At 64.6% G+C, this 54,590-nt stretch carries 42 protein-coding genes and 1 pseudogene (1 of these 43 cut by a window edge); 36 read left to right on the top strand and 7 right to left on the bottom strand.

Annotated features, from left to right (window positions below):
- Positions 1-47 precede the first annotated feature (47 nt).
- Entirely contained in the window at positions 48-1,220 is a 1,173-nt protein-coding gene (locus QM588_RS17570; RefSeq protein WP_283315180.1) for an acyl-CoA dehydrogenase family protein, read from the bottom strand.
- 81 nt (positions 1,221-1,301) lie between these two features.
- On the opposite strand from QM588_RS17570, the gene QM588_RS17565 reads away from it, so the two are divergent.
- From QM588_RS17565 to QM588_RS17510, 12 genes are all read left to right on the top strand, one after another.
- A complete protein-coding gene (locus tag QM588_RS17565) occupies positions 1,302-2,474 on the top strand; it encodes a cystathionine gamma-synthase (RefSeq protein ID WP_222074839.1) in 1,173 nt (390 codons plus the stop codon).
- The gene (locus tag QM588_RS17560) at positions 2,471-3,241 is read left to right on the top strand and encodes a glutamate racemase (RefSeq protein ID WP_283315176.1); all 771 of its coding nucleotides are present in this window, start codon (positions 2,471-2,473) and stop codon (positions 3,239-3,241) included. The genes QM588_RS17565 and QM588_RS17560 overlap by 4 nt, the downstream gene beginning before the upstream one ends.
- Positions 3,242-3,325: 84 nt before the next feature.
- A complete protein-coding gene (locus QM588_RS17555) occupies positions 3,326-4,558 on the top strand; it encodes an MFS transporter (RefSeq protein WP_283315173.1) in 1,233 nt (410 codons plus the stop codon).
- 198 nt (positions 4,559-4,756) lie between these two features.
- Complete coding sequence (gene mdo, locus QM588_RS17550) at positions 4,757-6,028, top strand: NDMA-dependent methanol dehydrogenase (RefSeq protein ID WP_032376592.1); 1,272 nt, start codon at positions 4,757-4,759, stop codon at positions 6,026-6,028.
- 83 nt (positions 6,029-6,111) lie between these two features.
- Positions 6,112-7,149, top strand: coding sequence for a MadB family AAA-type ATPase (locus QM588_RS17545; RefSeq protein WP_283315171.1), 1,038 nt, complete (start codon positions 6,112-6,114; stop codon positions 7,147-7,149).
- Complete coding sequence (gene madC, locus QM588_RS17540) at positions 7,146-8,663, top strand: MadC family VWA domain-containing protein (RefSeq protein WP_283315170.1); 1,518 nt, start codon at positions 7,146-7,148, stop codon at positions 8,661-8,663. The genes QM588_RS17545 and madC overlap by 4 nt, the downstream gene beginning before the upstream one ends.
- Before the next feature lie 185 nt (positions 8,664-8,848).
- Positions 8,849-10,036, top strand: coding sequence for an iron-containing alcohol dehydrogenase (locus tag QM588_RS17535; protein WP_283315294.1), 1,188 nt, complete (start codon positions 8,849-8,851; stop codon positions 10,034-10,036).
- On the top strand, positions 10,033-11,388 hold the full coding sequence (locus QM588_RS17530; RefSeq protein ID WP_283315169.1) for a MadS family sensor histidine kinase: 1,356 nt from the start codon (positions 10,033-10,035) through the stop codon (positions 11,386-11,388). Before QM588_RS17535 ends, QM588_RS17530 begins: the two co-directional genes overlap by 4 nt.
- Entirely contained in the window at positions 11,385-12,065 is a 681-nt protein-coding gene (locus tag QM588_RS17525) for a MadR family response regulator transcription factor (protein WP_283315167.1), read from the top strand. Before QM588_RS17530 ends, QM588_RS17525 begins: the two co-directional genes overlap by 4 nt.
- A gap of 119 nt (positions 12,066-12,184) precedes the next feature.
- Positions 12,185-14,365, top strand: a complete 2,181-nt coding sequence (locus QM588_RS17520; protein WP_283315165.1) for a molybdopterin-containing oxidoreductase family protein — start codon at positions 12,185-12,187, stop codon at positions 14,363-14,365.
- A gap of 37 nt (positions 14,366-14,402) precedes the next feature.
- Positions 14,403-14,717, top strand: coding sequence for a ferredoxin (gene fdxA, locus QM588_RS17515; protein ID WP_027496268.1), 315 nt, complete (start codon positions 14,403-14,405; stop codon positions 14,715-14,717).
- Positions 14,714-15,703, top strand: coding sequence for an NAD(P)/FAD-dependent oxidoreductase (locus tag QM588_RS17510; protein WP_283315162.1), 990 nt, complete (start codon positions 14,714-14,716; stop codon positions 15,701-15,703). Before fdxA ends, QM588_RS17510 begins: the two co-directional genes overlap by 4 nt.
- 18 nt (positions 15,704-15,721) lie before the next feature.
- Here the strand turns inward: QM588_RS17510 and QM588_RS17505 are convergent, their stop codons facing one another.
- The gene (locus tag QM588_RS17505; RefSeq protein ID WP_283315160.1) at positions 15,722-16,780 is read right to left on the bottom strand and encodes a helix-turn-helix domain-containing protein; all 1,059 of its coding nucleotides are present in this window, start codon (positions 16,778-16,780) and stop codon (positions 15,722-15,724) included.
- 218 nt (positions 16,781-16,998) lie between these two features.
- Here QM588_RS17505 and moaA point away from each other — a divergent pair, with 218 nt between their 5' ends.
- The 3 genes from moaA to QM588_RS17490 all read left to right on the top strand — a co-directional run bounded on the left by moaA (position 16,999) and on the right by QM588_RS17490 (position 21,845).
- Positions 16,999-18,057 carry a GTP 3',8-cyclase MoaA gene (moaA, locus tag QM588_RS17500; RefSeq protein WP_283315159.1) on the top strand — a complete coding sequence of 353 codons (1,059 nt, stop codon included), beginning with the start codon at positions 16,999-17,001 and terminating at the stop codon, positions 18,055-18,057.
- Entirely contained in the window at positions 18,054-19,304 is a 1,251-nt protein-coding gene (locus tag QM588_RS17495) for a molybdopterin molybdotransferase MoeA (protein ID WP_283315158.1), read from the top strand. The genes moaA and QM588_RS17495 overlap by 4 nt, the downstream gene beginning before the upstream one ends.
- 288 nt (positions 19,305-19,592) lie before the next feature.
- A complete protein-coding gene (locus tag QM588_RS17490; RefSeq protein WP_283315157.1) occupies positions 19,593-21,845 on the top strand; it encodes an HNH endonuclease in 2,253 nt (750 codons plus the stop codon).
- Positions 21,846-21,883: 38 nt separating this feature from the next.
- Here QM588_RS17490 and mftM read toward each other — a convergent pair whose 3' ends face one another.
- A complete protein-coding gene (gene mftM / locus QM588_RS17485) occupies positions 21,884-22,711 on the bottom strand; it encodes a mycofactocin oligosaccharide methyltransferase MftM (protein ID WP_283315155.1) in 828 nt (275 codons plus the stop codon).
- Between the two features lie 277 nt (positions 22,712-22,988).
- Between mftM and mftA the strand changes: the two genes are divergently transcribed.
- The 5 genes from mftA to mftD (QM588_RS17460) are packed head-to-tail and all read left to right on the top strand — an operon-like array spanning position 22,989 to position 27,093.
- The gene (gene mftA, locus QM588_RS17480) at positions 22,989-23,102 is read left to right on the top strand and encodes a mycofactocin precursor MftA (protein WP_069973092.1); all 114 of its coding nucleotides are present in this window, start codon (positions 22,989-22,991) and stop codon (positions 23,100-23,102) included.
- A 2-nt stretch (positions 23,103-23,104) separates the two neighbouring features.
- Positions 23,105-23,389, top strand: a complete 285-nt coding sequence (mftB, locus tag QM588_RS17475; protein ID WP_032400159.1) for a mycofactocin biosynthesis chaperone MftB — start codon at positions 23,105-23,107, stop codon at positions 23,387-23,389.
- Between the two features lie 33 nt (positions 23,390-23,422).
- Positions 23,423-24,646, top strand: a complete 1,224-nt coding sequence (mftC, locus tag QM588_RS17470) for a mycofactocin radical SAM maturase (protein WP_283315149.1) — start codon at positions 23,423-23,425, stop codon at positions 24,644-24,646.
- A 12-nt stretch (positions 24,647-24,658) separates the two neighbouring features.
- Positions 24,659-25,837 (top strand): pre-mycofactocin synthase MftD, encoded by a 1,179-nt coding sequence (mftD, locus tag QM588_RS17465; protein ID WP_283315148.1) that lies wholly within the window; start codon positions 24,659-24,661, stop codon positions 25,835-25,837.
- Positions 25,834-27,093, top strand: a complete 1,260-nt coding sequence (gene mftD / locus QM588_RS17460) for a pre-mycofactocin synthase MftD (protein WP_283315146.1) — start codon at positions 25,834-25,836, stop codon at positions 27,091-27,093. The genes mftD (QM588_RS17465) and mftD (QM588_RS17460) overlap by 4 nt, the downstream gene beginning before the upstream one ends.
- Here mftD (QM588_RS17460) and QM588_RS17455 read toward each other — a convergent pair.
- The 3 genes from QM588_RS17455 to QM588_RS17445 all read right to left on the bottom strand — a co-directional run bounded on the left by QM588_RS17455 (position 27,080) and on the right by QM588_RS17445 (position 30,195).
- The gene (locus QM588_RS17455) at positions 27,080-27,811 is read right to left on the bottom strand and encodes an aspartate/glutamate racemase family protein (protein WP_283315145.1); all 732 of its coding nucleotides are present in this window, start codon (positions 27,809-27,811) and stop codon (positions 27,080-27,082) included. The two genes, mftD (QM588_RS17460) and QM588_RS17455, sit on opposite strands and share 14 nt — an antisense overlap.
- 10 nt (positions 27,812-27,821) lie before the next feature.
- Positions 27,822-29,375 (bottom strand): NCS1 family nucleobase:cation symporter-1, encoded by a 1,554-nt coding sequence (locus QM588_RS17450; RefSeq protein ID WP_283315144.1) that lies wholly within the window; start codon positions 29,373-29,375, stop codon positions 27,822-27,824.
- Between the two features lie 94 nt (positions 29,376-29,469).
- Complete coding sequence (locus tag QM588_RS17445; RefSeq protein ID WP_283315143.1) at positions 29,470-30,195, bottom strand: GntR family transcriptional regulator; 726 nt, start codon at positions 30,193-30,195, stop codon at positions 29,470-29,472.
- Between the two features lie 69 nt (positions 30,196-30,264).
- Here QM588_RS17445 and mftE point away from each other — a divergent pair, with 69 nt between their 5' ends.
- The 13 genes from mftE to QM588_RS17380 all read left to right on the top strand — a co-directional run bounded on the left by mftE (position 30,265) and on the right by QM588_RS17380 (position 46,334).
- Complete coding sequence (mftE, locus tag QM588_RS17440) at positions 30,265-30,951, top strand: mycofactocin biosynthesis peptidyl-dipeptidase MftE (RefSeq protein WP_283315142.1); 687 nt, start codon at positions 30,265-30,267, stop codon at positions 30,949-30,951.
- A gap of 126 nt (positions 30,952-31,077) precedes the next feature.
- A complete protein-coding gene (gene mftF / locus QM588_RS17435) occupies positions 31,078-32,475 on the top strand; it encodes a mycofactocin biosynthesis glycosyltransferase MftF (protein WP_283315141.1) in 1,398 nt (465 codons plus the stop codon).
- 9 nt (positions 32,476-32,484) lie between these two features.
- Positions 32,485-34,032 carry a mycofactocin dehydrogenase MftG gene (mftG, locus tag QM588_RS17430; RefSeq protein WP_283315292.1) on the top strand — a complete coding sequence of 516 codons (1,548 nt, stop codon included), beginning with the start codon at positions 32,485-32,487 and terminating at the stop codon, positions 34,030-34,032.
- A gap of 58 nt (positions 34,033-34,090) precedes the next feature.
- A complete protein-coding gene (locus tag QM588_RS17425) occupies positions 34,091-34,228 on the top strand; it encodes a hypothetical protein (protein WP_167326762.1) in 138 nt (45 codons plus the stop codon).
- A gap of 109 nt (positions 34,229-34,337) precedes the next feature.
- Positions 34,338-35,633 carry a transcriptional regulator gene (locus QM588_RS17420; RefSeq protein WP_283315140.1) on the top strand — a complete coding sequence of 432 codons (1,296 nt, stop codon included), beginning with the start codon at positions 34,338-34,340 and terminating at the stop codon, positions 35,631-35,633.
- Between the two features lie 121 nt (positions 35,634-35,754).
- On the top strand, positions 35,755-37,278 hold the full coding sequence (gene exaC, locus QM588_RS17415; protein ID WP_283315139.1) for an acetaldehyde dehydrogenase ExaC: 1,524 nt from the start codon (positions 35,755-35,757) through the stop codon (positions 37,276-37,278).
- Positions 37,278-37,817 (top strand): DUF779 domain-containing protein, encoded by a 540-nt coding sequence (locus QM588_RS17410; protein ID WP_283315138.1) that lies wholly within the window; start codon positions 37,278-37,280, stop codon positions 37,815-37,817. Before exaC ends, QM588_RS17410 begins: the two co-directional genes overlap by 1 nt.
- Before the next feature lie 80 nt (positions 37,818-37,897).
- A complete protein-coding gene (locus QM588_RS17405; protein WP_222090632.1) occupies positions 37,898-38,881 on the top strand; it encodes a cation diffusion facilitator family transporter in 984 nt (327 codons plus the stop codon).
- 121 nt (positions 38,882-39,002) lie between these two features.
- Complete coding sequence (gene eat / locus QM588_RS17400) at positions 39,003-40,457, top strand: ethanolamine permease (protein ID WP_283315137.1); 1,455 nt, start codon at positions 39,003-39,005, stop codon at positions 40,455-40,457.
- Complete coding sequence (locus tag QM588_RS17395) at positions 40,454-41,866, top strand: ethanolamine ammonia-lyase subunit EutB (protein ID WP_283315136.1); 1,413 nt, start codon at positions 40,454-40,456, stop codon at positions 41,864-41,866. Before eat ends, QM588_RS17395 begins: the two co-directional genes overlap by 4 nt.
- Positions 41,863-42,669, top strand: coding sequence for an ethanolamine ammonia-lyase subunit EutC (gene eutC / locus QM588_RS17390; protein ID WP_283315134.1), 807 nt, complete (start codon positions 41,863-41,865; stop codon positions 42,667-42,669). The genes QM588_RS17395 and eutC overlap by 4 nt, the downstream gene beginning before the upstream one ends.
- Before the next feature lie 52 nt (positions 42,670-42,721).
- A complete protein-coding gene (locus tag QM588_RS17385) occupies positions 42,722-44,338 on the top strand; it encodes an AMP-binding protein (protein ID WP_283315133.1) in 1,617 nt (538 codons plus the stop codon).
- A gap of 31 nt (positions 44,339-44,369) precedes the next feature.
- Positions 44,370-46,334 (top strand): acetoacetate--CoA ligase, encoded by a 1,965-nt coding sequence (locus tag QM588_RS17380; RefSeq protein WP_283315132.1) that lies wholly within the window; start codon positions 44,370-44,372, stop codon positions 46,332-46,334.
- Here QM588_RS17380 and QM588_RS17375 read toward each other — a convergent pair.
- The gene (locus tag QM588_RS17375) at positions 46,310-46,744 is read right to left on the bottom strand and encodes an acyl-CoA thioesterase (RefSeq protein ID WP_027496292.1); all 435 of its coding nucleotides are present in this window, start codon (positions 46,742-46,744) and stop codon (positions 46,310-46,312) included. The two genes, QM588_RS17380 and QM588_RS17375, sit on opposite strands and share 25 nt — an antisense overlap.
- Before the next feature lie 76 nt (positions 46,745-46,820).
- Between QM588_RS17375 and QM588_RS17370 the strand changes: the two genes are divergently transcribed.
- The 3 genes and pseudogenes from QM588_RS17370 to QM588_RS25830 form a co-directional block, all read left to right on the top strand.
- The gene (locus tag QM588_RS17370; RefSeq protein WP_283315130.1) at positions 46,821-48,278 is read left to right on the top strand and encodes an amidohydrolase; all 1,458 of its coding nucleotides are present in this window, start codon (positions 46,821-46,823) and stop codon (positions 48,276-48,278) included.
- 80 nt (positions 48,279-48,358) lie between these two features.
- On the top strand, positions 48,359-48,784 hold the full coding sequence (locus QM588_RS17365; RefSeq protein ID WP_283315128.1) for a PPOX class F420-dependent oxidoreductase: 426 nt from the start codon (positions 48,359-48,361) through the stop codon (positions 48,782-48,784).
- 296 nt (positions 48,785-49,080) lie between these two features.
- Positions 49,081-54,590, top strand: a pseudogene (locus QM588_RS25830) (amino acid adenylation domain-containing protein); its annotated part runs 4,039 nt beyond the window's last position; the annotation flags it as partial.

The following is a 54,590-nucleotide window of genomic DNA, read 5'->3' as shown; positions in this document are numbered from 1 at the left end:
CGTTTTGCGTACCCTGAGGGGCGCAAAACGCGCACGACGGTGTTGCTCTAGCGGAAAGCGCTGGAGCCCGTCAGCGCCTGCCCGATCACCAGCTGATGGACTTCGGATGTGCCCTCGTAGGTGAGCACGGATTCGAGGTTGTTGGCATGCCGAAGTACCGGGTATTCCAACGTGATTCCGTTGGCAGCCAGAATGGTTCGGCATTCGCGGGCAATTTTGATCGCCTCGCGCACGTTGTTGAGCTTGCCGAGAGAGACCCGCTCGCCCGGTAGCTCGCCCTTGTCTTTCAGTCGGCCCAGGTGCAGCGCGAGCAATTGACCTTTGCCGAGTTCGAGGGCCATGTTCGCGAGCTTGGCCTGGGTGAGCTGGTATCCGGCCAGCGGCTTGTCGAACACCGCGCGGGTCTTGGAGTATTCGATCGCCGATTCGATGCAGTCCCGAGCCGCCCCCATCGCGCCGAACACGATGCCGAACCGGGCCTCGTTGAGGCAACTCAACGGTCCGCTCAGGCCGCGGGCCTCGGGCAGCATCGCGTCGGCAGGGAGTCGGACGTCGTCGAAAACCAGCTCGCCGGTGATCGACGCGCGCAGAGACAGCTTCTTCTTCACCGTGTTGGCAGTGAATCCGGGGGTGTCCGTGGGGACGACGAAACCCCTGACCTTGTCGTCTGTCTGAGCCCACACGACGGCGACGTCGGCGACCGGACCGTTGGTGATCCACATCTTGCTGCCGTTGAGAATCCAGTCGTCACCGTCGCGCTTGGCGCGGGTGAGCATGCCGCCGGGGTTGGACCCGAAGTCGGCCTCGGTGAGGCCGAAGCAGCCGATGAGCGACCCCTCGGCCATCCCCGGCAACCACTGTTGCTTCTGTTCCTCGGACCCGTACTTCCAGATCGCGAACATCGCCAGCGAGCCCTGCACCGACACCAGCGAGCGGATGCCGGAGTCGATGGCTTCGAGTTCGAGGCAGGCCAGGCCGTATGCCGTCGCCGATGTTCCGGCGCAGCCGTAGCCCTCGAGGTGCATGCCGAGCAGGCCGAGCGAGCCCAGCTCCTTGGCAAGTTCACGCACGGGAACGGTGCCCTCGTCGAACCAGTCGGCGATGTGTGGTCGGATGCGTTCGTTGCCGAACTTGCGGACGGTGTCCCGGATCTGACGTTCTTCGTCGTCGAGGAGTGAATCGATCGCGAACAGTTCGTCGACGCTCTGGGAGTTGGCCACGGTGCCTCTTTCCGCTGGGGGTTGTCTTCGCAGGTTACCCACGCCCCTGCCGTGCGCCGCGGGCCGATTAGTGTGGAGGCCATGAGTGAGCAGCGCAGCAAGGCAGACAACACCTCCTGGCAGGGCTTTTCCACGAAGGCGGTGCACGCGGGTTACGAGCCCGATCCACTGACCGGCGCGGTGAACGTGCCGATCTACGCCAGCTCCACCTTCGCGCAAGACGGGGTCGGCGGAATGCGTAGCGGATTCGAGTACGCGCGCACCGGCAACCCGACGCGTCGGCCGCTCGAGGCCAACCTCGCAGCCATCGAGTCCGGCACCTACGGGCGAGCGTTCTCCTCGGGCATGGCCGCCACCGACTGCATGCTGCGTTCGGCGCTGCGTCCCGGTGACCACCTCGTCATTCCCAACGACGCCTACGGCGGCACGTACCGATTGATCGACAAGGTCTTCACCCAGTGGGGCATCGAGTACTCCGTGGCCGCGGTCTCGGATGTCGACGAGGTCCGCGCCGCGATGCGTCCGAACACCAAGTTGGTGTGGGTCGAGACGCCTACCAACCCGCTGCTCAACGTCGGTGACATCGAGGCTCTTGCGGGCGTCGCGCACGAGGGTGGGGCCAAGCTGGTCGTCGACAACACGTTCGCGTCTCCGTACCTGCAGCAGCCGTTGTCCCTCGGTGCCGACGTGGTGCTGCACTCGACGACCAAGTACATCGGTGGCCACTCCGACGTCGTCGGCGGCGCTTTGGTGACAGACAGTGAAGAGCTCGATACCGCATTCGCATTCCTGCAGAACGGTGCCGGCGGCGTTCCCGGACCGTTCGACGCGTTCCTGACGTTGCGTGGCATCAAGACCCTCGCGTTGCGGATGGAACGACACAGCGACAATGCGGAGAAGATCGTCGAATTCCTCGACGGGCATCCGGCCATCTCGCAGGTCATCTACCCCGGCCTCGAGTCCCACCCGTCTCACGCGGTGGCCGCGAAGCAGATGCGACGGTTCGGCGGCATGGTCTCCGTGCGGCTGGCCGGCGGCAGGCAGGCCGCGCTCGATTTCTGCGCGAAGACCGAAATCTTCACTCTCGCAGAGTCCTTGGGCGGCGTCGAGTCGCTCATCGAGCATCCCGGTGCGATGACGCACGCGTCGACGGCCGGTTCGTTGCTCGAGGTCCCGGACGACCTGGTGCGTCTGTCCGTCGGTATCGAGGACGGTGCCGATCTGGTGGGCGACGTCGAGCAAGCGCTGGCATGATCGTCGCACTGATCGACTCGGGGTTGGGAATGCTCCCGACGGCTGCTCGCCTGCGTGAGTCGCGTCCCGAGCTCGATCTGGTGCTGATGATGGATCCCGACAACGCTCCGTGGGGTCCGAAGCCGGATGCGTGGGTGATCGACCGGGTGGTCGGTACCGCTCGGCATGCCGTCGAACTCGGAGCCGAGGTCGTGGTGCTGCCGTGCAATACGGCCAGCGTGACGGCGTTGAGCCAGGTGCGGGCTGCGCTCGGTGATTCGATCCCCGTGGTGGGGACGGTCCCGGCAATCAAACCCGCAGCGGCTGTCAGTGATCGGATCGCGATCTGGGCAACGGCGGCAACGACTGCAAGTGCGTACCAGGCCCGGTTGATCGACGAATTCGCCTCTCATCGAACAGTGACCAGCGTGGCCTGCCACGGCTTGGCCGATTCGATCGATCGCGGAGACTCGCTGGGAATACGTGCGGCCATCGACGCTGCGGTGGCCGCCACACCCGGCGACGTCGAGTCCATCGTGTTGGGGTGCACCCACTACCCGCTGGTGCTGGACGAGATCGTCTCGTGCTTACCGGCCGGTGTGACAATGTTCGACAGCGCGGCGGCCGTGGCCAATCAGACGGTACGACGCGCGGACGAGGTCGGTTCGGCGCGGACCGGAACCGGACTTGTCTCGGTGTGGCTGAGTGGGATCGAAGGCGCGCTACCGGACAGTGCGCATCGTTACCGCGAGGCAGCGGTACTTCTCGATGGTGCGCGAGCCCGGTAGTTTCACGCCGCCGGGGAATGCCCGGTGCGTTCGTGCGTTGTCCTTCACTGAGGTAACGGTCGTTGCGGTGGAGGGAATGAGCACATGGTCGGTGTCGACACTCGGGACGTACAGGGCAGAGCAGGGGCGCGGATTTCGCATCGGTATGCCTTCTGGGTGGTCGGCGTCGCCTTCATCGTGCTCATGGCGTCCTCGGCTGCACCGTCGCCGCTGTATCCGGTGTACCAGCAGTCGTGGGGGTTCAGCGCGATCACCCTCACGGTCGTCTTCGCCGTCTATGCGCTCGCGCTGCTGCTGACTCTGCTCACGGTCGGAAGTCTGTCGGACCACATCGGACGCAAACCGATCCTGGTCGCGTCACTGCTGCTGTTGATCGTCAGTCTGGTGTTGTTCATCGTGGCCGACAGTGTTCCGGTACTGATTGCTGCTCGCGTCGTGCAGGGAATTGCTGCAGGCGCGGCGACGGGGGCCATGAGCGCGGCCATCATCGATCTGCAGCCCACCGTGTCGACCGGCCCGCTGCTCAACAGCGTCGCTCCCTCCTTCGGTCTGGCGTTCGGCGCGATCGGGGCCGGGTTGCTGGTGCAGTTGGCGCCGGCACCCGAAATTCTCGTGTTCGCCCTGTTGATCGCGGCCGCGGCAGTACTGGCTGTGGCCCTGCTGTTCGTGCCGGAGACGTCGGCGATGCGCGGCTTCGATTCCCGACGTCACCTGGCGTCGACCCTGCTGCCGCGAGCCTCGCTGCCGAAGTCGGTGCGGGCACCGTTCGTGGTCATTGCCCCTGCCCTGTTCGCGACCTGGTCGCTCGGCGGGTTCCACCTCTCGCTGGGCCCGTCGATCATCGGCACCGTCTTCGGTATCGACAACCACATCGTGGGCGGCCTGGAGATCTTCTCGCTGTTCGCCTCGGGCTCGGTAGCAGCTGTCGTCGTGCGCAACGGGCTTCCTCGCACGGTGATGATGATCGGCGCGTCGGTGCTCGCAAGCGGCGTCGCGCTGACCTTGGTGTCGGTCGAAATCAGGTCGGTCGCGCTGTACTTCGTCGGCGCTGTCGTCGCAGGATCGGGCTGGGGAGCAACGTTTCTCGGTGCGATGCGCACACTCGGTTCGTTGGTCCCCGCTGCGGAGCGAGGTGGCGTGTTCGCCACGACATTCGTCATCAGCTACCTCGCCTTCAGCCTGCCTGCGGTGATCGCCGGTCTCGCTGTGCACCGTCTCGGATTGAGCACCACGGTCGAGGTGTACGGGGCGTTCGTCATAGCTCTTGCACTGATCTCGGTTGTCGGGTTCTCGGTTGTGCAGCGACGAAATCGATAGCGCAGCAATCACTCTTCGAACGCCCCTCCCGAGGACGGGCACCACGTACTGCCCAATCGGATAGTCCGGCAGCGGTGTTGGAAGGGTTCTGCCCTGCAAGTGTTCCGATCTCCTCTCCGTGCGGCCATGGTGGTCATCAGTGAGACGCCGATCACACATTCCCGGCGTTTCCTGACCACACTCACCGAGGAGACACCGATGGTTATCGAGCTCAATCAGATCTGGGAATTCCCCATCAAGGAGTTTCACCCGCTGCCGCGCGCCAAGCTGGGAGTCGGCGCCCACGACATGATCGGTGTCGAGGCCAAGGAACTCGGGTTCAAGCGCTCGCTGCTCGTCACGACTGGTCTGCGCGGGTCCGGCATCATCGAGGAACTGATCGGCAAGATCGAGTACCAGGGCGTCGAGGTGGTTCTCTACGACAAGGTCGAGTCGAACCCCAAGGACTACAACGTCATGGACGGTGCCGCGCTCTACCAGAAGGAGAAGTGCGACAGCGTCATCTCCGTCGGTGGCGGCTCGAGCCACGACGCGGCGAAGGGCATCCGCGTCGTCGTTGCCCACGACGGCCGCAACATCAACGAGTTCGAGGGCTTCTCCAAGTCGACGAACAAGCAGAACCCTCCGCACATCGCCGTATCTACCACTGCCGGAACAGGTTCGGAGACGTCCTGGGCCTACGTCATCACCGATACCTCGGACATGGAGAAGCCGCACAAGTGGCTCGCCTTCGACGAGGCGTCGACACCGACTCTGGCACTGGACGATCCGCTGCTCTACTACACCTGCCCCCAGCAGTGGACCGCGTTCTGTGGCTTCGACGTTCTTGCCCACGGTGCCGAGCCGTACGTCTCGCGTCTCGATTTCGCGCCGTCGCTGGGTAACGCGATCTACTCGATCGGCCTGGTGTCCAAGCACCTTCGCGAGGCCGTCTACGACCCGGGCAATCTGAAGGCTCGCGAGGGCATGATGAACGCCCAGTACATCGCCACGCAGGCATTCAACTCCGGCGGACTCGGTGTCATCCACTCGATTTCCCATGCGATCAGTGCGTTCTACGACAGCGCTCACGGCCTCAACAACGCCATCGCATTGCCGCGCGTGTGGGAGTACAACCTGCCCTCACGCTACGAGCGCTATGCGGAGATCGCCGTCGCCATGGGTGTCGACACGAAGAACATGACGACCGTCCAGGCGGCCGACGCGGCCGTCGAAGCTGCCATCAGGCTCGCGAAGGACGTCGGCATTCCCGACAACTTCGGATCGATCCGTTCCGCGACGTACGACAAGAACCGGATGAACACCGGCAAGTACGCCGGCAAGGGCGACGTGATCAAGGGCGACGAGAAGTCGGTTCTGAAGATCTCCGAGCACATCCAGGAAGACTGGTGCACCCCGGGCAACCCCCGCGAGGTCACCGTCGAGTCGATGATTCCCGTCGTCTCGCACGCGATCAACGAGTCGTACTAACCGCCACCCATGTGAGTGGAACTTCGTAGCAGGGTACGAAGTTCCGCTCACATGCGGCGCAGCCGCCGTCCGAAGGGAAACACATGACCACGCTGTCGACAGTGCGTAGCGACGACACCGACACCGTTCGATTCACCGACGCTGCCGATCTGCGGAGGGCGCTCGCCGAGCAGGACTACATCGCCGACGACGATCTCGCCACCGTGGTGCATCTCGCGACAGCGCTCGATCGCCCCCTTCTGCTCGAGGGACCCGCGGGTGTCGGAAAGACCGAGCTTGCCAAATCGCTTGCTGCGGCGAGCGGCCGCAAGCTGGTACGCCTGCAGTGCTACGAGGGGCTCGACGACAACCGAGCCCTGTACGAGTGGGATTACGCCAAACAACTTCTGCACGTGCAGATGCTGCGTGAACACATCGGTGCGCTGACCCAGCACGTCACCGACATCGACGACGCCTCGAAGCTGCTCGCCGCCAGGGACTTCGGCCTGTACTCCGAGCCGTTCCTTTCGGTGCGTCCGCTGCTGGAATCGATTCTGTCCGAGGAGCCGGTGGTTCTTCTCGTCGACGAGGTCGATCGCACCGAGGAATCCATGGAGGCGCTGCTGCTCGAGGTGCTTGCCGAGAAGCAAGTGACCATTCCCGAGGTGGGTACGTTCACCGCGCGAAGTGATCCCTGGGTCATTCTGACCTCCAACGACACTCGCGAGCTGTCCTCTGCCCTCAAACGCCGGTGCCTGCACTTTCATCTCGATTACCCCTCCGCCGAGCGGGAACGCGAGATCGTCACTGCCCGCGCCCCGGAGGTACCCGCCCAGGTCGCAGCCGAGATCGTGGCATTGGCAACAGAACTGCGGGCGCTGCCGCTGCGCAAGAGCCCGTCGATCTCGGAGGTCATCGACGCGGCTCGTATCGCGTCGGTCCTCGGCCACACCGAGGACACCCGCAAGTATCTGCTCGCCGCGCTGGTCAAATACTCCTCGGACATGAAGATCGCAATGGCGGGTCCGGTTATGGAGACGGACTCTGCAGCAACATCTCTCGGAGCCGTCGTCAATACGACCGCGACGGCGTTCCGGGGTCATGGTGGACGGGACAAGGGCGGCATCGGGATTCGACGATGACTGCGGTCGAGCCGTTGGCTCCGTCGGTGGTACTCGACGTGCTGTCGGCAGTGTTCGGCCGAACGCTGCGGCGGTTCGGAGTGGCGGCGTCGCCGGCCGAGGTCATCGAAGTACGACGCGTACTCGGGCTCCTGGGGGCACGTGACCTGACGGTTCTGCGCGCAGCGTTACGCGCCACGTGTGCGAAGTACGATCACGAACAGCAGGGATTCGATCTCGCGTTCGACTCGCTGTTCGCAGTCGGCCCGAATGCTGTTGTCGGCGAAAGTGCTTCGCCGGTCGGTGCACAGGTGGCCGGCGGCCTCCCGACCGATCTCGACGTGGGAGCCGACCAGGAGGCGGCGAAGTACGCCGAATACAACGAGCGTGCCGTCGAGATCGGAGATCTACTCGACGCCCCCGAGGCCGACAAGGGCTTCAACCCGCACAAGGACGACGACGACATCAGTCTGTCGTCGGAGGATCACGACCTGTCCATCGATACCGACGGGGACATGGGTCGACGGGGAGTGACCTACACCGTCGATCTGGAGCGTTCCGGTTCGACGGCGGCAGGGGAGTTGGCGTCGAGCACGAGCGGAGCGGTTGCAGGGCAACTGAACTGGGAGGATCCGTCAAACATCCTGGCATGGTTCGATGCCTACGATCCGCGCAGCGTGTACGGAGACGGTAGCGATGCGGCTCCGCTGAGTGCGGCGATGTTGGCCAGGATCACCGATGCCGTCGAAGCTTTCGTCGCAGCTCTGGGTAAGTTGACCGGGACGATGTCGTCACCGGTGCCGGTCGACGGCGTGGGGCGGGCGCTGGACTCTCATGCCGAGATCGAGCGCGCAAGTCACGAAGTGTTGCGGCACATGCGCGGTACGCCACGGCCGCGGCCTCGCGAACACTCACGAGGCCCGCTCGACATGCGGCGTACGGTTCGGTCGAGCTTGCGCACGGACGGCATTCCGTTTCGGTTGGTCACCAGGACGCCGGTTCCGGGCAAGGTTCGATTACTGGTACTGGCGGACGTATCGTTGTCGGTTCGCCCCATCACCGCATTCACGTTGCGGCTTGCCCAAGCGATGCACTCGCGGGCGCATCGCTGCACGGTGATGGGCTTCGTCGATTCTCCGGTGGACGTGACGACCACCTTGCTCGGGAGCACGGGCGACGGAGCTCTGGCTGCCGTACTCGCGGATGCGCGACTCGACCTCGAAGCGAGCAGCGATTACGGCAGGACCTTCGCGGACCTGCTGGACTCGCACGGGGACGTATTGAACAAGCGCACTGCCGTGATCATCGTGGGGGACGGTCGGTGCAACGGACGGCCGCCCGGACTCGATGCGTTGGACAAAATTCGGTCCAAGGTGCATCGGATCGCCTGGATCACTCCCGAAGCTCGTCGTTACTGGGCGCAGGCTGCGTGCTCGATGGAGGAGTACGAGCAATTCTGCGATCGAGTGGTGGTGGCACGAGACGGGGAACAGTTGGCGGCGCAGGCCGCCGATCTGGGGCACGCGCTGTCCTGAACCGAGCGATCACGCCAAGTACCTACCCGATCGGGTAGGTAGGAACCTGGCCCGGGGCTGGTGGGAACGGACCCGCTGCGCTCGTAAGGTTGTAACCTGAATCACAGGTCCGGATCGTGTTCGGATCGAAGGACAGCGAGGGTTGAACGGTGGACCAGGCAGCTACTGCGAACGTCGGCAAGGCGCTGCACGATCTCGATACTCGGCGCACCCGAGCCGAGACGCCGCGTGTCCTCAAGTTCCATGCGCCGGAGATCGTGTTCGGTCCCGATTCGCTGGGCGAGGTCGCCCATGCGACGCGTCGCCTCGGTGGGGTACGGCCGATGCTCGTCACGGACTCGGGGTTGATCGAGAGCGGTTGGGCCGGACAGCTCGTCGACCTCCTTCTTGCGCAGGGGCTAGAGCCCCAGGTCTGGAGCGCATTGACGCCCAATCCGAAGGACGTCGAGATCGAGGCCGGACACGGCTACTACGCGGACTTCGGCTGCGACGTGTTGGTGGCGATCGGCGGAGGGTCGGTCATGGATGCGGCCAAGGGTATTGCCGTCCTCGCCGGCAACGGCGGTCGAATACTCGACTACGAGGGCGTCGATCGGGCCACTCGGCCGATCCCGCCTCTGGTGATGGTGCCGACGACATCCGGCACCGGAGCCGACGTCTCGCAGTTCTGCATCGTCACCGACACCGCACGCTCGACCAAGATCACCATCCTCGGCCGGGCGCTCGTTCCGGACATCACCGTGATCGATCCGATGTTGCTGACCACGATGCCCGAATGGCTGAACGCGGCAACGGGTTTGGATGCTCTGACGCACGGGATAGAGGCGTTCGTGTCGCTCGGGCACAACCAGCTCACCGACCATCATGCTCTCCGAGCCATCACGATGGTGATGTCACAGTTGGCTCGCACCGTCGACGAGCCGACCGACATGGTTGCACGGGGGTCGATGGCGCAGGCAAGTCTGGAAGCCGGCCTGGCGTTCACGAACGCGATACTGGGGGCAACGCACGCGATGAGCCACCAGGTGGGCGGACTGCTCGACCTCCCGCACGGGGTGATCAACGGAGTGCTGCTGCCACACGTCATTCGCTTCAACGCTGCCGAGGATCCGTTGCCGTACGTGGCCATCGCGACGAGTCTCGGGCTGGCCGAAGGCCGCGCACGGCCGGAGGAGGCCGCGATGGCCGTGGCCGATCGGGTGGACCGCCTCGCTCGTCAGGTCGGTGTTCCGGCCGGCCTGGCCGAGATCGGTGTCGCCGAGTCCGATCTCGATGTGTTGGCCACCAACGCCTTACGTGATGCCTGCATGTCCACCAACCCGCGCTCGGCCACGCACCGCGAGATGGTCGATCTGTTCCGGAGTGCGCTGTGACGTCCGGACCCGACCTCTCGTTGCTGACGGGATTGCGCTCGGGCAAGAACACGTTCTACCCCCAGTATCGAGGCGCAGCAGAACGTTTGGAACGCGTTGTCTATGCGCTGGAACTGATCTCGCGAGCGCTGGTGCGCACGGTCGACGGTCCGGAAACGCTGGTGTGCGCTGTGGCCGAGGCCGCACGTGCTCATCTGAGTGCACGCTGGGTCGTGTTCGCTCTCGCCGACGGGGCGTTCCCCGACGCCGGCCCTCGCCGATTGGTTCTCGGACCCGACGCCACACCGTTTCTGGTCGACAACGTCGAAGGGCCACCGTTGCCGGACGACGTCGTCGACTGCCTCGAGTCGATCCGACAGTCGACATGCGGCGACGGGCTGACCCCGGTGATCTCCGCTCATCACGCCTTCGTACCGATCGCGTACGACGGAGGTGTCGTGGGCGCTTTTGCGGCATGGACGGGTGAGCAACGTGTGTTGGACGCCACCGACGCCGCGGTGCTCAGCATCCTTGCCAGCCAAACTGCGGTGGCTCTGCAGAATTCGGCTCTGTTCCAGAGCCGACGACAACTCCTCGAGCGCACCGAGAGTGCCTACGCCGAGGCGAATCGAACGGCAGCCGACCTCGCAGCCCGCAATGCCGAACTCCTGCTGACGCAAAGACAACTGGGTGCCGCGCATCGGCATCAGGTCCTCGACGACGAACGCCATCGGATTGCTCGCGAACTGCACGACAGTGTGACCCAGGCCGTGTTGTCGGCCGGTATGCAGATCGAGGTCTGTCGCAGCGAGATCTCGGCCGAAGAGCGCAGTGACAGGCTGGATCTGGCCAAGGATCTGACGCGTCGGGCAGTGGATCAGCTGCGGTCGGCGATCTACGCGCTCAATCACCCTCAGGACGCCGACCGTACGTCGCTTCCCGAAATGCTCGAACAGCTTTCGGTGGTCCATATGCCCGACGAGCTACAGGTCTCGCTGCGCGTCGAGGGAACTCCCGTCGAGTTGAGCAGCGAATGCGAGCATGCTTTGCTCCGCATCGCCGGAGAGGCGTTGTTCAACACTGCGGTGCACGGTCATGCATCCCGGGCCATTCTTCGCTTGAGCTATTCGCTCGATCAGGTACAGCTGTCGATCGCCGACGACGGTGACGGCGATCCGGCCCACTTGCGCATGATGCTCCACATGGCCGAGTCGACCGACGTCGACGGCCGCCACCGCGGGTTGGCGAACATGGCGACTCGCGCCCGCGAACACGGCGGGGTTCTCGAGATCCGCCGTGCCCGTACCGGGGGTGTGCGCGTGGCGGTGCGCATTCCGTTCCACGACTCATCCGAGAAAGGCGAAAAACAGTGAGCGTTCCGACGGTTCGCACGGGCGCAGGGCAGGTGGCGGCACCTACGGTCCGCATCGTGTTGGTCGACGACCATGCCATTCTTCGGGACGGGCTACGCTCGGTACTCGAACGCGAATCGGACCTGTCGGTCGTGGGGGAGGCGTCCACGCGGGAGGAGGGTTTGGCCGTCGTCGCACGGGTCGAGCCCGACATCGTCTTGATGGATCTCAAGCTCTCGGCCAGCTCGGACTACGAGGGCTTGGCTCTGTGTGCACAGCTGGCCAAGGCACACAACGGAATCGGTCTGCTCGTCCTGACGACGTTCCTCGACGATCGTCTGGTGGTGGAAGCCGTGCATGCCGGTGCTCGGGGATACGTGGTCAAGGACGTCGACACCACCGAGTTGGTTCGCGCGATCCGCGCGGTGTCGCGCGGTGAGAGTGCGTTCGATTCCCGGAGCGCGTCGGCCGTCGTTCGTTCTCTCAACGGCACACCGAGCAGCATCGAGCGGCTGACCGAGCGGGAGCTCGAAGTGCTCCGGCTACTGGCAACGGGCCTGTCCAACAACATGATCGGAACGCGGTTGTTCATCTCGGCGACGACGGTGAAGTTTCACGTCAGCAACATCATGCGCAAACTCGCGGTGTCCCGCCGTGCCGAGGCCGTCTATGCCGCGAGCAAACAAGGATTGATCTGAGCGGTGAGCCTTCGGGCGCAGAGTGCAAAGTAGACGGCGCTCGGCGTCCTGTCGGGGGCGTCCTCCCGGTGCAGGCTACGGATAACACACACCAGTGATATCCATGCCGAGGAGCACCCATGACGACCGTTCAGGAAGATACGCGCTCACACGACGCCCCGACCGACCGCCCGACGGCACTCACCGTTCTCGGGGCCTGTGCGCAGGATTGTCCGGATTCGTGCTCGATGGTCGTGACCGTCGAGGGCGGGGTGGCGACGAGCGTCAGCGGGAGCAAGACCAACCCGTACACCAACGGTGGCCTCTGCGTGAAGGTGGACAACTATCTCGACAAGGTCTACAGCCCGGACCGAGTGCTGTACCCGCTCAAGCGATCCGGACCCAAGGGCTCGGGACGGTTCGAGCGGATCTCGTGGGACGAGGCCGTTGCCACCATCGCCGAGAAATTCACCTCCATCGCCGAGGAATTCGGCCCCGAGGCGATCATGCCGTGCAACTACCTCGGCACCCAGGGAATCACGCAGGGGCTCAACGTCGGGGATGCGTTCTTCAACCGACTCGGGGCGACGGTTGCCGAGCGTACCTACTGCGATGCCGGATCGTGCACGGCCTACGCGATGACGGTGGGCGACACGGCCGGTGTCGACCCCGAGAGCTTCGTCCACTCCAAGTTCATTCTGATCTGGGCGGCGAACACCATGAGCACCAACCTGCACCTGTGGCCGTACGTGGCCGAGGCGAAGAAGCGCGGTGCCAAGGTGGTGGTGATCGATCCGGTCAAGACCAGAACCGCCAAGGCTGCGAGTTGGTACATCCCCATTCGTCCCGGCACCGACGGCGCTCTGGCCCTGGCAATGATGCACGTGATTATCGACGAGGGATTGACCGACGCGGACTACATCGAACGCTTCACCATCGGTTTCGACGAACTGGCCGAGCGGGTGCAGCAATACACCCCGCAATGGGCGTCCGAGGAGACGGGCATTCCGGTCGAGGACATCTACACGCTGGCAAGGGAATACGCACAGGATCAGCCCTCCGTCATTCGGATCGGCGTCGCCATCGAGCGCAGTGCCGGTGGCGGTCAGAGCGTCCGGGCCATCTCCTGTCTACCGTCGTTGGTGGGGGCCTGGCGTAAGCCCGGTGGTGGCATCCTGCAGCTGCCGCTGTGGGCGTTTCCGGTGAACTGGCCCGAGTTTCTGCAGACGGACCTGCAGACTCCGGGTACGCGCGTGATCAACCTGTATCAGCTGGGAGAGGCGCTGACCGGCGGGCTGAATCTCGATACGCCCCTCAAAGGACTGATGGTCTACAACTCGAACCCGGTGGTGGTGTGTCCCGATCAGAAGCGCATGATCGACGGGCTCAGCCGGGAGGATCTGTTCACAGTCGTCAGTGACCACTTCATCACCGACACAGCCGATTACGCCGATATCATCCTGCCCGCCACGACCCAGCTGGAACAGGACGACATCAACTTCTCCTGGGGTCACCTGTTCGTCACGTACAACAACCGGTCGATCGAGCCCCTCGGGGAGGCCGTGCCCAATACCGAGCTGTTTCGCCGACTCGCCGCAGCGATGGGCTTCACCGAACCGGTGTTCTCACGAACCGATGAGGAACTCCTCGCCCTCTCCTACGACTGGAATTCTCCGGCGATGGAGGGCATCACGATCGACTCGTTGAAAAAGCTCGGGTGGCAGCGACTCAATCTCCCCGGTCCCGACGAGTACGCACCGCACGCAGAGGGTAATTTCCGGACGCCGTCCGGCAAAACGGAGTTCGTGTCCTCGGCGGCGGCGGGTGGCAACTTCGTGCTGCCGCTGTTCCGGCAGGGATCGAACGATCACCAGCCGGGACAACCGGTTGATCCGCTCCCGCACTACATTCCGCCGCGCGAGTCATCCAGAGCCAATCCCGAACTGGCAGAAAAGTATCCACTCAATCTGCTCACGCCCAAGTCGCACGCGTACCTGAATTCGAGCTTCGGCAATCTCGACATGCACCGCAAAGTGCAGAAGGAGCCGACCCTGCTGATCAACCCTGTCGACGGCGAACGGCGGGGAATAGCTTCGGGTGACGTGGTGCGGGTCTTCAACGATCGCGGCGAATTCACCGTCGTTGCCAAGCTCGACAAGTCGGTCATGCAGGGTGTCACCGTCTGCGCGATGGGTGCATGGCGCAAGAACATGCTGTCGCTGTCGACCCCGGCGTCGCTCAATCCGACGGTGTTCGCCGACCTCGGGAACGCTCCGACGTTCTCCGACACCCTCGTCGAGGTCGCGGCGCTCGATTCCTGACAACTCTTTCTCCTACTACGAACAAGAGGATCTCGATATGGCCTACGTCGTGACCGAAGCGTGCATCGACCTGCTCGACAAGGCATGCACCGAGGAGTGCCCGGTCGACTGCATCTACGAGGGCGCTCGGATGATGTACATCAATCCCGACGAGTGCGTCGACTGCGGCAAGTGCATGCCGGCCTGTCCCAACGACGCCATCTTCTGGGAGCACAAGATCCCGGAGGAACAGAAGCAATTCGTCGACATCGCCGTCGAATTCTGTGAGGACGCAGATGCGTCCGGTGGTGCGGAAGATCTCGGCCCGGTCGGGCACGACCATCCCTCGATCGACGAAGTGGCGAAGAAGTGAGTGCCGCAACGGTTTCCGAGAGCGATCTCATCATCGTCGGTGCCGGACCAGCCGGGCTGTACGGGGCTTATTACGCGGGTTTCCGGGGCATGACGGTCACCGTGATCGACGCTCTGCCCCACCCGGGTGGGCAGCTGGCCGCGTTGTATCCCGAGAAGAAGATATTCGATGTCGCGGGCTTTCCAGCGATCAAGGCGCAACATCTGGTGGACGCATTGGTCGAACAAGCGGATCAGGCGAAGCCGACGTACCTGATGGGTCACGTGGCGACAGAACTCGAAGAATCCGAGAACTTCGTGCGGGTCACGACGGACAAGGGCAACACCGTCGTCGGAAAGGCCGTCCTCGTGGCCGCGGGCATCGGTAAGTTCACGCCGAGGCCACTGCCGGCCGGAGCCGAGTTCCACGACCGTGGCCTACGGTACTTCGTACCGAAACTCGATGATCTGGCCGGCGAACGGGTGATGATCGTCGGGGGCGGAGACTCGGCCGTCGACTGGGCGTTGAGCCTCGAACCGATCGCGAAGTCGGTGGTACTGGTGCACCGACGCAACGAGTTTCGGGCCCACGCGCACAGTCTCGGTCTGCTGGAACGGTCCGGTGTCGACGTCCTCACGCCGTTCGAGGTGGAGGAAATTGTGGGCGCGGACGCTGTCGAATCGGTGACGATCGTCGACGGCACCGGAGTCGACCGTCGGCAGCTCGAGATATCGAGTGTTGTTGCCGCACTGGGGTTCAAAGCCGCGCTCGGCCCCATCGCCACGTGGGGATTGGACAAGTACCAGCGCGATATCGCCGTCGGACGGACGATGCGCACCAACCGAAAGCGAGTCTTCGCGGCGGGCGACGTCGCCGGACACGAAGACAAGGTCAAGTTGATCGCAGTCGGTTTCGCCGAAGCAGCGACAGCGGTGAACCACATCGCCCCGCTGGTCGACGGCTCGGCAGCGATCGTGCCCGGCCATTCGAGCGACTCGATTCTCTGACGAGAACCGCGCAGGAGCTCAATTCGACCGACGAGGACCGTGAGCAGTGCCGACCTCGGGCTGCTCACGGTCGCTCGGCCACATCGGGCGAGTGACCGCTCGCGGGTCGTCGGACTGCGCGCACGCGGCGGCCCGATACTGACGCGGGCTCATCCCGTACTGCTCGCGAAAGGCGCGACTGAACACTGCGGAGTCCGCGAAACCCCACCGCCGACTGATCTGCCCGAGGGAGCGGTCCACCGCGACGCTGGCGATGATCTCGCGTCGGCAGCGCTCGAGCCGCTTGACCCGAATGCTGCGCGCCACCGTAGTGCCACTGGCCGCGAACAGGCGGTGCAGTTGGCGGGTGGAGACGAGCATGGCCGACGCGACCGTGCTGGGCGACAGATCTGGGTCTGCGAGGTGCTCCTCGATGTATCGCTGCGCAGTCCGAACCAGGGCGGTACTGGGGGAGTCCAGCGCCGGGCTGGCAGTGGTGTTCCTGGCGATGACGCTGACCAGGTCTCCGACTTCGTCTGCGATGGCCTGCGCGCCTGCGGTACCCAGCGTCGATCGGGTCGACCCCAGGTCGTGCAGAAATCGGCCGAGGAGGCCGCTGAAACCCGCCGAGCCGTCGAAGGCCATGGCCGTCAGGTCGCTGGATTCACGTTCGTCGAGTCGCAGCATGTGTCGAGGCCAGGTGAAGACTTCGAGCTCCCATTGATCGTCGTCGGGATGACCGTCGATGATCCAGTCGAAGGGACGAGACGTGTCGTAGATGGCGAAGTCGCCGCGTGAGAGCACGCATTCGCGTCCGTCCTGCACCACGATCGCGCGGCCTCGACGGATCATCCCGATCTGAACGTATTCGATGCGGTCCTTCTCGATGAGCGAGTCGGTTCGCGCGATGCGTTGAGTGGTCGATCGGACAGTCGACACCTGCAGGTGAGCGAGAGACATCGACCGGACGGCTCCGGTGAACCGGCTGTTCGCCACGTCGGCTACGTCCAGGGCGACGAAGTGTTCGTTCAACATGTCGGACCAGTCGCCGCGGCTGGTCGTTCGAGTCGGGATGGAGAATCCGGATCGAGACAGCATGGGGACCCCTTGTCGTAGACGCTCACGGCGATGCAGGAGCTTTTCTTCGAGATTAACCCGCAATGTTTCCGGTTGATTCACTGTTCGTAACTTTGCCGGAAAGTCGTGCGGCAGTGCCGTGCGCTGGTCACTGCACGTCAAATACCGGGCGCGCGCGGTCAAGTGCGAGGCACCGCCGTCCGCGATTCTGGTGGTCGACCGAGTGAAAGGAGTACTCCGTGGGTGACATCGTCAGAGCAGTGCGCGCGCATGCGACCGACGTCGATTCGGGAACGGTGGACACTCGGGGACGGGCACTTCGAGATCTCCGAATTTCGGTCACCGACCGATGCAACTTTCGCTGTGTCTACTGCATGCCCCGGGCAGAGTTCGGTCCCGATCACCGATTTCTCGACACCGGCAGGCTGCTGTCCTTCGACGAGATCGACAGAGTGGCGCGGGCAGCGGCCACGATCGGCATCCGAAAGATCCGTCTGACGGGTGGTGAACCGTTGCTGCGGGCTGGAATCGCCACGCTGGTCGAACGATTGAGCGCCATCGACGGCGTCGATCTTGCGATGACCACGAACGGGTCGTTGCTCGCAGCCCACGCCGCATCGTTGTACGCGGCCGGTCTGAAGCGCGTCACCGTCAGCCTGGATTCGATCGACCCGACGACGTTCGCGCGGATGAGCGACACGCGCGTACCCGTCCGGACCGTGCTCGACGGCATCGACGCGGCAGTTCGCGCCGGGATATCACCGGTCAAGGTGAATGTGGTGGTGCGACGGGGCGTGAACGGTGATTCGATTCTCGACCTTGCCGAACGGTTCCGAGGGACAGGCATCGTCGTGCGGTTCATCGAGTACATGGATGTAGGGGCGACGAACCGGTGGGAAATGGCGCAGGTGATGGACTTCGACTCGATTGTCGACGTCATCGGGGCAGTCCATCCGCTCGAGAGGATCGAGTCGATGTACGAAGGCGAGGTCGCGACGCGCTATCGGTATCGCGACGGTAGCGGCGAGATCGGGGTGATCGGCTCGGTGTCGAAACCGTTCTGTGGCAGCTGTACTCGGGCCAGGCTGTCGGCGGACGGGCAGGTGTACACGTGTCTGTTCGCTTCTGCGGGAACCGATCTGCGCGCGCTGCTGCGTTCGGGGGCATCGCAGGACGCTCTCGTGGCGCGGTTGTCGGCGCTCTGGACGAGCCGTGACGATCGGTACTCCGAACTGCGAGCGGGATCGGGGGACACCCCGGCCGGCGAGCGGATCGAGATGTCCTATATTGGCGGATGAGGCGGACCAGAACCTCCACCACCCGTTCGGTCGACGAACACCGTTGTGCCATAGCCGATCTCGGTTTGGCAGCCCGAGTGCGGGCGGTACCCATTGGATCTGCGGTCGGCGCAGTCCTCGCCGAGGACGTCGTTGCCGAACGCGCGCTGCCGCCTTTCGGCAATTCTGCTGTCGACGGGTTCGCCGTGCGCCACACCGATGTGGCCGGGTCCCAACGACTGCCGACCACGCTGACCGTGTCGGCTCGTAGCGTGGCCGGACGAGCGAGTGCCGAGCTGAGCGTGGCACCGGGTGAATGTGTACAGATCATGACCGGTGCCGTACTTCCACGAGGGGCCGATCTGGTGGTACCGGTGGAACACACCAGCGGATTCGTGACGTCGTTCGGGTTCGATACGGTGACCATCTGTTCGAATGGCTCGAAGAGCAATATTCGCGGTCGTGCGTCGGATTTCGATGCCGGTGACGTAGCCATCAGGGCGGGTACGGTGCTGACCCTCGCTCAGGTCGGACTGCTCGCCGCACTCGGGCGAACCCATGTCAGGATCGGCTCGACGGTGACCGTGGCTGTGTTGTCCACCGGATCCGAAATCTGCTGCTCTGGAAGCACTCCGATGCTCGGTGAGTGTTTCGACGCCAACTCTCCGATGATCGCAGCGGATCTGCTGCGGTGCGGTGCCGATGTCCACCTCGAATCGGCGGTATCCGACGACGTGCAAGCATGTAGAGAGGCCCTTGCTCGCTGCGCTGCGGTAGCCGACGTCATCGTGACGACCGGTGGAATCAGCGCAGGAACCGAGGAAGTGGTCCGGCTTGCGCTGGCGGATCACGACGTCGACTTCGCCTCGGTTGCGGTCAGGCCGGGAAAACCGCAAGGCTGCGGACGATTCGATGGAGTGCCGATCATCTGCTTACCCGGGAATCCGGTGAGTGCGCTGATCTCGTACGAGTTGTTCGTCCGGCCGGTCCTGGCATCCGCTCTGCAGGATCCGGCGGCGGAGCGGACGGTGAGAACAGTGCGGGTTCGCGGCGACGGGACCTCGCCGTCGACCACACCTCGGGTTCTGTTGGGATTCATCGACGGCGCGGATGCCTCGGTCACGCAGTCGCATTCGATGAGAGCATTGGCAGCCGCGAACGGATTGGTCGTCGTTCCCCCGGGCGACTCACTCCCGCACGCAACGGGGCAGTACCCCGCGTGGACCTTCGATTCACGGGTGGCATCGAGACCGGGCCGGTACGTATGAGTTGAGCGAACAACTGCGCAGACCGCAGGCGGTGAGATCAGATGGTGCGGGGTGGAGGCCAAGCAGGATGGAGAGACGGTGACGGCGGGAAGTTATCGCGACGGCACCAGCGCGCAAGCGAGAGTGCCGAGCAGACACTGAACGAGGTGCGCGCGGCAACGGGTACCGAGTACTAGGTCATTCAGCTCCCACAACTACGATTCGGAAACCTGTCGGTGGGTCGAGATACTCTTTCTTCAGTTCGAACGCATGTTCTTCGATTGCGGGTCACCGGGGGGGGTGAGAAGAATGGCTGCACCAGTGGTGTCGTTGGATGCGTTGATCGCTGCCGCGCGAGAAGAGAATCGGCAGGCGGCCCGAAAGATCGCCGCCTGCTACGACTTCCACCTCACCTGCATCGCCCAGGATACGAAGCATCGACACTACAGCCGGTACGGACGGACCGAGATGGCGGTGGCGTTGGGGTGTTCGGCGACGGTCGCCGAGGCCTACATCTCTGTCGGGGTCGCCCTGCACACCCGCATGCCGAAGCTACGGTCTGCGTTCGAGGCCGGTGAGATCGACCTTCCGCGAGTGAGGGTGGCGTGTCGGATTCTCGACAACCTCTCGGACGACATCGTGCGGTCGGTCGAGGACGAGATCGTCGAAGCCGCGCGCCGACTCTCGCCGGGGCCGTTGGAGAAGGAGATCTGGGACATTCTGTTGCGGGTCGCGCCGGAGGAAGCAGCAGCGTTGCGGGAGTTCGCGAAAAAGTTCCGCACTGTTTCCTATGCCCCGGCTGGGGAGTTGGCGCGGATCCGAGCAGAATTGACCGCCCCCGAAGCTGCCGCCGCATGGCAGCTCCTGGAGGAGATGGCCGACACGGTGTGCGTGAAGGATCCGCGCGGTAAGCAGGAACGACTGTGTGATGCGTTCATGGCGCGGATGCACGGAGAACCACGGCTGATTTGCCTGTGTCAACGTGAAGACTGCCCGAAGAAAGATGCAGAGCTGCCGGATCGTCGGGTGCCGTTGACGATGATCACCGTCGACACCGCCACCCTCATCGGACTGCTCGCAAATCCGGCGTATCTGGCCGGGCACGGTTCCATCGATCCTGATCTGGCCCGGGGACTAGCTCGCAACAGTCAGTGGCAGATTCTGCTCACCGAGGCGGTGACGCTGGCGGAGACGCTCGGGCTGGCGGTGCAGAACCCGGAAACCGGGGAATGGGAACGACGCTCCGCTGAATCGACAGACACCACAGAAGCCACAGACACCACAGTCGAGTCGAACACGGCAGACCCCGAGCATGCTCAGCCGAACTCGGCAGAATCGAATACAGCGGAAACGAATACGTCTGAAACGCAAACGGATACGTCTGAAACGCAAACGGATAGAGGCACAGGAAGTGCAGCGGGCACCGCAACGAACACAGCAGCGCCGACGGATGCGGCATCGAGAACGGACTCGGCAGCACCGAGAACTCACGCCGACAACGCAACCGGCGATACACGCCGCGAAGACAATGCTGACCCTAATTCCGTCGGCAGCCCGCAGGCCGGTATCGACACCGTCACCCGACCCAATACCTCGGGCACCGAAACCGGCCACGCCGCGAGCGCCGAAACACCACCGCCCGGACCTTCACCATCCGACCCAGGACCGCCATCCGACCCAGGACCGCCACCCGACCCGGGACCGCATCCCGACCCGGGACCGCATCCCGACTCAGGACCGGTCCGGTGTTCGGGTTCGGTTCCCCCAGAATCGCATTCGACGACCGGCACAACGCCACCCGCGCCGACCGCCGACTCCGACACTCGGCGACGGCGTCGGAATGCTCTGGCGTCCGCTGCAGCACTGTTTTGTACCCACACCCATGTCGGCCGGGGCTCACGGCACAGCTCTGCCCTCGACCTGCCGTCTGCGATTCGGCGGGACAACCGGACAACCCCCACAGCAGGCCGGACCCCCTCAGTCCACACACCGGCACACCGCCCGCCCTCCGGCATCTATCTCGGCAATGCATCCCTCGCCGCAACACTCGAAGCCGCCATCGCCGCCGACCCCACCCTCGCAAAACCTGTCCGACGCGACCCACTCACCGACCGAGCCTTGATCTACAGACCCGACGCCCTCACCACCGCCGCCGTCCGACTCCGCGACCGCCACTGCCGCTTCCCCGGCTGTCACCGACCCGCCGCACGCTGCCAGCTCGATCACGTGATCCCGTTCGATCACGCCAACCCTTCGGGCGGCGGCTGGACCACCGTCGACAACCTCCAATGCCTCTGCGAATACCACCACAGCGTCAAAACCGCCGGCTACTGGAAAGCGGTCATGCTCCCCGGCGGTGCCATGCTGTGGACCTCCACCTCGAAGACCACCCGAATCACCCTGCCCGCCAACGGAACAGCCGTACCCATCATCGGCAACGACCTCCGCCCACACATCCCCACCAAACCCAAACGATCCGGCATCATCACCTACCCCGACCCACCCGACAACCCGACTCCAGAACCGAGCGACGAAGAAGGTGACACAGCACCACCGTTCTAGAACTCCCGCGGATCCCGAGCCTGAAGTATCGAGACTGTTCAGACGAGTTGTGGTGCCGTCGTCTTGTCGATCACGAGCCAACCGCCGTGGTAGGTCGAGGTCTCGAAGGGCTCTCCCGTCGATCGTCCCAACTCGGCCAACGCAGTCTCGTCGAAGGTGCGGATGTGTCCGTGGCAGACGGTGGTCTCTGTCTCGAACGGTACCGCGATGACGACGCGGCAGCGCGCCACACGTAGAGCCTCGGCGACGATGGCAGAGCCGGTCTCGGCATCGACGTGTTCGAGCAGGTGCAGGGCTGTCACGGTATCGACACTGTTGTCGTCGAACGGGATTCGGGCTGCATCGAACACTGCCGTGTCGAGTCTCGTGCCGAGGTGCGGAGCGACAGTCGCGAGCAAGTCCATGGTTCCCGCTGACTGGTCGGTCGCGGTGACCGAACACCCCTGCATTGCCAGCCGCAACGGAAAGAAGCCGAAGCACGAACCCAGATCGAGTACCGAACCGCGGATCGATGCGGCGGCACGCTGATGCACAGGAGCGAAGACTGCTCGACCGGAGAGGAGGTCATACAACGAGTTTCGGTAGTACGTCGTCCACGCCTCGACCGGATCGGAGATAGTGGTGCGTACGATTCCGACCAGCAGGTGCTCGAACTCGCGTTGAGACAGACCGATGTGGCGCGCCTGTTCGGTGATGAGCGGCACGAGGCCCTCGCCGATCTCGCCCGCAGCGAGGCAGTGGTTCACCTGCACGGTCGATCCTGCACGTACGGCGTCGAATCGGAGCCCGGGATTGTGCCGGACGACGACGTTGTCATGTGCCCAGACCCCGTCGGGCCCGGGTGCCAATGCATCGATCTCGGTCATGTACGTCTTCTTCTGTCGTTTCTGCTGTGACCTTCTGTTCCGGTGAGCGTTCCACAGGGAACCGCGCCACAACTCGGATCGACCGCTGGTCGGTCCGCTCGGGCGCTGTTCACCCCGCAGGCCGGACGGGCCGGTACCTACCCGACTGGACGGTTGATCGCGACGGCCGACCAGTTCCTGCGCCATGGCCCGTCGGAAACCTCGACGGCCGTTAGCGTGGTGATCCTGAACACAGTCGATCGGATTGTGGCCGAACAGATTTCGTAGGAGGAATCAGATGTCGAAGAAGAGTGAGAACGCTGTGGTCGGTACGTCGGTCGTCGAGTCCGATCTGGTGGAGGAGTCGTTGGTGGAGGAAGTCTCGATCGACGGCATGTGCGGCGTGTACTGATCATGACTACTGCTGTGCAGGCCACGCTCGATCTGGATGTGCGGTGGATTCTGCATCCGCAGGTGGCGTTGCGTCCCGAGTCGTTCGGGGCGCTGCTCTACCACTTCGGGACCCGCAAGCTGTCGTTTCTGAAGAACCGCACGATCGTGGCGATCATCGAGTCCCTTCCCGACCACCGGGATATGCGGTCGGCGATCGCGGCCGCAGGGATCAGCGATTCGGCATCGGCTCCCTACGTGAGAGCGCTCGAGACGTTGGCGGACTCGAACATGATCACTCGCCCGTAGAACCTGACCCATTCGTAGAAGAGGACGGCCCCTATGACTTCCACCCTCGAAAGACCAGCTCCGGTAGGGAAATTGGTCGATCAGTTCGAGCTCGGTCTCGATGCTCCGATTTGTCTGACGTGGGAGTTGACCTACGCGTGCAATCTGTCGTGTGTGCATTGTCTGTCGTCGTCGGGTCGTCGTGATCCGCGCGAGCTGAGTACTGATCAGTGCAAGTCGATCATCGACGAGCTGCAGAAGATGCAGGTGTTCTACGTCAACATCGGCGGCGGTGAGCCGACGGTCCGCAGCGATTTCTGGGAGCTCGTCGACTATGCGACAGCGCATCAGGTGGGGGTGAAGTTCTCCACCAACGGGGTCAAGATCGACAAGAAGGTCGCCGAGCGCCTGGCGGCGTCGGATTACGTCGATGTGCAGATTTCCATCGACGGCGCGACGGCAGAAGTCAACGACGCGGTCCGCGGTCCGGGTTCGTTCGATATGGCGTGCCGGGCGTTGGAGAATCTGAAGGAGGCCGGGTTTCGGGATGCGAAGATCTCGGTGGTCGTCACCCGGCACAACGTGAGCCAGCTCGACGATTTCAAGGCGTTGGCCGACAAATACGCTGCGACACTGCGCATCACACGACTGCGGCCGTCGGGTCGCGGTGCGGACGTATGGGACGATCTACATCCGACGGCGGGCCAGCAGCGCGAGTTGTACAACTGGCTCGTCGCGAACGGTGAGGGTGTATTGACGGGCGATTCGTTCTTCCACCTCTCGGCGTTCGGTGACGCTCTGCCGGGGCTCAACCTGTGTGGTGCGGGGCGGGTGGTGTGTCTGATCGACCCGATCGGCGACGTGTACGCATGCCCGTTCGCCATCCACGAGAACTTCCTCGCGGGCAACATCGTCCGAGACGCGAAAGACGGTATGGGCGGTTTCCAAACCGTCTGGCAGACCTCGGAATTGTTCCAGGAACTCCGCTCACCGCAGACCTCGGGTGCGTGCACCAAGTGTGCTCATTTCGATGCGTGCCGAGGCGGGTGTATGGCGGCGAAGTTCTTCACCGGTCTGCCGATGGACGGTCCGGATCCCGAATGCGTGATCGGCAACGGTGAGATGGCGTTGGCAGCGGCGGGGGAGATCCCCAAGTCCAGCGTCGACCATTCGCGTACCGGTCAGAGAAAGACTCCCCGCAAATCGGTGCCGTTGACGTTGATGATGCGTCCACCGACGAAGATCTGCGACGAGAACCCGCTCGCAGGAATGGAATAGGAACACCAAGCTATGGCGAAGAGTGCGTGGTTCGAGACCGTTGCCGAAGCGCAGCGGCGGGCGAAGAAGCGTCTACCGAAGTCCGTGTATGCCGCGCTGGTGGCCGGCTCCGAACGCGGTATCACCATCGACGACAACATGTCGGCGTTCGGCGAGCTCGGGTTCGCCCCGCACGTGGCGGGGTTGTCGGACAAGCGGGACTTGTCGACGACGGTGATGGGGCAACCCCTGTCGTTCCCGGTGATGATCTCCCCGACGGGTGTGCAGGCGGTGCACCCGGACGGTGAGGTCGCTGTCGCGAGAGCTGCCGCGGCGCGAGGTATTCCGATCGGATTGTCCTCGTTCGCGAGCAAGTCCGTCGAAGAGGTGGCGGCGGCGAATCCGCAGACGTTCTTCCAGATGTACTGGGTGGGTTCGCGTGAAATATTGCTGCAGCGGATGGAGCGGGCCCGCGCCGCGGGAGCAGTCGGGTTGATCATGACGCTGGACTGGTCGTTCTCCAACGGCCGCGACTGGGGTAGCCCGTCGATCCCGGAGAAGATGGACCTCAAGGCGATGGCTGCGTTCGCTCCCGAGGGCATCATGCGTCCGAAGTGGTTGTGGGAGTTCGCCAAGACCGGCAAGATCCCGGATCTGACGACCCCGAACCTGACCCCGCCCACCGGCGGTCCCGCTCCGACGTTCTTCGGAGCGTACGGGGAATGGATGGGGACTCCGTTGCCGACGTGGGAGGACGTGGCGTGGCTGCGGGAGCAGTGGGGTGGGCCGTTCATGCTCAAGGGCGTGATGCGCGTCGACGACGCCAAGCGGGCCGTCGACGCCGGCTGCACGGCGATCTCGGTGTCCAACCACGGTGGGAACAACCTCGACGGTACCCCGGCACCGATCCGGGCGTTGCCGGCGATCGCCGAGACCGTCGGCGATCAGGTCGAGATCACCCTCGACGGTGGCATCCGGCGCGGCAGCGATGTTGTGAAGGCGTTGGCATTGGGCGCGCGTGCGGTGTTGATCGGGCGGGCCTACCTGTGGGGTCTGTCGGCCGGCGGTCAGGCCGGTGTGGAGAACGTGCTCGACATCCTGCGCGGCGGAGTCGATTCGGCGGTGTTGGGGCTCGGGCACACCTCGGTGCATGATCTGTCACCGTCGGATGTGGTGATGCCCGCCGGATTCGATCGGAAGCTGGGTGTGTGACCGACTGGTTCGAGACTGTCGCCGAGGCGCAGCGGAGAGCGCGTAAGCGGCTCCCGAAGTCCGTCTACGCCGCTCTGGTGGCGGGCTCGGAGCGTGGCATCACCGCCTCGGACAACACGGCCGCCTTCGCCGAACTCGGGTTCGCCCCGCACGTGGCGGGGTTGTCGGACACACGTGATCTGTCGACGACGCTGATGGGGCAGCCGTTGGCTTTTCCGGTGATGATCTCTCCGACGGGTGTGCAGGCAGTGCACCCCGACGGTGAGGTCGCCGTCGCCAGGGCGGCAGCACAGCGCGGTGTTTCGATGGGGTTGTCGTTGTTCGCGAGCAAACCCATCGAGGAGGTCGTGGCGGCGAACCCGCAGACGTTCTTTCAGCTGCATTGGGTGGGTTCGCGGGAGTCGTTGGGGCACATGCTCGATCGGGCCCGCTCTGCGGGTGCGGTGGGGCTCATCGTGACGATGGACTGGTCGTTCTCCGAGGGCCGCGATTGGGGGAGTCCGGTGATACCGGAACGCCTCGATGCGCGGGCGATGCTCCGGCTGGCACCGGAAGTGTTGGCGCGTCCACGGTGGCTGGCGCAGTGGGCGCGGACGGGTAGGTTCCCGGATCTGACCGCACCCAATCTCGCTGCGCCCGGAAAATCAGCGCCGACGTTCTTCGCCGCGTACCGGGAGTGGAAGTCCACCCCACTGCCGTCCTGGGAGGACATCGCGTGGCTACGCGAGCAGTGGGATGGGCCGTTCATGCTCAAGGGCATCTTGCGAGTCGACGACGCGCTGCGGGCCGTCGATGCCGGTGTCACGGCGATCTCGGTGTCCAATCACGGGGGCAACAATCTCGACGGTTCGCCGGCGTCGATTCGGATGTTGCCTGCGATTGCCGGAGCGGTGGGCGATCAGGTCGAGATCACCCTCGACGGCGGGATCCGGCGGGGCAGTGACGTGGCGAAGGCGCTCGCTCTCGGTGCGCGGGCCGTGCTGATCGGACGGGCGTATCTGTGGGGTCTGGCGGCGAACGGCCAGGCCGGAGTGGAGAACGTCCTCGACATTCTGCGCGGCGGCCTGGACTCCGCGGTACTCGGACTCGGACATGCCTCGGTGCACGAACTGTCACCGTCCGATGTATTCGTACCACCCGATTTCGCTCCAATCAGCTCCCCGGTAGCGATACCCGACGCCGATCGGAGTCTGGGATGCAGAACCCAGGAGCCGATGTGTGCCGCTGACTGGCGGCACTGGATCAAGACCTGCTGAATCCGTCGAGCATGCCGGTGTAGAGCTTGGGCGGCGGAGCCGCGAACTCTCCACGCTTGCCGGTCCCGAGTCCCAGGGTGACTAGGGATTGCACGAACAACGTTCCCGCTGCGACCCCGTCGACGACGGGTACGCCGATCTCGGACGAGATGTGTCGGCAGAGATCGGCCATGCCCGCGCAGCCGAGGACCACGGCGTCGCTGCCGTCCGTCTCGAGGGCGGCGCGACACGCCTCGGTGACGATCTTGCGGGCGTCGGGGTCGGTCTCGAGATCGAGGACCGGCATGTCGCACGCATGGATACCGAGGCAGTGGCGGCCGAAGCCGTAGTGGTCGGCCAGATCCTGCGCCCGTCCGATCGTGCGCGCGAGCGTGGTGACGACGCTGAAACCGCGGCCGAGGAAACTCGCGGCGTGCATTGCCGCTTCCGCGATTCCGATGACCGGTCCGGACGCGAGCTCGCGGGCCGCGTCGATGCCGGGGTCGCCGAAACAGGCGATGACGTAGCCGTCGACCCCGGCGGCCTCGCCGCGGGCGATCTCGGCGAGAATGCCTGGGACGCTGAGGGCTTCGTCGACGTGGCTTTCGATCGACACCGGCCCCATCGATGGGCTGACCGCATCGACGACCGTGCCCGGGCCGACTACGGCCCGGGCACAGTCACCGATCGTTGCGGTCATCGAACTTGTGGTGTTCGGATTGATGACCTTGATGAGCACGTGCGAGATCCTATGCTTTCACTGGAGTGTCGAAGTTGGTGACGGCCAGCTTGGTCCGCGTTGCGAGGTAGAAGTACATCGCGAAGCCGATGCCGCACCCGATGAACCAGCTGTACTTGGACGCCGTCGACATTCCGGCGATCTGCATGCCGTCGATGGCTCCGTTGAACAGCACGGTGAACATGGCGACCAGCGCGCCGACGATGGTGGAATACACCGCAGCCGGGTTGTATCCCTTGGAGTACCAGTACAGACCCGTCGTCGACATCGAGAACAGTTCGTCGACGACGACCTTCTGCTTGCGGACGAGGTAGTAGTCGGCGATCAGAATGCCGAACAGTGGTCCGATGAATGCGCCGAGAGTTTCGAGGGTCAGGTGGATGACGTCGGGGTTGTTGTACAGGTTCCACGGGGTGATCAGCACCGAACCGATGGCGGCGATCATTCCGCCCGCGCGCCAGCTGATGCGCTGCGGGCTGACGTTGGAGAAGTCGAACGCGGGGGAGATGAAGTTCGCGACGATGTTGATACCGATGGTGGCGATCGTGAACGTCAGTGCACCGAGAACGATGGCGAACGTGCTGTCGATTCGAGCGACGGTCTCGACCGGGTCGGTGATCAGCTCACCGAACACGGGGAGCGTCAACGACGCCGTGACGACCACCAGGATCGAGAAGACCAGGAAGTTGACCGGGAGGCCGAGGAAGTTGCCCTTCTTCACCGCGGCGTAGGACTTGCCGTAGCGGGAGAAGTCGCCGAAGTTGAGCATGGGGCCGGAGAAGTAGGAGACCACGAGTGCGATGGCCCCGAGCATCACCGGAATCGAGCTCAGGCCCGTGTGCTCGACCTCGCCGAGGTTGAGATCGATTGCGCCCCAGCCTGCTTTCCAGATCAGGTAGCCGCACAGCACGAACATCACGACGTAGACGGCAGGGCCGCAGAAGTCGATGAACTTGCGGATCGATTCCATGCCGCGCCAGAAGACCGCTGCCTGGACGACCCAGAGGAACAGGAAGCTGGCCCAACCGAGCAGGGACAGACCGGCGAAGCCGTAGTCGGCGGTGACGGCGTACGGGGCCAGTGACGGGAACAGCTTGATCAACACGATGTCGAGGGCTGCGGATGCCAGGAACGTCTGGATGCCGTACCAAGCCACGGCGATCAGACCGCGGATGATGGCGGGGATGTTGGCACCGAGGACGCCGAACACGCTGCGGCAGATGACCGGGTAGGGAACCCCGGAGACCTGGCTCGGCTTGGCGACGAGGTTGCAGAAGAAGTACACGATGGTGATGCCGACGAGCAGCGCGATCAGCACCTGCCAACTTGCCAACCCGAGTGCGAAGAGGCTACCGGCCGTGACATAGCCACCCACCGAGTGCACGTCGGACATCCAGAAAGCGAACAGATTGTAGGAGGTCCAGGTCTGCTTCTTCAGCGGAGCGAGGTCTTCGTTGGTCAGCCGTGGGTCGTAACTGTCCTTGATCAGTCCTCCACCGACGGGATGGCCCGCGGCTTCCACGAGATCTCCCGTTTGGGCGGGACCGTGCGCTGTATCTGTCATCGATGCTCCTGACGGCCGGGCAATGAATGGAACGAGTGAATGGGGAAAAGCTAGCGGCGAAGTATTGCGCCCTCGTGACGAAAGCGATATATCTTCAGCGGGGCTGTTCCGCGGGAGGATCGGCGAACAATCCGTGATCGTTCGACAACGTCGAAATGACCGAATTGAGACGCGTGTGATGGTGCTGGGCAGCGCGCAACAGTGCGTCGGAGTCGCGGCTGAGGAAGGCGGCGATCATGTCGGCGTGGTCGTCGTGCAGTGACGCGCGATCCGATCCGGCGACATGCACCATCGGTTGCACGGGTTCGGTGATGTTCCAAGCAGATTCGAGCATGTGCAGGAGTCGGTGCATCCGCGAAGGCCGGGTCAGTGACAGATGGAATTCGCGAGAGAGACGGTGGTACTCGCGTGAGTCGTCCTCGGTCAAAGACGCCTCGAGCTGCCGGTTGATCTCGATCAGGTGCGCGCGGTCGGCATCGGTGGCCAGTTCTACCGCGATCGGAAGTGCAGCAGTTTCGAGAACCTCACGCACGATGTACATTTCGCGCAGTTCTGCCGCTGTCAGTTGTGCCACTCGGTAGCCGAGATTGGGTCGATGGTCGACCAATCCCTCGCCTATCAGAGTCTTCAGGGATTCGCGTACCGGAATGCGGCTCACGCCGAACAATTCCGCGACCTCGTCGATCGGAATGGGTGTATTCGGAGGAGCGTCACCGGCAAGAATGACGCGCCGGAGCTCGTCCAGAATTGTCGGCTGCGGACCGCCCGGTGCCGAAATGGACAATTGCGAGAGCAATATCGACCGACGGCGGGGTGGCACGAATCGAAGATATCGGCCGTGTGTTTCGTCCGCGTGACAGCGCGGTTCCGTCCGATAGCATCTGCACCCATGGCCACGGACACCCTCGGTACCCAGTACTGGCCGGACATAGTCGGACCGAAGCTCCTCGTGGTTCCGGTCGGCTCGCTCGAGCAACACGGGCCGCACCTGCCTCTCGACACCGATACCCGCATCGCCGACGCCGTCGCGCGAACAGTTCCGAACGCTCTCGTCGCCCCCGCGGTGGCGTACGGCTCCAGCGGGGAACACGAGGGTTTCGACGGCACCGTGTCCATCGGGGCCGCCGCGCTCGAGTTGCTGTTGGTGGAATACGGGCGCTCCGCGTGTCGGTGGGCAGAGAAGGTCGTCTTCGTCAACGGCCACGGCGGCAACGGTCCCGCTCTGCGGTCGGCGGTGACGCTGTTGCGTTACGAAGGGCGCGACGTCGTGTGGTTCCAGTGCTCGGTGCCGGGAGCGGACGCGCACGCCGGACGCACCGAAACATCGCTGCTTCTTCATCTTTCGGCCGAGGTGGTCGATATGACGAAAGCGGCACCGGGAAACACCACCGAGATCGCGGCCCTGCTGCCCGAGCTGCGCGCCGGTGGCCTGGCCCCCATCACGGCCAACGGCGTTCTCGGCGATCCCCTCGGGGCCACCGCCGAGGAAGGACGGCTCATCTTCGAGCAACTACGGGAACGCGTGATGGGTGCGGTGCAGAGATGGAGCCCGTCCCCGCACGGAGTCATCGTGTGAGCAAGCGCGGTGCAGAACCGGCGTAATGCCTGTTCGAGGCCTCGAACAGAAACGGGGAGCAGGTATGTTCCGACCGATTTACCGGGTGGCCGACACATCGACGGTTTGTCCGCTTACGATGCCCTGATGGGTGAAGGTCGGTTGCCTGACGGCTTCGGGGTGCGAGTGGATCCACGCGTACGCACATTCTCCGAGGGACGCGTTCTGATCGGTGGTTCACCGATGCGGATGCTCACGTTGGCACCGACGGCCGCGGCAATGATCGGCGACGGTTTCATCGAGGTGACCGACTCGCAGTCCGCCCTCGTGGCGCGCAAACTGCTCGACTCGGGGGTGGGCAACCCGCGGCCCATGTCCATCCCGTCGCCGAGTGATGTCACCGTCGTGGTGCCGCTGAAGAACAACGAGGCCGGGCTCGCGCGGCTGATCACAGCGATGCACGGCATGCATGTGATCATCGTCGACGACGGATCCGACATCCCGGTTGCGGTTCCTGCGGTGTCGTGGAGCGTGGGTAGCGTCACGGTGCTGCGGCACGAGACCTCACGCGGGCCGGCTGCCGCTCGAAATACGGGATTGCGGTGCGCTACAACCGATTTCGTGGCCTTTCTGGACTCCGACGTGGTGCCGCGCAAAGGCTGGCTCGAGGTGATGCTCGGGCACTTCTCGGATCCGGCGGTGGGCCTGGTGGCACCTCGAATCGTCGCGCTGGAGCCCGAAGGCAGCGCACTGGCCCGATACGAGCACGCCCGGTCCTCGCTCGACCTGGGACGCAAGGAAGCGGCGGTGCGCGCAGGGAGCGCGGTGTCGTACGTACCCAGCGCCGCGATGTTGCTTCGCCGGTCTGCTGCGGTGGAATGCCACGGGTTCGACGAGTCGATGCACGTGGCGGAGGACGTCGATCTGTGCTGGCGTCTGCAGGAGGCGGGCTGGCGACTGCGCTACGAGCCGGTTGCCCACGTGGCGCACGAGCATCGCGTCGACTTCATGGAGTGGTTCGCCCGCAAGCTGTTCTACGGCACCGGTGCCACGCCGTTGTCCGCGCGTCATCCGGGCATGGTGCCGCCGATCGCGATGTCGCCGTGGACGTTGGTGACGTGTCTTCTCGCCGCCAGCCTGACGCGTATCGGATTGCTCGGGGCTCTGGCCAGTTTCGGCGTCACCGTCGTTCGGCTGCGCAAGATGTTCGTCGGCCTCGATCAGCCCACCCGCATTGCGGCCGTTCTCGCTGCCGAGGGCTTCGTGGCGGGGTTGTGGCAACTTGCTTCGGCGCTGTGTCGACATTATTGGCCGATCACGTTGCTCGCGGTGTTGTTGTCCAGCCGTATTCGGAAGATCGCGCTCGGTATGGCTGTGGCAGAAGCGTGTTCGGATTGGTACAAGCATCGTGAACTGGGCGGGCTCGATCCGGTTCGGTACATCTTCTTCAAACGCGCCGACGACATCGCGTACGGAACCGGGCTGTGGAGCGGCGCGCTGTCGGCTCGTTCCATCGAGGCGTTGAAGCCCCGCCTGGACGGCTGACCCGTGCGCCTGGGAAGCCGGGCCGACGGCGAAGGAAGTCCGCTCGACGCCGACGCCGACGCCGTCGCCGATGTCATCGTCGTCGGAGGTGGATCGTGCGGTTGTGTCGTCGCGGCGCGACTGAGCGAGAATCCCGACCGCTCAGTTCTGCTGCTCGAAGCCGGGCCGGCATTTGCGGGGGTCGACGACATTCCGCGCAGCCTGGGCGACTCGACGACGCTACCCATCGGTCCGACCAGTCGGTGGGTGGGTCGCTACACCGCCGAACTCACCCGCGACGTCACGCGCACGGTGACCCGGGGCCGAGTGCTCGGCGGATCGGGCGCCGTCAACGGTGGCTACTTCGTCCGGGCGATCCCCGCCGACTTCGATGCGTGGCCACAGTCGAACTGGTCGTTCGATCAGGTGCTGCCGTTCTTTCGTCGTTCCGAGAGCGATCACGACATCGAGGCCGCCGGCGGTACGGGCGTCGCGCGTCGCTGGCACGGATCGGACGGGCCGATGCCGATCACTCGACCACCCGCGCGGGTCTGGCATCGGCTGACCGCCGCGTTCGTGGAATCGGCGACGAACGCCGGTATCGGCTACCGCGAGGATCTGAATGCTCCCGATGCGGGGGCGGGCGGTGTCGGTGCTGTTCCCTCGAACGTTCTGGGCGGGACACGGGTGAGTGCGGCTCGGGCATACCTTCTGCCGCATGCCGACCGCAGAAACCTTCGTGTTCAGGGCGATACGACAGTCGTGTCGTTGAAGTTCAAGGGCAGCAGGGTGATCGGAGTCGAGATCGTCGTCGGCGGAGTGCGCAGTATCGTCCGAGCCGATACCGTGATCGTGTCGGCCGGGTCCGTGCACACTCCCGCGCTGCTGATGCGATCGGGCATCGGTGATCCCGAAAACCTTGTCGCGCTCGGTATTTCGATGGTGGTCGACAGTCCGGGTGTGGGACGCGGATTCTCCGACCACCCCGAGATCGCCGTTCCCCTCGTTCCGAAATATTCCCCCGACGATCGGTTGTCGTCTCCGCTCGAGGCGGTGCTGCACGCGGGCGACGTGGAAATAAGGCCCTACACCAGGCGGTTCGACGAACTCATACCCGGCCTGGACGTGGGGCCGCACTCGATCGGCGTCGGTCTGATGCGGTCGACCGCACGAGGACGCATCGCGTTGCGCACGGCGGACGCGTTCGTGCCTCCCTCGGTGAACTATCACTACCTCGAGTCGGAGCAGGACCGTCGGGCGATGCGAGACGGGGTCGAACTCGCCGTGGATCTGCTTCGATCCCCGGCCATGGCGTCGGCCGTGGACGTCTCCGCCGTCGCGGATCCGTTCGCGCCACTCGGTACGTCGCTGCACCTGTCCGGAAGCGCTCGAATGGGGCCCGAATCGGATCCGGGGTCGGTTCTCGACGACGATTGTCGGGTGCGTGGGGTCGACGGCGTGTACGTCGTCGACACCTCGGCGTTCCCGGTGGTGCCCAGTAGAGGGCCCCACGCAACGGCCGTCATGTTCGCCGAACGGGCCGCGGCGCTGATCGATCAGCACGATCGCGGCGCGTAAGGGCGTAGCGTTCGTGGTCTGGGGACCGTTCAGGTTCCCCAACAGATGGGTTTCTGCCATGTCGGACAAATCGCCCCGCAACACGATGACCAAGAAATCCGGCAAATCACTCAAGGACAAGCGCGCCGACAAGCGAGCGAAGTCGAGTGGAGACACCAGCAACGACATCATCACCTCGGCCGTCAAGAAGAAGTAGCCCGTCGTCGTCGACGGGACCGGCCCCGGTCGCACCCGTCGGCAGCGGCTGTATCCTTGCCTGTGAGCTGGGTTACAGCGATGTGGACAGGTCACGGAGGAAGCGTCGAATGGCAAGCCGATCGGACAGTGGCGGCAACCCCTGGGTCGCAGTGCGTCCCGGTGAGGATGTCACTGTGCTGGCGCGCCAAATGTCCAGTGCCCATCAATCTTTCGTCGACGACATCCGTACTCACGGCTCGGCAGTGAGGTCCGTCGTACTCGACTCGTGGATGCGAAGTCGAACCAAGGGTGTCGACCCGGACGGCGGTAGTCAGGCACCGGCCCTGAGCGGGCCGGACCTCGACCGCTATCGCAACGGGCATCCGATGGCGCTCATCCGCCCGGTGATCCGCAAACTGCTCGTCGAGGACGCCTCCGACACCGGCCTGCTCGTCGCTATCTCCGACGCGGAGGGTCGGCTGTTGTGGGTCGAGGGCGATTCCTCGGCCAAGGACCGCGCGCTGACGATGGATTTCGCCGAGGGCGTGGACTGGAGCGAGGAGAGCAAAGGCACCAACGCTCCGGGAACGGCACTGGCCGTCGATCACAGCGTGCAGATCTTCGCATCCGAGCACTTCTCGCGATCGGTCCACGAGTGGAGCTGCTCGGCGGCACCGGTGCACCACCCCACCAGCGGTCACATTCTGGGAGCAATCGACATCACCGGTGGCCCGCGGGTGGCGGTGCCCGAGGTGCTCTCTCTGGTGCGGGCCACGGTCGCAGCCGCGGAGTCCGAGTTACGTCTGCATCTGATGAACTCGCCGAAATCATTGGGCGACACGGCTCCTCGTCTCGAAGTTCTCGGATCCGGGCGGCCTGGGGTGGTGCGCGGCTCGGGCCGAACACCGCTGTCGCAGCGGCACGCCGAAATTCTCCTGTTGCTCGGCGACCATCCGGAGGGGCTCAGCTCGGACCACCTCGCGGTGCTCCTCGACGAGCAGGAACTCGACTCGGTGACCATCCGCGCAGAGATGTCGCGGCTGCGTAAATCTTTCGGTACCGCAGGCCTGGCGTCCCGGCCGTACCGGCTGGTCGGCGAGTTGTCCTCCGATGTCGGCGACATCCGGCGCGCTCTGGACCGCGGCGATGTCGAGGCGGCTCTACGGATCTACACCGGACCGGTGTTGCCCGGCTCGTCCGCCCCCGGCATCGAGGACATTCGCGAGGAATTGCGGTCTCGAATGCAGGCTGCCCTGCTGCGGCTCGGGGACCCGGTGTTGCTCGCCCAGTGGACCTCCTCCATCCACGGTCGATCCGACGTGATCGCATGGGAGGCCTATCGCGCCACGCTGAGCCGCGATTCCGCGCTCTACGGCCAGGTCAGCGCGCGAATCGATCTCCTCGATCGCGATCTCGGAGTGTGAGGAACCCGTCGCTGTGGAGCCGTCGGCACGACGGCAACGTAGTTGCAACGTTGCACGCTCTAGTGTCCTGAATCACACACCGCATCAACTGTGAAGCACGTGTCGATCAGGAGGATTTTCAATGTCCGTCTACGCCCGTCCAGGTACCGCCGATTCCGTCATGTCGTTCCAGTCGCGCTACGACAACTGGATCGGCGGCGAGTGGGTGCCACCGGTCAAGGGCCAGTACTTCGAGAACCCGACTCCCGTCACCGGTGAGAACTTCTGCGAGGTCGCCCGTTCCACGTCCGAGGACATCGAACTCGCCCTCGATGCCGCGCACGCCGCCGCTCCTGCGTGGGGCAAGACGTCTGCGGCCGAGCGCGCCGTGATTCTGAACAAGATCGCCGACCGCATTGCCGAGAACCTCGAGTCGATCGCTCTGGCCGAGTCCTGGGACAACGGCAAGCCGATTCGCGAGACCCTCAACGCCGATATTCCGCTCGCCATCGATCACTTCCGATACTTCGCCGGCTGCATCCGCGCGCAGGAAGGATCGCTCTCCGAAATCGACAGCGACACCGTCGCTTACCATTTCCACGAGCCGCTCGGCGTCGTCGGGCAGATCATCCCGTGGAACTTCCCGATCCTCATGGCCGTGTGGAAGCTCGCGCCCGCGCTCGCTGCGGGTAACGCAGTGGTGCTCAAGCCCGCCGAGCAGACCCCCGCGTCGATCCTGCACCTGATCTCGATCATCGGCGATCTGCTGCCCGCAGGCGTGCTCAACATCGTCAACGGATTCGGCGTCGAGGCAGGCAAGCCGCTGGCATCGAGCCCGCGTATCTCCAAGATCGCGTTCACCGGCGAGACCACGACCGGACGCCTCATCATGCAGTACGCGTCGCAGAATCTGATCCCGGTGACACTGGAGCTCGGTGGCAAGAGCCCCAACGTCTTCTTCTCCGACGTGCTGCAGGCCAACGACGACTACCAGGACAAGGCCCTCGAGGGCTTCACGATGTTCGCCCTCAATCAGGGTGAAGTGTGCACCTGCCCGTCGCGCTCGCTGATTCAGGCGGACATCTTCGACGAGTTCCTCGCCCTCGCCGCGATCCGCACCAAGGCTGTGCGACAGGGAGATCCGCTCGACACCGAGACCATGATCGGTGCGCAGGCCTCGAACGATCAGCTCCAGAAGATCCTCTCGTACATCGAGATCGGCAAGGGTGAGGGCGCACAGATCGTCACCGGCGGCGAGCGCGCACAGCTCGGCGGCGACCTCAACGGCGGCTACTACATGCAGCCCACCATCTTCACCGGCAAGAACAACATGCGCATCTTCCAGGAAGAGATCTTCGGGCCGGTCGTCTCGGTCACGTCGTTCACCGACTACGACAACGCCATCGAGATCGCCAACGACACCTTGTACGGGCTCGGCGCAGGCGTGTGGTCGCGGGACGGCGGAATCGCCTACCGCGCCGGCCGCGATATTCAGGCCGGTCGCGTGTGGACCAACACGTACCACCAGTACCCCGCGCACGCCGCGTTCGGTGGCTACAAGCAGTCGGGTATCGGCCGCGAGAACCACAAGATGATGCTCGATCACTACCAGCAGACCAAAAACCTGTTGGTCAGCTACGCGCAGAAGGCACAGGGCTTCTTCTGATGAATGCCCCTCGGCCGCCCGCGCGGCTGAAGACAACCGCCGAGGCGATGGACCTGCTCCGTCGCCTCGGCGGTATCCACGGCGAACTGATGATGCATCAGTCCGGGGGATGCTGTGACGGGTCGTCGCCGATGTGTTATCCCGCAGGAGAATTCATCGTCGGCGACCGGGACGTTCTGTTGGGGTACATCGACCTTCGGCTCGGGGTCGGCGAGGTCCCACAGGACCTGCCCAGTGGGAGCGACGGTGTGCCGGTATGGATCTCGGGTTCGCAGTTCCAGGCGTGGAAACACACCCAACTCGTACTCGACGTCGTGCCGGGTCGTGGCGGCGGATTCTCGCTCGAATCGCCCGAAGGCGTTCGCTTCCTGAGCCGTGGGCGTGCCTACACCGCGGAAGAGAACGAACTCCTCGCCGAGCACCCACCGCTCGTCGGCGTCGACTGGGAAGAAGGCCGACGGCCGGAGATTCCCGACGATCCGCTGGTGGTCGCCGAAGCCGTCGACGCATGTCCCGTCCCGGGGATGCTCCAGGGCTGAGTGCCTGCGGCAGTGGTGCGGCTATGAGCCCCAGGCGGCACATAGCCGCACCACTGCGCACAGCGCATACAGTGCGAACGATGAAGAGTTCATCGAAACCGCCCGCCGGTGAGGGCGGCGACAGCCTGCGCACCGTGGTGATCGCGTTCGTCGCCAACCTCGGTGTGGCCATTGCCAAGACGTTTGCGGCGGTGTTCACCGGATCGGCGTCGATGGTCGCCGAAGCCGCGCACTCGTGGGCCGATACCGGCAACGAGATCTTCCTGCTCGTCGCCAATCGCCGCGGCGCGCGCGGCCCGGACGACCGACGGCCGCTCGGGTACGGCCGGGAGACGTATTTCTGGTCTACCCTCGCCGCCATCGGTTTGTTCGTCGCCGGTGCCGCGGTATCGGTATGGCACGGCATCACGTCGTTGCTCGCCGGCGAGTCGAGCAGTGAGAACTACCTCGTCGCCTATGTCGTGCTCGCCATCGCCTTTCTGCTCGAGGGCGTGTCCTTCCTTCAGTCGGTACGGCAAATTCGCGGCGAGGCAGCGCAATACGACAAGGACTTTCTCGATTACGCCTTGGAGACCTCGGATCCGACGCTGCGGGCAGTGTTCGCAGAGGACAGCGCGGCTCTGATCGGCATCGTGATCGCCGGTGCAGGAATCGGTTTGCACCAGCTCACCGGTTCGGCGGCGTTCGACGCCATCGGCTCGATTCTGGTGGGCGTTCTACTCGGGATCGTGGCGTTCGTGCTGATCGATCGAAACCGCCGATTCCTTACCGGGGAGCCAGGATCGAGAGCATTATGGAACGCGGTAGTGCAGCGAATCGAGCTACTCCCCGAGGTGGCGTCGGTCCGGTTCGTTCGCATCGAGTTCGTCGGTCCCAAACAGATCTACGTGGTGGCGAGTGTCGATCTCGTCGGTGATTTCGCAGAATCACGCATCGCGCACACGCTCCGGCGGCTGGAGCGTGAGCTGGAAACCAACAGAGCTGTGGTGGACGCAGTACTGACAGTCGCAGAACCGGACGAGGGAGATATCGGTGACGTGAATGCGGTTGCACAGCAGCCGTAATTCGCCCGTCATTCACCGATGACACCCCGCTTACATCACGGACCTATCGTGAACCGGTTCGCGCGCCCCACACACCCGAATGGGCGTCCCCTCGCGAGGGACCTGGTACGAGAGGCTTGCAATGTCCGTGAAAGATCCACAGTCGCCTCACCCGAAGTCCGGCTCCCATGACAGTACGCAGGCTCACGTCGAGGGCGGTGACTATCTGGCCAAGCGGACTCTGAAGAAGGGGACGGCGGGCTGGGTGCTGCTGGCCGGCCTCGGTGTCAGCTACGTCATCTCCGGCGACTACTCCGGCTGGAACCTGGGCCTGGCCGAGGGCGGCTTCGGCGGTCTGCTCATCGCCGCGATCCTGATCGCGGCCATGTACCTGGCCATGGTTCTCGGGATGGCGGAGATGTCGTCGGCGCTGCCCGCGGCAGGCGGCGGCTACACCTTTGCCCGTCGTGCTCTCGGACCGTGGGGCGGATTCGCCACCGGTACAGCGATTCTCATCGAGTACGCCATCGCGCCCGCAGCGATCGCGACGTTCATCGGTGCCTACGTCGAATCGCTCGGGTTGTTCGGCATCACCGACGGGTGGTGGGTCTACCTGTTCGTGTACGCACTGTTCATCGGCATTCACCTGTCCGGGGCCGGTGAGGCACTCAAGATCATGTTCGTCATCACCGGCATCGCGTTGGTGGGGCTCATCGTGTTCGCCGTCGCCGCCATCGGCCAGTTCGACGCGAGCAACCTCACCGACATCGCACCGACCGACGCCGCCGGAGCCTCGGGCTTCCTACCGTTCGGGTACCTCGGCATCTGGGCTGCAGTTCCGTTCGCCATCTGGTTCTTCCTCGCCATCGAGGGTGTGCCGCTGGCCGCCGAAGAGGCCAAGGATCCGACCAAGAACGTGCCGCGCGGCATCATCGCCGCCATGGGTGTTCTGCTCGTGACCGGTGCCGTCGTGCTGTTCCTGGTGACCGGTGCAGGCGGAGCCGACGCCGTCAAGGAATCCGGGAATCCTCTCGTGGAGGCCCTGGGTGACGGCACGGCGAGCAAGATCGTCAACTACATCGGCCTGGCAGGTCTGGTCGCGTCGTTCTTCTCGATCATGTACGCGTACTCACGCCAGCTCTTCGCGCTCTCTCGCGCCGGATATCTGCCGAAGACACTGTCCATCACCAATTCTCGTAAGGCCCCGACACTCGCGTTGATCGTGCCCGGCGTCATCGGATTCCTGCTCTCTCTGACCGGCCAGGGCGGAATGTTGCTCAACATGGCCGTTTTCGGCGCGGCACTGAGTTACGTTCTGATGATGGTCAGCCACATCGTGCTTCGCCGTCGGGAGCCGAACATGGACCGCCCGTATCGCACGCCGGGCGGCATCGCGACCACCGGATTCGCATTGGTCGTCGCGGCACTCGCCGTCGTCGCCACCTTCGTCGTCGATTCCACTGCGGCACTGTGGTGTCTGGCAGTGTTCGTCGCGTTCATGGCCTACTTCGGTATCTACAGCAGACATCATCTGGTCGCCAACTCGCCCGACGAGGAGTTCGCCGCACTGGCCGAGGCCGAGGCCGAACTGGAATGACGACCTACACCCAGCAGGTATCCGGGACCACCTACACGTTCGACGGTCTGGTCGACCTGATGGCCAAGGCGACGCCGCTGCGATCGGGCGACGAATTGGCCGGCTGCGCGGCCGAATCCGATGCCGAACGAGCTGCCGCGCAGTGGGCGTTGTCCGAGGTCTCCCTCGATGTCTTCCTGCACGATCTGCTCGTCCCGTACGAAACCGACGAGGTCACCAGGCTCATCATCGATTCTCACGATCGCATCGCGTTCGGGGCCGTCTCGCACCTGACCGTGGGAGGTCTGCGGGATTGGCTGCTGCAGGTGACCGCGGGGCCCGATGCGGCCGCGACACTGCGATCGGTCGCAGCCGGACTGACACCCGAGATGGTCGCGGCGGTCAGCAAGATCATGCGGAACCAGGATCTGATCGCGGTGTCTCGGGCCGCGCAGGTGACGTCGGCGTTCCGGACGACGATCGGCCTACCCGGGACTCTCACCACGCGTCTGCAACCCAACCACCCGACGGACGATCCGCGTGGCATCGCCGCGGCCACACTCGACGGACTGCTCCTCGGGTCGGGTGACGCGGTCATCGGGATCAATCCCGCGACCGACTCACCTCAGGCCACCGCCGATCTGCTGCATCTGCTCGACGAGATCCGGCAGCGTTTCGAGATCCCGACGCAGTCGTGTGTGCTCTCGCACGTGACGACGACGATGGAATTGATCGACAAAGGAGTTCCGGTCGATCTGGTGTTCCAGTCCATCGCGGGAACCGAGGGTGCCAATTCGAGTTTCGGCGTGAACATTCCGTTGCTGCGCGAGGCCAACGAGGCCGGAAGATCGCTACACCGCGGAACCGTCGGGAACAACGTCATGTATCTCGAAACGGGGCAGGGTTCGGCGCTGTCGGCGGGAGCGCACATCGGCACCGGCGGCCGGCCCGTCGATCAGCAGACCCTCGAGACGCGCGCGTACGCGGTGGCCCGCGATCTCGAGCCGCTGCTGATCAACACCGTCGTCGGATTCATCGGGCCGGAGTACCTGTACGACGGCAAACAAATCATCAGGGCAGGCCTCGAAGATCATTTCTGCGGCAAGCTGTTGGGGCTGCCGATGGGCGTGGACGTTTGCTACACCAATCACGCCGAGGCCGATCAGGACGACATGGACACGTTGCTGACCTTGCTCGGCGCTGCCGGCGTCGCATTCGTCATCGCAGTGCCGGGAGCCGACGACGTCATGCTCGGCTACCAGTCCCTGAGCTTCCACGATGTGCTCTACGTGCGACAGGTCCTCGGTCTGCGGCCCGCCCCGGAGTTCGAGTCGTGGCTCTCGCGACTGGGGATGGCGGATGCGGACGGCCGAGTCCTCGACGTCGATGCTGCGGGATCGCCGCTGCGGGCCTTGATGAGTGCGCGATGAGTACGCCTGCGGAACGACCGGATTTGCGAGTGGAGCCTGCGGAACGACCGGAAGCAGAGTTCTGGGGCGAGTTGCGGGCGAGTACCCAAGCCCGAATCGGACTGGGACGCATCGGCGATTCGTTGCCGACGACGCGGGTGCTGGAGTTTCGCTCGGCGCACGCCGCCGCTCGAGATGCGGTGCACATGCCACTCGAGGTCGACGAGTTCGTGCGTCGGGTGGAGCAGGTGGGGCTCGGTACTCCGTCGGTGGTGACGTCCCTGGCCACGAGCCGGGCCGAGTATCTGCGTCGTCCGGACCTGGGTCGTCAGCCGAAGGATCTGTCGGCGATTGCGCACTCCGAGGACGAGATAGGCATCGTGCTGAGCGACGGATTGTCTCCCCGGGCCCTGGCCGATCACGGTGTCGCCATGGTGGAAGCCCTGAAAGACGAGCTTGCCGAACGGTATTCGATTGCTGCCCCGGTCGTTGCGACCGAGGCCCGGGTGGCGCTCGGTGATCACATCGCGGCGGCGATGGGCGTGCGCACGGTACTGGTTCTCATCGGGGAGCGGCCCGGCCTGTCCGTCGCGGACAGTCTCGGCATCTATTTGACGCACCTCCCCAAGCCCGGTCGTACCGACGCCGATCGCAACTGCGTCTCCAACATCCACCCGCCCGAGGGGCAGGGGTACGCGCAGTCGGCCCGCATCGTGGCAGGTCTACTGGCCGGAGCCAGGAAGCTCGGACGGTCCGGCGTCGCGCTCAAGGACACCTCGCGCGCCGAGGTGCTCGAGGCCGCCGAGGTCATCACGCTGGAGTAGGACCCCCATTCGGGGGTAGCTGGCCGTGACCGGCGTCACTACCGTGGGGCTCATGGACAGTTACGCCCGCGGCGATTCGGACACAGCGATACTCGACGACACGATCGGCCGAAACCTGCATCGCACCGTCGAGCGGCACGCCGATCGCGATGCCCTGGTCGATGTGGCATCGGGACGACGGTGGACCTACTCGGAGTTCGCGGCGGATGTCGAACTGTTGGCGGCGGGGCTCCTCGTGGCCGGTGTGCACGTAGGCGATCGGGTAGGGATCTGGGCACCGAACTGCCCCGAGTGGACGCTGGCGCAGTATGCGACGGCGGAGATCGGGGCAATTCTGGTCAACATCAATCCGGCGTACCGCTCGCACGAGCTGCAGTTCGTGTTGAGACAGGCGGGTGTCTCGGTGTTGTTGTCGGCGACGGAATTCAAAGGGTCCGATTACGCGGCCATGATCGACGACGTGCGACCGGAGGTGACAACTCTGCGCGAGGTCCTCTTCATCGGGAGCATCCAGTGGGAAGCAATGACCGATCGAGGGCACCGAGCGTTGGCGAAGAGTCCGCAGATGGTCGCCGACGTCTCGAGCACACTCCGCACGGACGACGCGATCAACATCCAATACACCTCGGGTACAACGGGTTTCCCGAAGGGTGCGACGCTCAGTCACCGCAACATTCTGAACAACGGCTTCTTCGTCGGCGAGCTCTGCCACTACACCGAGAACGACAGGGTCTGCATTCCGGTGCCGTTCTACCATTGCTTCGGCATGGTGATGGGCAATCTCGCGTGCACCTCGCACGGAGCGGCGATGGTCATCCCCGGTCCCGCGTTCGACCCGGTGGCGACCTTGACGGCCGTGGCCGACGAGAAGTGCACCTCGCTCTACGGTGTGCCGACCATGTTCATCGCCGAGCTGGCACTGGAGAACATCGGCGAATTCGATCTGAGCAGCCTCCGTACCGGAATCATGGCCGGATCACCCTGTCCCACCGAGGTGATGAAGCAGGTCATCGAACGTATGGGAATGAGTGAGGTGTCGATCTGTTACGGCATGACCGAGACGTCGCCGGTGTCGTTGCAGACTCGCAGCGACGATTCGATCGAGCAGCGCGTGTCGACAGTGGGTCGTGTGGGACCGCACCTCGAAGTAAAGATCGTCGACCCGGTTCTCGGTGACACACTGCCTCGGGGTGAGGCGGGTGAACTGTGCACCCGTGGCTATTCGGTGATGGTCGGTTACTGGGAGCAGCCCGACAAGACCGCGGAGGCCATCGACAGCGACGGGTGGATGCACACCGGCGACATCGGGGTCATGGACGGTGACGGCTACGTCGCGATCACCGGGCGCATCAAGGACATGGTGATTCGCGGCGGCGAGAACATCTATCCCCGCGAGGTCGAAGAATTTCTCTACACCCACCCCGACATCCTCGACGCTCAGGTGATCGGTGTGCCCGACGAGAAGTACGGCGAGGAATTGATGGCGTGGATACAGCTCAGAGACGGTGCGTCGCCGTTGGATTCGGACGCGGTGCGGCAGTTCTGCGACGGTCGTCTCGCGCATTACAAGATTCCGCGCTACGTGCACGTCGTCGACGAGTTCCCGATGACCGTCACCGGCAAGGTGCGCAAGGTCGAGATGCGTGAACGCTCGCTCGGATTGATCTGAACCCAGCCCTTCGGCTGACATACTGACGTCCATGACGAGTGCGCTGTGGACGCCCACCGATACCGATGTCGAGCACGCTCGGGTCACCGAATTCTCGAGGTTCGTCGAGGCGCGCCACGAGGTGACGCTGCCCGACTACGCAGCGTTGTGGCGGTGGTCGATCGACGACATCGAATCGTTCTGGACAGCGGTGTGGGACTACTTCGACATTCGCTCCACCACCGAACCGGAGTCGGTGCTCGAGGGCCACGGTATGCCGGGGGCGCAGTGGTTCCCGGGTTCCGAGCTGAATTACGTCGATCAGGTCGTCCGCCACGCTCGCGGAGATCGGGCCGCCATCGTTCATGCCTACGAGGACGGTTCGACGCGGACCGTCACGTGGTCCGAGACGATCGCCCAGGCCGGTGCGTTGGCGGGCACCCTGTCCGACGCGGGCGTCCGGCGCGGCGACCGCGTCGTCGGATACCTGCCGAACGTACCCGAGGCGGTCATCGCCTTCTTGGCGACAGCAAGTCTGGGCGCGGTGTGGGCTGCGTGCGGGCAGGACTACTCGGCGGCGGCAGCACTCGACAGATTGGGACAGCTCGATCCCGCGGCGTTGATCACCGCGTCCGGGTACGTCTACGGAGGGGCTTTCCGCGACAAAGGTGCGGACGTGAACACTCTCGCAGAGGGATTGCCGACGGTACGCACGGTGGTCACGATCGGCGACGCTGCGGGAGCTGTGGGGACCGCGGGGACGGCATTGAGTTGGGCGGACGCGACCGCGACACCGCGCGAGCTCGCTCCGGTCGCAGTGCCGTTCGATCACCCGTTGTGGGTCGTGTTCTCGTCGGGGACGACGGGACGGCCCAAGGGGATCGTGCACGGCCATGGTGGCGTGCTGCTCGAGCATCTCAAATCCGTTGCACTGCACTCGGATCTAGGACCCGACGATGTGTTCTTCTGGTACACGAGCCCGAGCTGGATGATGTGGAATTTCCAGGTGGCCGGCCTGCTCGTCGGGGCCACGATCGTGTGCGCCGACGGAAATCCCGCGTTCCCGAGAACGGACGCGCTGTGGAGCATCGCGGCCGCGCAGGGCGTGACGTACCTCGGTACGAGCCCCGGGTACGTCCTCGCGTGCATCAAGGCGGACGCACACCCCGGTGCCGATCATGATCTGTCGGCCCTACGCGCCATCGGGATCACCGGGTCGGCGATGCCCGCGACGTCGTCGATCTGGTTGTCGGAGAACGTCGGAGCCCACGTACCGGTGTTTTCGATCTCCGGTGGTACCGACGTGGTGTCGGCGTTCGCCGGGGGAGTGCGGACCGTACCGGTCCGGGCGGGCGAGTTGTCGGTCCCGTTCCTTGGCGTCGCGCTCGACGCCTACGACGAGGCAGGCAACTCGGTGCTCGGCGCAGTGGGCGAACTGGTCGTCACCGAACCGATGCCGTCCATGCCGGTGCGGTTCTGGAACGATCCCGACGGAACCCGTTATCGGGACGCGTATTTCGATACCTATCCGGGCATCTGGCGGCACGGCGACTGGATCACCGTGACCGAACGCGGCAGCGTCGTCGTGCACGGTCGTTCCGATGCGACGCTGAACCGCAACGGGATTCGAATGGGAAGCGCCGACATCTATCAGGCCGTCGAATCTCTCGACGAGGTCACCGAGGCCCTGGTGCTCGGCATGGAACAGTCCGACGGGGGATACTGGATGCCGCTGTTCGTGGTAATCCCGGACGGGCTCACCACGGAGCTACGCGAGCGCATCGTTGCCGTTATCAGGACACAGGCGTCCCCGCGGCATGTTCCCGACGACATCGTCGCCGCGCCCGCGATCCCGCACACTCGGACCGGTAAGAAGCTCGAAGTGCCGCTCAAGAAGATGTTCCAAGGCGCTGCCGCGGCAACCGCTCTCGACACCAGTGCCGTCGACGATCCGGAGGCGGTGCGCTGGTTCGCGGACCGCGCGGCAGAGTATCAGCGAGTCCAGCGCGCGAGGTAGGCCTTCTCCTCGGGCGCGATCCGGCGCAGAGTCTCCGCCCCGACGTCGACCATCGCCATGCGGGTGGTCGCCACCACCGCAGGCGGCGAATCCGGTGCCGCGCCCGCTGCCCGCACCTCGTAGCCGATGGTGAAATCGACCGCTCGCACCTTCTCGAACCAGAGTGTGACGTCGAGCGGACCGTCGGAGTGCCGGAGCGGCTTCTTGTACGCGATGGTGACGTTCGCGATCAACGCACTCTTGATCAGGCTTTCGTTGGCCTCGCCCTCGCTGAGCAGCCATTCGATGCGCGCCTCCTCGAGCAGAGTGACCATCCGGGCGTGATTGATGTGCGCGAATGCGTCCATGTCCGACCAGCGCACCGTGACGGTCGCGTGATATCCGACGGGGTCGGTCCGATCTGTCTGCATCGCAACAGGCTCTGTCTTCATTGCTAGAGGATGGCATGCGCGCCTGCATCGGGGGCAACGCTCTAGAGTCCCAGGAGTGATTATCGCCAATGTCGCACTGGATGATTCCGGCGTGCTCTTCGACATCGAACTCGTCGACTCGGTCATCGGGTCGATCACCCCGGCCGGTAGCGATCGCACCCGCGGCGGCGAGGTCGTCGACGGGGCCGGTGGAGTGGCCCTGCCGGGTTTCGTGGACAGTCATGTTCATCTGACGCAATGGGCAGCGGCGCGGCGGCGTATCGATGTCGGGCCGGCATCGTCGGCGGCCGATGCCGTGGCACTCGTGTTTCCCTACGCGCGAACAGCAGGCGATTCCGTCGTGCGCGCCAACGGGTTTCGGGACGCGCAGTGGACCGACGAACCACACAAGGATCTGCTCGAGAACGCGCTGCCCGGTGTCCGTGTGGCGTTGACGAGCATGGACCTGCACACGCTGTGGCTGAGTCCGGCGCTGCTGCGCGATCTCGGTATCGACCATCCCACCGGAGTGCTTCGTGACGTCGACGGTCTCGAGGCCGTCATGGCCCTGGAGGCATTGGAGGACCCGGCCGAGTTGGACCGAGCGGTGCTCGACGCCACCGCGGCGCTGGCGGTCCGCGGGGTGACCGGCGTCGTCGATTTCGAGTTCGCGGACAACCGGACGGTCTGGGATCGGCGCCTGTCGGCCGGATCTCCCGCGGTGCGCGTCGACACCACGGTGTGGCCGCAGTGGCTCGACGAAGCGCTCGATCGTGGGGAGCGCACCGGCGACGTCTCGGCCGTCTCGGACATGATTCGGCGCGGACCGCTCAAGGTCATGCTCGACGGCTCGCTGAACACCAGAACGGCCTGCTGTCACGATCGCTACCCGGGCGTCGACGGTGACAACGCCTACGGACTGTTGCTCGAGACACACGACGGACTGTACGAACTCGTCTCTCGCGCAGCTCGCGGCGGCATCACCTCTGCTGTCCATGCGATCGGTGACCGGGCGAACGGCGTTGCGCTCGATGCGTTCGAGCGGGCCGGTTGTGGAGGTCGTATCGAACACGCGCAGCAGCTCGTCCCCGAGGACATCGCACGCTTCGCGGCGCTGGGCGTTGCGGCGTCGGTGCAGCCGCAGCACGCCATGGCCGACCGCGACATCGCCGAGGATCTGTGGGCAGGTCGACGCTCGGTGGCCTACGGCTACGGATCGCTCCATCGAAGCGGTGCCACGCTGCTCTTCGGTTCCGACGCTCCGGTGAGTCCACCGGAGCCCCTGGGAGGCGTCGCGGCGGCGGTATTCCGAACCGACGACCACCGGCCGCCCTGGCATGCCGAGGAATCGGTTCCTCTCGGCGCGGCACTGCAGGCGGCGAGTGGGGGCCGTGGTGCGCTCCGCGTCGGGGACGTCGCGGACATCGTCGTTCTCGAGGAGCACCCGGCCCATCGCTCAGTGCACGATCTCGCCGACATGGAGGTGCGGGCCACGATCTGCGCCGGTCTGCTCACCCACGTCGGCCCGTCGTAGCGTCGGCGATCGAGCGGCACGTTCGGGCCGAGTCCGTCGGTGACGTGAACCTGTCGGTCCGGCCGAGTAGCGTCACTTAAATGACGTCTTTCACCGATCCGCGCGTGCGAGAGTTTCTGTCCGCGGGTACCCGCACCGGAAAGGTCGGCTACCTCGCTTCGGACGGACGGCCCCTGGTCGCCCCGATCTGGTTCGTCGTCGAGGACGATTGCCTCGTGTTCAACACCGGGGCCGATACCGCCAAGGGGCGCGCGATCCGCAGGGATCCTCGGATCGTGTTGACCGTCGATCTCGAAGAGCCGCCGTACGGGTTCGTGCAGGTGCAGGGCGTTGCATCGATCGACGAGGATCCCGGAGAACTGGTGCGTACGGCTACCGAGATCGGTGCGCGGTACATGGGCCGCGACAGAGGGGAGGAGTTCGGCAGACGCAACGGAGTTCCGGGCGAATTGATCGTTCGTTTGGTACCTACCAAGGTGATTGCCGCTTTCGACATGACGGCGTGACAACCGAAGAGCTGTGCGCGTGCGGGCCTGTAGATTGACCGGGTGCCGAATCCAGCCACCGGTTCTGCACGGACGTGGGTGGGTGCTCTCGACGCGTGCTGGGAATGTAACGGTCCGCCCCATCTCGACGGATATGTACTGAAAGGTAACTTCCGAGTTGTTCATGGTGAGAAAATAGAGATCGACGTAGTCAGCTTGCTCGATGTGTTCGGTGCCCATCGTTGTCCGCCGCTTCGGCGGCCGGTGGGGGCGCGTGTGATTGTGGGAAAGAGAGGAATCGATTGGACCCGCTAGGTGTGGAAGGTGCTGGAGACGACGACACGGGAGTCGACAGTCGGCAGCATCCCTCGTTCCCACTGTCACCGGCCCAATTGGGGATGTGGTTCGCGCAGCATGTGGACCCCTCGGTACCTGCCAACATCGCGCAGTACGTCGAACTGCGCGGTGATCTCGACGTCGAACTGTTGCGGCGCGCATCGTCGCGCGCAGCCCTCGAACTGCAGTCCGGTTTCGTCCGTATCACCGAGATCGACGCGGAGCCACGACAGATCGTCGACCCCACCCTGGACGACTCGCTCGGACTGGTGGATCTGCGCGGCGAGAAGGACCCTCGCGCGGCCGCCCTCGAGTGGATGCATGCCGATTACAGCGCACCCATCGACATTCTTCGCGATCGACTGATCGCCGCCACTGTCCTGCGTATCGAGGACGATGTCTGGTTCTGGTACGAGCGCGTACACCACGTCGTTCTCGACGGCTTCGGAGCCGTGACCTTCATGAACCGTGCTGCGGAGCTGTACACATCCGAGGTCGACGGCACCGAACCGATGAAGAACCTGGCCTCTGATCTGACCAAGGTCTACGACATCGAGATGTCCTACCGCGATTCGAGCCGCTTCCAGGCCGATCGCGAGTACTGGGCGTCGCGGATCGACGGAATCGACGGAGTCACCACCCTCGCCGGGCACACCGCTCCGCCGGCCCCGAAGAGTCAGATCGACAGCACCGCTCTGTCTGCCGACACGATGAGCAGTCTCGATGCGCTGCGCTCCGAGACCGACACGACGATGGCGACCATCGTCATCGCCGCCTTCGCGGCGTATCTGGCCCAGATGACCGGCCGCGAGGACGTCGTGCTGTCACTGCCGGTGACCGCACGAACCACCGCGGTTCTCCGCCGCTCCGGCGGCATGGTGTCCAACGTGGTTCCGCTGCGGTTCGACGTGTCGGGCGACACCACCGTCGAAACGATGCTGGCGCGCGTCAACGCGGAGGTCTCCGGTGCACTGCGCCACCAGCGGTACCGGCACGAGGACATTCGCCGCGACGCCGGCGGCGCAAGCGGTCAGGCTGCGTTCTTCGGTCCCTGGGTCAACATCATGCTGTTCTTCGGCGAGGTGCGACTGGGATCGATGGTCGGCGGGATCAACATTCTCTCCACCGGCCTCATCGAGGATTTCGGCCTGAACCTCTACACGAGCGTCGCCGGGGCCACGACCCACATCGACTTCGAGTCCAACCCCAATCTCTACGGCCCCGATCAGTCCGGCCGCAACCACGAGCGGTTCGTCGACTTTCTCGGCCGTTTCGTGGCAGCAGCTCCGACGGACCTCGTCTGGGACCTGGCTCTGACCGACGGATCCGAGCGCGCACTGGTCGTCTCCGAGTGGAACCGCACCGAACACGAGACCACGCCCAGCACTCTGCTCACCGCCTTCGAGGCTGCTGCGGCCGCTCGTCCCGACGCCACGGCTCTGGTGTACGAGGGCGACGTCTTGACTTACGGAGAACTGTCGGCGCGGGTGAACGGCCTCGCTCGCCATCTGATCGACATGGGCGTCGGCCCGGAGACTCTCGTCGGATTGTCCATTCGACGCTCGTTCGATCTCGTCGTCGGTATGTACGCCATCGTGGCGGCCGGCGGAGCGTGGGTACCGATCGACCCGGATCATCCTGCCGAACGCACGGCCTACATTCTCGACTCCGCGCAGCCTCGGTGCGTACTGATCTCGTCGCGTGACGACGTGTCGCTGCCCGAGGGCACCGATACGGTCGCCGTCGATCTGGTCGACCTGTCCGGCCGGTCGTCCGATCCGGTCAGTGACGCGGAACGGATTGCGCCGCTTCGTGTTTCGAACACCGCGTACGTCATCTACACCTCCGGCTCCACCGGTCGCCCGAAGGGCGTCGCCGTGGAGCACGCCGCCATCCACAATCAGATGGAGTGGATGCTGGCGGAGTATCCGATGGATACCACCGATGTCTATCTGCAGAAGACGGCGACGACGTTCGACGTCTCGCTGTGGGGGTTCTTCTTGCCGCTGCGAGTGGGTGCGACGATGGTGCTCGCCACCCCGGACGGGCACCGCGACTCGGTCTACGTGGCGAACAGGATCGCCGAACATCGCGTCACGGTCACCGACTTCGTGCCCTCGATGCTGACCGTGTTCGTCGCCAACGCGCCGGCCAACACCTGTGCTTCGCTGCGTCACGTCTTCGTCATCGGCGAGGCGCTTCCGGTCGAGACGGCGGCAGCATTCCGATCCGTCGGCGCCGCAGGACTGCACAACCTCTACGGTCCCACCGAGGCGGCGGTCTCGGTCACGTATCACGAGAGCAGCCCACAGGACACGCGAACCGTACCGATCGGTGTGCCCGAGTGGAACACCAGGGCCTTCGTACTGGACAGCCGGCTGCGACCCACTCCGGTGGGAGAAGCGGGCGAGCTCTACCTCGCGGGCGTCCAGCTGGCGCGAGGCTACGTGGGTCGCCCCGACCTGAGCTCGGATCGGTTCGTGGCCAACCCCTTCGGCGACGCCGGAGAGCGGATGTACCGCACCGGCGACCTCGTTCGGTGGCGCAGCGACGGAGTGCTGGACTACATCGGACGCACCGACTTCCAGGTGAAGTTCCGTGGCCAGCGCATCGAACTGGGCGAGATCGAAACCGTGCTGCTCGCACACGAATCCATCTCGCAGGCAGTGACATTGGTCGTGCAGACGGTCACCGGCGACCAACTCGTCGCCTACGTCGTCGCCGGGCCGGGAAAGTCCATCGACTCCGCCGAGGCCATCGAATTCGCCGGGCATGCGCTGCCGTCCTACATGGTTCCCGCAGCAGTGGTCGTGCTCGATGCGCTGCCGCTCAACACCAGCGGAAAGCTCGACCGAAAAGCATTGCCGGAGCCGGTGTTCACCAGTGCCAAGAAGTACCGAGCACCGCAGAGTCGCGCGGAATACGTCGTCGCCGGAATCTACGAGGACCTGCTCGGCGCGTCCAAGGTCGGTCTGGACGAGGACTTCTTCGAGCTCGGCGGCAACTCGCTGATCGCCACGCAATTGGTGACGCGGGTCGGTGGCGCACTCGGAGTACGCCTGGGAGTGCGCGAGCTGTTCGAGGCACCCACCGTCGGCGCACTGGCCGCCCGGGCCGAGTCGTCCGCCGGTCGCGGATCCGACACCCCGATCCTCGAATCCCGGGAACGCCCCGAGCGCATCCCACTCTCGCCTGCACAGCAACGCATGTGGTTCCTCAACCGTTTCGATCCGGCCACTGCGGTGTACAACCTGCCGTTCTCGGTCCATCTGAGCGGCCCACTCGACGTGAGTGCCCTGTCGGCTGCCTTCGCGGACGTCGTGGAACGGCACGAGACGCTGCGCACCGTGTACCCGGAGGTGGACGGATCGCCCGAGCAGGTCGTGCTCAACGCGGCCAGGACACCGGCCACGATCACCCCGATCCGCATCGAACGACACGAGCTCGGTGGCCGACTGCACGAGTTGGTGGCCAAGGGCTTCGACGTCACGATCGACACGCCGTTCCGAATCGCGTTGTTCGAGATGTCGCCCACCGAGTACGAACTGGCGATGGTCCTGCATCACATCGCTGCCGACGGAGCGTCCTTCGGACCGTTGGCGCGCGACGTCCTGCTGGCCTACTCGAGTCGGATACAGGGCCGCGCTCCCGAGTGGACGCCGCTCGAGATCCAGTACGCCGACTACGCGCTCTGGCAACGTGCGGTACTCGGTCCCGAAACCGATCCGCACTCCCTTGCTGCACGCGAAATCGCCTACTGGAGTGCCACTCTCGAGGATCTACCCGATCAGCTGGCGTTGCCGTCGAGTAGGCCACGCCCGGCCGTGTCGTCCAATGCAGGCAGCAAGCTGCGCATCGAGATTCCGGCCCGGCTGCACGTCGCTCTGGCCGATCTCGCGCGCGCGAACAACTCGTCGCTGTTCATGGTGATGCAGTCGGCGTACGCGCTGTTGCTGGCTCGATTGAGCGGCACCACCGACATTGCCATCGGCGCGCCGGTGGCCGGTCGCGGAGAGCCGGCACTCGACGACCTCGTCGGAATGTTCGTCAACACGTTGGTACTTCGTACCGACGTCGATCCGGCACTGTCGTTCGAGCAACTGCTCGCCCGCGTCCGCGACACGGATCTGTCGGCATTCGCGCATGCCGACGTTCCGTTCGAGCGCCTGGTCGAGGTTCTCAATCCGGTCCGCTCGACATCACGGCACCCGTTGTTCCAGGTGGCGCTCTCCCTGGAATCGGCCATGTCTCGTGAACTCACCGTCGGTGGGCTACGTGCTGTGGCCGCCGAATTCGACGTCCCGATAGCGAAATTCGACCTCCAGCTGTGGCTCACCGAACATCAGGTCGACGGAACCGCCGCAGGTATCGACGCGGTGTTCGAGTACGCAACCGACCTGTTCGACGCCGATCTGGTCGACAGTTTCGCGCGACGCTTCCTGGGAATTCTGGACGCAGTCACCACCGACGCGTCGGTCCCGGTCGGCGACGTCGACATCGTGGACGCCGCCGAGTACGAGTCCGTCGTGTCCACCTGGAACGTGTCCGGGCCGGACGTCTCTCGCGACGTGACCCTGATCGACCTGCTCGACGCCGCGGCCTCGGCACGGTCGGACGGAGTGGCCGTGCGCTTCGGCGACACGTCGCTGACGTACGCGGAGTTCGATGCCCGCACCAACAGCCTTGCCCGCGTGCTGATCTCGCACGGCGTCGGCCCCGAGAGCCTCGTCGCGGTCGCCCTGCCCAGGTCGGCGGAACTCGTCGTCGCGCTGGTCGCGGTGGTGAAAGCCGGTGGCGGTTACCTCCCCGTCGATCCGAGCTACCCGCTGGACCGCGTCGAGTACATGCTCGACGACGCGCGTCCGACATCGATTCTCTTCTCGGGAACAGATCCGATCGAGCTGCCCGCGGACGTCGAAACTCGCATCGGCGCAACGTTCGTCGACATCGACACGGTCGATCTGTCGTCGATGTCGGACGCTCCGGTGACCGACACCGATCGCATTCGCCCGCTCCGACCCACCAACGTCGCGTACGTCATCTACACCTCCGGTTCGACCGGTCGTCCCAAGGGTGTCCTGGTGCCGCACCGCAACGTGGTTCGGCTGCTCGCGAACACCGATGCGGTCTACGGCTTCGGAGCCGACGACGTGTGGACGATGTTCCATTCCTATGCGTTCGACTTCTCGGTGTGGGAACTGTGGGGTCCGTTGCTCTACGGCGGAACTCTGGTGGTCGTCGACTACTTCACCTCGCGTTCGCCCGAGGCATTCCACCAGCTGCTCGTGGACGAACGAGTGACGGTGCTCAACCAGACTCCGTCGGCGTTCTACCAACTGTCCGAGGCCGACCGCACGGCGGCCTCGACCGGCGGTGAGCTGTCATTGCGCTACGTGATCTTCGGCGGCGAGGCCCTCGAACAGCGTCGATTGAGCGGCTGGTTCGAGCGGCACGGCGATCGTGCGCCGCAGCTGATCAACATGTACGGCAT

This window comes from Rhodococcus sp. IEGM 1354 (assembly GCF_030056855.1).
GTDB lineage: Bacteria > Actinomycetota > Actinomycetes > Mycobacteriales > Mycobacteriaceae > Rhodococcoides.
The sequence above is the reverse complement of the archived record's forward strand: the minus strand, read 5'-3'. Positions and strand labels throughout refer to the sequence as shown.

Bases quoted from the DNA above. Each gene is read 5' to 3' on its own strand.
- QM588_RS17565 (WP_222074839.1), top strand. From the start codon at position 1,302: ATGAGTGAGCAGCGCAGCAAGGCAGACAACACCTCCTGGCAGGGCTTT.
- QM588_RS17560 (WP_283315176.1), top strand. From the start codon at position 2,471: ATGATCGTCGCACTGATCGACTCGGGGTTGGGAATGCTCCCGACGGCT.
- QM588_RS17555 (WP_283315173.1), top strand. From the start codon at position 3,326: ATGGTCGGTGTCGACACTCGGGACGTACAGGGCAGAGCAGGGGCGCGG.
- mdo (WP_032376592.1), top strand. From the start codon at position 4,757: ATGGTTATCGAGCTCAATCAGATCTGGGAATTCCCCATCAAGGAGTTT.
- QM588_RS17545 (WP_283315171.1), top strand. From the start codon at position 6,112: ATGACCACGCTGTCGACAGTGCGTAGCGACGACACCGACACCGTTCGA.
- madC (WP_283315170.1), top strand. From the start codon at position 7,146: ATGACTGCGGTCGAGCCGTTGGCTCCGTCGGTGGTACTCGACGTGCTG.
- QM588_RS17520 (WP_283315165.1), top strand. From the start codon at position 12,185: ATGACGACCGTTCAGGAAGATACGCGCTCACACGACGCCCCGACCGAC.
- fdxA (WP_027496268.1), top strand. From the start codon at position 14,403: ATGGCCTACGTCGTGACCGAAGCGTGCATCGACCTGCTCGACAAGGCA.
- QM588_RS17505 (WP_283315160.1), bottom strand. From the start codon at position 16,780: ATGCTGTCTCGATCCGGATTCTCCATCCCGACTCGAACGACCAGCCGC.
- QM588_RS17495 (WP_283315158.1), top strand. From the start codon at position 18,054: ATGAGGCGGACCAGAACCTCCACCACCCGTTCGGTCGACGAACACCGT.
- QM588_RS17490 (WP_283315157.1), top strand. From the start codon at position 19,593: ATGGCTGCACCAGTGGTGTCGTTGGATGCGTTGATCGCTGCCGCGCGA.
- mftM (WP_283315155.1), bottom strand. From the start codon at position 22,711: ATGACCGAGATCGATGCATTGGCACCCGGGCCCGACGGGGTCTGGGCA.
- mftA (WP_069973092.1), top strand. From the start codon at position 22,989: ATGTCGAAGAAGAGTGAGAACGCTGTGGTCGGTACGTCGGTCGTCGAG.
- mftB (WP_032400159.1), top strand. From the start codon at position 23,105: ATGACTACTGCTGTGCAGGCCACGCTCGATCTGGATGTGCGGTGGATT.
- mftC (WP_283315149.1), top strand. From the start codon at position 23,423: ATGACTTCCACCCTCGAAAGACCAGCTCCGGTAGGGAAATTGGTCGAT.
- mftD (WP_283315148.1), top strand. From the start codon at position 24,659: ATGGCGAAGAGTGCGTGGTTCGAGACCGTTGCCGAAGCGCAGCGGCGG.
- QM588_RS17450 (WP_283315144.1), bottom strand. From the start codon at position 29,375: ATGACAGATACAGCGCACGGTCCCGCCCAAACGGGAGATCTCGTGGAA.
- mftE (WP_283315142.1), top strand. From the start codon at position 30,265: ATGGCCACGGACACCCTCGGTACCCAGTACTGGCCGGACATAGTCGGA.
- mftF (WP_283315141.1), top strand. From the start codon at position 31,078: ATGGGTGAAGGTCGGTTGCCTGACGGCTTCGGGGTGCGAGTGGATCCA.
- QM588_RS17425 (WP_167326762.1), top strand. From the start codon at position 34,091: ATGTCGGACAAATCGCCCCGCAACACGATGACCAAGAAATCCGGCAAA.
- QM588_RS17420 (WP_283315140.1), top strand. From the start codon at position 34,338: ATGGCAAGCCGATCGGACAGTGGCGGCAACCCCTGGGTCGCAGTGCGT.
- exaC (WP_283315139.1), top strand. From the start codon at position 35,755: ATGTCCGTCTACGCCCGTCCAGGTACCGCCGATTCCGTCATGTCGTTC.
- QM588_RS17410 (WP_283315138.1), top strand. From the start codon at position 37,278: ATGAATGCCCCTCGGCCGCCCGCGCGGCTGAAGACAACCGCCGAGGCG.
- QM588_RS17405 (WP_222090632.1), top strand. From the start codon at position 37,898: ATGAAGAGTTCATCGAAACCGCCCGCCGGTGAGGGCGGCGACAGCCTG.
- eat (WP_283315137.1), top strand. From the start codon at position 39,003: ATGTCCGTGAAAGATCCACAGTCGCCTCACCCGAAGTCCGGCTCCCAT.
- QM588_RS17395 (WP_283315136.1), top strand. From the start codon at position 40,454: ATGACGACCTACACCCAGCAGGTATCCGGGACCACCTACACGTTCGAC.
- eutC (WP_283315134.1), top strand. From the start codon at position 41,863: ATGAGTACGCCTGCGGAACGACCGGATTTGCGAGTGGAGCCTGCGGAA.
- QM588_RS17385 (WP_283315133.1), top strand. From the start codon at position 42,722: ATGGACAGTTACGCCCGCGGCGATTCGGACACAGCGATACTCGACGAC.
- QM588_RS17380 (WP_283315132.1), top strand. From the start codon at position 44,370: ATGACGAGTGCGCTGTGGACGCCCACCGATACCGATGTCGAGCACGCT.
- QM588_RS17375 (WP_027496292.1), bottom strand. From the start codon at position 46,744: ATGCAGACAGATCGGACCGACCCCGTCGGATATCACGCGACCGTCACG.
- QM588_RS17365 (WP_283315128.1), top strand. From the start codon at position 48,359: ATGACGTCTTTCACCGATCCGCGCGTGCGAGAGTTTCTGTCCGCGGGT.